The following is a 57671-nucleotide window of genomic DNA, read 5'->3' as shown; positions in this document are numbered from 1 at the left end:
AACCCCCTTCCACTGCGGATCGGCCGATTCCTCGAGCACAGCGGCGGCCATCGCGAAGACGCCCGGGTCGCCGGAGGAGACGACCGCGACCCGCGCACCGTTCTTGGCCAGATCCAATGCCATGGCCGCGCGCTCGGATTCGACCCGGTTGTCGCTGGCGTGCCTGCGCTGGCCGGGACGCACCGGCACGCGGTCGACGTAGGTGGTGTAGCCGACGAGGTCGGTCGCCTCGGCGAGCGCGCGCTCCACTTCCGGGGTCGTCCACGCGGTCGCGCCCGGGCCGAGACCGACCACGACCACTTCGCCGGAATCGGCCGGCTGCTCGGTCGGCGTGATCGGATCGAAGGCCGTCGCCGAATCGGCCACACCGGCATGGCCGGCCGAATGCTGTGCGTCCGAACGATTTCCGGATGGCGCGCTCAGGCGCAACGGCGTGGTCGGTTCCGGTCCGGGCACGATGGTGATGGCGAAGTAGGGGACCTCGTCATCGGCCACGTCGGCGGCGGGCAGCACCCGCTGACGCCCGGTGCTGGCCCGCTCGACGTAGTAGGCCTCGCCCAGCTTGCCGGCATCCGAGAGTGCCCGGCGCACCGCGGGATAGGTGCGGCCGAGCTTCATGACGGCAGCGGCATCGGCGTCGCGCAGGCGTTCGGTGAGTTCGTCGACAGCCATCGTGCCCGGCAGCACGGTCAGCACCTGTTCGCCCTCGACCAACGGGGTGCCGAGTGCCGCCGACGCCGCGCTCACCGAGGTGATGCCTGGGATGATCTCGGCCTCGAACCGGTCGGCCAGCCGCCGGTGCATATGCATGTAGGAGCTGTAGAACAGCGGATCGCCCGCGGCCAGCAGCGCGACGCTGCGCCCGGCGGCCAGGTGAGCGGCCAGTCGTTCGGCGGCCTGCTCGTAGAACTCGTCGATGGCGCCTTGATAGCCGCCGGGGTGATCGGTGGTCTCGGTCGTCACCGGGTAGACGAGATGTTCTTCGAGCTGACCCGGCCGCATGTACGGTTCGGCGATGGCGCGCGAGATGCTGCGTCCGTGCCGTGCGCTGTGGAAGGCGATCACGTCGGCCGCGCCGATGATCCGCGCCGCCTTGACCGTCACCAGTTCCGGGTCGCCGGGGCCGAGCCCGATGCCCCACAGTTTGCCCGCCGTGGTCATTCCTGTTCGCTCGCAATCGCATTCAGTGCCGAGGCGGTGATGGCGCTGCCCCCGCGCCTGCCGCGCACGGTCAGGTAGTCGACCCCGCCGGCCTCGATCAGGGCGTCCTTGGATTCGACGGCGCCGACGAATCCGACCGGGATGCCGAGTACCGCCGCCGGTCGCGGCGCTCCGGCATCCAGCATGTCGAGCAGGTGGAACAGCGCCGTCGGCGCATTGCCGATGGCGACCACCGCGCCGCCGAGCCGGTCGCGCCACAGTTCCAGCGCGGCCGCCGACCGGGTGGTGCCCAGCCGCAGCGCCAACTCCGGCACTCGCGGGTCGCGCAGCAGGCAGAGCACCTCGTTATCGGCAGGCAGCCGCTTGCGCGTCACTCCGGAGGCCACCATGTTCGCATCACACAGAATCGGCGCCCCCGCCCGCAGGGCCGCCCGCGCCGCAGCAACCACTCCCGGAGTGAACGCGACATCTTCCGCCAAATCCACCTGCCCGCATCCATGGATCATCCGCACCACCACCTGCGCGACATCCGGCGGAAACCCGCTCAGATCCGCCTCGGCGCGGATCGTGGCGAACGACCGCCGATAGATCTCGGCCGCGTCGGTGAGATAACTGGCACGCACGTCGGACATGCCGCTCAGCCTATGACCGGGCCCGCGTGCGCCTTGCCGTGGGTCGACCACGTCGGCTCGCGCCCACGATCACGCAGCGTCGGGGATCCAGATGTCCACCGTCGCGGCCGATGACACGGCCGGTTCAGCGGCCACGTTCCCCCGGCCGCCGGCTGGGGACGGCGCCCGGGCTGGCGCCTGCCGATGATCGGTCCGGCAGCCGATTGCCCAGGACTATTCGATCCGGTATCCGTCGGGACCCGCGGTGACGTCGGTGATCGGGCCGGTGGGGCGGCCGCAGTGGCGGTCGCAGCCGGACCAGTGCTGGCGGCCCGCGGCGATGATCTGGTCGGCGGGAGTCGGGGCTTCGAGGGAAGGAACCTCCGTGCCGGGTGGGGCGACGCGGCCGGATTCGATGGCGGCGGTGGCGTCGGCGCGGACGTCGGTGTGGGATTTGGCGCAGCCGGGGCGGCCGGCGCAGGCGGTGACCTGCAGCCAGGGGGAGTTCGCGTCGAAGATCAGGCCCATGGGGGCGAGCACGCGCACCACCTGCTCAGCGGGCCATTCGTCGAGGTCGGTGAGCACCAGCGAGCGCCAGGGGGTCAGGAAGACGGGGCGCTCGACGGCGGCGAGGAACTCCGCTGTGCGGGCGGGCAGGGAACCCAGGCGCACGCCCGCGCCCAGCGCGACCAGGCCGTTGTCCTGCGGGAGCCAACCGATCGGAGGGGGCGGCGCGGCGGCGATGTCCACACGCGCCGAGACCGGCGTGAGCCCGAGTGACTCGACGAGACGTTCGACGCCGTCCTCGATCTCGTGCAGTCGCCAATGGCCGGAGCCGAGCTCGAGGAATCCGTACGCGGCCGCCAGCAGCACGTCTGCGGTATCGGCGGCCGAGACCCGCAGGCCGCTGTCGTGACCGGCGAGCAGGATGGCGAACTCGTCGGCGCCGACGGCGTGCGCACCGATATCGGGGCCGAGCGCGCTGACGTCGCCGCGCCCGTCATCCAGCGCGAAGAGCACCCGTCCGGGCAGGTCCGCGAGCCGCCGCGCCGCACGCAATCCGGCATCGAGGGAGCCCACCAGCGGGTGCACATCCGCGAGCCCGCCGATCCGTCCCGACAGCGGCGAGGCGACGATATTGCGTATCCGCTCGTGTGTACGGCTGGGCAGCAGTCCCGCCGCTTCCAATCGGCCGGTCAGCTCACGGGCATCGCGCACCTGCCGCAGCTGCACGTTGCCGCGTGAGGTGAGTTCGATATTGCCGTCGCCGAGCTCGTCGGCGGCCGCCGCCAGCGCCTGCACCTGGTGCGGTTCCAGCCGTCCGCCGGGCACACGCACGCGCGCCAGCGGTCCATCGGCGGCCTCGTGCAACCGCAACACGCCAGGGCAGGAATCCGAATCAGTGCGCGCCATGATCGGTCCAGCTTACGGGCCTGCCGACGGGCTCGGTCGGCTGTCTCCGGGCGGAGGCCGCTCGCGGGATTTATCAACGCGCACGGTACCGGCGCCGGCGCGCGACAACGGCCACCAGCGACGGGACCGGTCCCTGGTGACGGCGCCCGGTGACGACCCTGACGGTCACGGCGACGGCCAGGTGACCGCGACCGGATGGCGACCGGCGACAGCTACTGGTAACGGCCACCGGCGACGACCGGCGACGACCACCGGCGACGGCGACCGGCACGACCACCGGCACGACTACCGGCGACGTCAACCGACTACAACGACCGGCGACCCTCGACTACGGCGACCGGCGACCCTCGACAACGGCGACCGGCGACCCCGAGAACGGCGACCGGCGACCCCCGACTACGGCGACCGGGGCGACGCCCGCCTATCGGAGAGCGGGGAGCGCCAAACATTGACGCAACCAATCAGTTGCCATACTATTGCAACCGTTGGGTTGCTACTAAGGAGTGCATCATGGGATTTCCTGATCGAATCGAGCGGACCGTCGAGCTGGCGCATCCGCCGGAGAAGGTGTGGACGGCGATTACCACGGCAGAGGGGCTTGGCACCTGGTTCGGCAATGAGGCGAGCATCGATCTACGCCCCGGCGGCGAGGCCTGGCTGCGCTGGGACGAGCACGGCTCGCACCAACTGCGGGTGGAACGGGTCGAGCGCCCGCGCATCTTCGGTTTCACCTGGCAGATCTATGGCCTGCCCGCCGAGGATCCGCGCCGCACCTACGTGGAGTTCACCCTGGAACCCACCGGCGACGGCACCCGATTGACCGTCGTGGAGACCGGATTCGCGCAACTCGCCGCCGACGAACACAAGACCGCCCATTCCGGCAATGTCGACGGGTGGGCAAAGGAGCTCGGGGAACTGGTGACCTATCTCGATGCTGCCTGAGAACGAGGCGATCGCCGAACAGGTCTTCATCGCACTGGCCGATCCGAGCCGCCGTGCCATCCTGGCGGAGCTGGCCTCGGCAGGGCCCGCCACGGCCACCGATCTGGCCGCCGGGCTCCCGATCACCAGGCAGGCGATCGCGAAACACCTTGCGCTGCTGTCGGAAGCCGGGCTGGTCGTCGCCGAACCGGGCGAGCGTCGCCGTGTGCGTTACCGATTGCATTCGGCGCCCATGCGGGTGGCGCAGCAATTCCTCGCTGCGCTCGCCCGCGATTGGGACAGTCGGCTCGATGTGTTGAAGGACCATCTCGATCGGTCGTGAGGGCGTCGGGCGCGGCCTGCCGGAAGCCGCGCCCGACCGCCTACTGCGCGCGGTCGAGAATCAGGCGGCTCAGCGCGCCGGGGTCCTCCAGCATCGCGATATGCCCGACTCCGCGCAGGTATGCGATCTCGGCGCCCGGCACCGCCTCGTACTGGTGTGCCGATGCGGGATCCCACCGGGGATCGGAATCTCCGAAGATCACCAGAGCCGGCTTGCCGGCGTCGACGAGGCGCTCGGGCACGGACCGCGCGGCGATGTAGTCGCCGTTGGCGGCCAGGATCGCGCGCAGGGTTCGGTAGGACATCCCGCGCAGATCGGCCAGAGCCTCATCCGGCACCGTGACGGGAACCGCCGCCGTCGCCGCGACGGCCCGGCGGATCATCGAGTCGGTGCGAATCGCCCACACCAGCCGGCCGAAGGGTGGTGTGGACAGCAACCGGACGATCGCGGGCTCGGGAAGCAGCGCCGACAGACTTGGTCCCGTGCTGACCAGGATGAGTTCACCGACCAGGTCTGGCCGCCGCTCCACCAGTGCGGTGGCGACGTACCCGCCGCTGGAATGTCCGACCACCGTCGGGTTCCGGATGCCGAGCTCATCCAGCACCATCGCCGTCCGATCCGCTTGCTGCGCAACGGCGTACGTCGGCGCAGGCGCGGAGCGGCCGCATCCGGGAAGGTCGATCGTGATGACCCGGTAGCCGGTGGTCAGCGACGGAATCACCGGTGCCCAGGTGGCGCCGGTCGCGCCCGAACCGTGGACCAGTAGCACGGGCGGTGCGGCCGGGTCTCCGTCGACGGACACATGCACGCCGTGCACGGTCGTGTCGACACGAGTGCCTGCGGAAATCGAATCACTCATACCGATAGCGTCGCCGCGGATTCGGCGTCGGTATTGAACGAATGTCGGGCCGGCGTGCGGCGGTTAGCCTGGGAACCATGACCGCACCGGCCGGATGGGACTGGAGCCGGGTCGATGTCGTCGTCCCCGTCCGACGCCCCGCTCCGGGCGTCCGGATGGCCGGTTTCCGTTATCGCGACGTCGCTACCGTCGACCTGACGATGATCCCGCACCCCCTGGTCACGCTTCTGATCGATCTCGGTGAGAACGGCATCGTGTACGACGTACTCGGGCGGCCGATCGCGGGAAGCGCGATCGTCGGCCTGCACGGCGGTGCGATACGTATCGCCGGTGCCGGTTCGGGTGACGTCCTGCAGATCCGCTTGTCGCCCGTGGTCGCGGCGGCGGTGCTGCGCGACACCGACGTCATCGGCGGCGCCGTGACACCGATGGCGCGGCTGTGGGGCAATCGGTCCGCGGAGCTGACCGAGCGACTCCGCTCGGCGCCGTCGTGGGACGACCGGTTCGCCCTCGCCGCCGCGTTCCTGCGCAGCCGGGTACCTGGAAGGTTCGATGTCGCACCGGAGATCGCCTTCGCCTGGGACCAGGCCGTGCGCACCAGAGGTCTGGTCCGGATCCAGGCCCTCGCCGCGGAGACCGGCTGGTCCCGTCAGCGGCTCTGGTCTCGCTTCCGTGCCCATGTCGGGGTGACGCCCAAGCACGCGGCCGAACTCGTGCGTTTCGACCACGCCGCCCACCTGCTGGCGGCAGGGCGCCCGCCCGCCGACGCCGCGGTCGAGGCCGGCTACGCCGACCAATCCCATCTGCACCGTCGCACCAAGGCGATCACCGACCTGACCCCGGCCGCTGTGGCGCGAGCACCGTGGCTCGCGATCGATGACATCGCGTGGCCGCCGGACCTCACCACGTGAGGACGGGTTTGACGACCCGGCCCGCGCGTTGATCCGCGAGCGCGGAACCGATCTCGGTGTGCGGGTAGCAGGCGATGAGCCGCTCCACCGGCAGCAGACCGCGCCCGTGCAGCCGCAGTAGATGCGGAATGAATTCGCCAGGTACCGCATCGCCCTCCAGGCACCCGCAAATAGTCTTGCCGTGCAGCACGATCTCGCTGATATCGATCGGCGGCGTACCGGCGCCCAGCCCGACGGCGACCACCGTCGCACCCGTGGTGAGCGCGGCGACGGCATCACCGAGGACGCTCGCGACGCCGGTGGTGTCGAGGGCATGGGTCGCGCCGCCGCCGGTCAGCTCGCGGATCGCCGGGGTGGTGGGCGATTCCGCCGGGTCGATGGCGGCGTCGGCGCCGAGTTCACGGGCGAGGTCGCGGCGCGCGGCGGATGTTTCCACGACGGCGACACGAACTCCGGGGATCGTCCGGGCGGCCAGTAGCGCGGCCATCCCGACCGCGCCCGCACCGTAGATGGTCAACCAGGAGCCGGGCTCCGGGCGGAGGACGTTGAGCACGGCGCCCATGCCGGTTTGGAATCCGCATCCGAACGGTGCCGCCACGGCGAGGTCGATCGCGGAGCCGATGACGACGGTGTTGTCCTCGGCGGCGAGTGCGTACCCGGCGAAGCTCGACTGCCCGAAGAAACCGTCCAGCACCGAGGCGCCGTCGACGGTCACTCGTGGCTGCTCGTGCGCGCGCCGGCCGAACTGGTTCAACGCGTTCGCGCGCCTGCAGTAGGCCGGACGTCCGGCCCGGCAGTTCGCGCACGCGCCGCAATGCCGGAACGTCAGCACCACGTGATCGCCCGGTCGCACCGAACGCACGTCCGCGCCGACCGCCTCGACCACGCCCGCTCCTTCGTGCCCGAGCAGCACCGGCCGGTCGGCGGCGCCCGCGCGCCGGCTCACCAGGTCGGTGTGGCACACGCCGGCGGCGTGGATCCGCACCAGCACCTCACCGGCGCGTGCTCGGTCGACCTCGACCGTCTCGATCGTGAAGGGCGCGGACGGGTCACGCGAGAGCACCGCGGTCGTGCGCATCAAGACACCCGCTCCAACAGGAAGTAGAAATGCTCACCGCGCGAGAGCACCAGTTCGGGGCGCCCGTTCATGATGCCCATCAGAGTGGTCTCGTCGAGCCACTTGAAATGATCGAAGACCGCGCGCCCGTCGTAGACCATCGTCGCGGTGACCTCGCCGCGGAATTCGATATTCCACAGCGTCGCTTCGCCCTGCCCGAGTTCGACGTTCGAGAACAGGGTGCCGTCCTCGGCCCGGCAGATCAGTGGTTTCGCGTCGTCGAGCGCCAGGAACGTCTTGCCGTACCAGCGGCTGGCCGGCAGTGCCCGGCACAGCGGGTGGCCGGTCTGGAACGCGTCACCGCGCCATTCGCCGAGGATGTCCTCGGCGCGGGCGGGCCGCAGCCGGCCCCACAGGTCGTCCAGTTCGGCGGCCGAAACCCCCTCGGTCCGATCCCTGAGTTCCTGCCATCGCGCGGTCATCGTGTCCTCGTCTCGCCGGTTCCAGAACCGTTTGGTTCGCCAACGACCATAGTTCCGAACCAAATGGTTCGGCAAGCTACGATGCCGGCATGCGTGCGGCAGGTGAGGCGACCCGGGAGCGGATTCTCGCGGCGGCCAAGGCCGAGTTCGCGGAGTACGGCATCGCCGGAGCCAGGATCAACCGCATCGCCGCCGCGGCCCGGGCCAGCAAAGACCGGCTCTACGCCTACTTCCCCGGGAAACGCGAGCTCTACCTGGCCGTCACCGAACGCTGGACCGCCGAAACCACGGCCGAAACCGCCCTGCGCACCGACGATCTGCCCGGCTATGTGGGCCGGCTGTTCGACCATTTCGTCGCGAACCCGGACAACGCGCGCTTACAAGCCTGGTCCGAACTCGAACCCGCCGACGACGAGGACGTCGCCCGGGTGGTACGCCGCACCATCGACCCGAAACTCGCCGAACTGCGCCGCGGACAACAGGAAGGGCTGATCACCGCCGACATCCCGGCCCCGGCGCTGCTGCGCATGCTCACCGATCTGGCCCGCACCAGCGCCATGCACGCCGCGGTCGCGGGGCGGCGCGCGGGCGGGACGCAGCGGGCGGCGGCGCATCGGGCCGCGACCGTGCTGGCGGCCCGGCGACTCGTCGCGCCGTAGTGTGCCCGCGTTCCGGGCCGCCGTTTCCGCCGGTGCGCGCGAGGCGCATGATCGAACCACACCGACCCATAGGAGGAACCGTGTCCGTCGAGACCACTCGTATCGTGCTGGCGTCCCGTCCGGTCGGTGCGCCGCAGCCGGAGAACTTCCGCACCGAGACCGCCGAATTGCCCGAGCCCGGTGACGGCCAGGCACTGCTGCAAACGCTGTACCTGTCGCTGGATCCGTACATGCGCGGGCGGATGAGCGATGCACCCTCCTACGCACCGCCGGTGGCGATCGGCGCGACCATGGTCGGCGCCACCGTGTCGCGGGTGCTGGAATCGCGTGACAGTGCGGTGCGGCCCGGCGATATCGTGCTCGGGTACGGCGGCTGGCAGACCCATTCGCTGGAATCGGCGGCCTACCTGCGTCCGCTCGATCCGGCGAAGGCGCCGGTGACCACCGCGCTCGGCGTGCTCGGGATGCCGGGATTCACCGCCTACGCGGGGCTGCGCAATATCGGGAAACCGCAGCCGGGCGAGACGCTGGTCGTGGCCGCCGCCACCGGTCCGGTGGGGTCGGCGGTCGGGCAGATCGCGAAACTGGAGGGTGCCCGCACCGTCGGCATCGCCGGCGGCCCGGAGAAGGTGCGGCTGCTGACCGAGAAGTTCGGCTTCGACGCCGCCATCGACCATCGCGCCGACGACTTCGCCGACCAGCTGGCCGCCGCCACCCCGGACGGCATCGACGTCTATTTCGAGAACGTCGGCGGCGCGGTCCTGGACGCGGTACTGCCGCGGCTCAACAGCTTCGCCCGGATCCCGGTCTGCGGGCTCGCCGCCGCCTACAACGCGACCGAACTCCCGCCGGGCCCCGACCGCCTCGGCCTGCTCATGGGCCTGATCCTGCGCAAGAGCCTCACTGTGCGCGGCTTCATCCAGACCGAATTCGCGCCGACCCAGATGGAGGATTTCCTGCACCAGGCCACCGCCTGGGTCGCCGACGGCCGCCTGGCCTACCTCGAGGACATCGTGGACGGCCTGGACCAGGCGGTGACCGCGTTCCAGGGCCTGCTGGTCGGCAACAATGTGGGCAAGCTGCTGGTGCGCGTCGCCGAGTAGCGGAGCGGCGATACGCCAACCCCTCCGCCGAGTGATATCCGGGGAAGCGAATGCCGCGCCGATGCCACCGTCCCGGTCGACCCGGATGAGTCGGCCGAGCCGGCGGCGCGACGCGGGCACGAGGACAGCAGGCGTCGGCGGCCTGTCCGCGGGCGATGCGGGCGCCCGGCGGCTCGCGCGGTAGCATCCGGGGGCTCGGCGGGCGATGAGGAAACCGGTGAAATTCCGGTGCGGTCGCGCCACTGTGAACAGCCAGACCCTCTCCGGCGAGCGCTAACCCGCTGGGCGCGTCACCCGAGGAAGGTCTCACCCGTGATCCTGCTGCTGTCCACCTCCGACACCGATCTGCTGAGCGCGCGCGCCAGCGGCGCCGACTACCGGTGGGGCAACCCGGCGCGGCTGCTGGTGGAGGATCTCCCTGCCCTGCTCGACGGCGCCGACCTCGTCATCGTGCGCATCCTCGGCGGCAAACGAGCCTGGGAAGAGGGTCTGGACGCGGTCCGTGCCAGCGGTGTGCCGATGGTCGCCCTCGGCGGTGAACTCGCCCCCGACGCCGAGCTGATGGAATGCTCGACCGTGCCGGCCGGTGTCGCCGCCGACGCGCACAACTACCTGGCCGCGGGCGGTGCGGAGAATCTGCGGCAGCTGCACCACTTCCTCTCCGACACCGTGCTGCTCACCGGGCACGGCTTCGAGCCGCCGGTGCAACTGCCCAGCTGGGGGGAACTCGAGCGCGACGCCGCCGAGGTCGACGGCCCGACCGTCGCGGTCATCTACTACCGCGCCCAGCATCTGGCAGGCAATACCGCCTACATCGACGCGCTGTGCACCGCCATCGAGCAGGCCGGAGCCCGCCCGCTACCGCTGTACTGCGCCTCGCTGCGCACCGCCGAACCGGAACTGCTCGACACCCTGCGGGCCGCGGACGCCTTGGTCGTCACCGTGCTGGCCGCGGGCGGCACCAAGCCCGCGACCGCCTCGGCCGGCGGCGACGACGAGGCCTGGGATGTCGGGGCGCTCGCCGAACTCGATGTGCCGATCCTGCAGGGCCTGTGCCTGACCAGCGGCCGCGCCCAGTGGGAAGCCAACGACGACGGCCTCTCGCCGCTGGATGTGGCCACCCAGGTGGCGGTGCCCGAATTCGACGGCCGCATCATCACGGTGCCGTTCTCGTTCAAGGAGTTCGACGCCGACGGCTTGTCGACCTACGTCCCGGATCCCGAACGGGCCGCCCGCGTCGCCGGTATCGCGGTCCGCCATGCTCGGCTGCGCCATATCCCGGCCGCGCAGAAGCGGCTCGCGATCATGCTCTCGGCTTATCCGACCAAGCACGCCCGCATCGGCAATGCCGTCGGCCTCGACACCCCCGCCAGCGCGATCCGGCTGCTCACCGAATTGCGCGAAGCCGGTTACGATCTCGGCGACCCGAGCGAGGTTCCAGGTCTGAACGACCGCGACGGCGACGCCTTGATCCACGCCCTCATCGCCGCGGGTGGCCAGGACCCGGACTGGCTCACCGCCGAACAGCTGGAAGGCAACCCGATCCGCATCGGCGCCGCCACCTATACCGCGTGGTTCGAGGGATTGCCGGAGGATCTGCGCGAGGCCGTGGTCGAGGCGTGGGGTCCGCCGCCGGGTGAGCTGTATGTCGACCGCTCCGGCGATCCGGGCGGCGAGATCGTCATCGCGGCCATGCGTTTCGGCAATATCGTGCTGATGGTGCAGCCGCCGCGCGGTTTCGGCGAGAACCCGGTCGCCATCTATCACGACCCCGACCTGCCGCCGAGCCACCACTACCTGGCCGCCTACCGCTGGCTGTCGGCGCCGGAATCGGCGGGCGGATTCGGCGCCGACGCCATGGTGCATCTGGGCAAGCACGGCAATCTGGAATGGCTGCCGGGCAAAACGCTCGGCATGTCCGCCTCCTGCGGCACCGACGCCGCCCTCGGCGATCTGCCGCTGATCTACCCGTTCCTGGTCAACGACCCCGGCGAGGGCACCCAGGCCAAGCGCCGCGCGCACGCCACCCTGGTCGACCATCTGATCCCGCCGATGGCGCGCGCCGAAAGCTACGGCGACATCTCGCGATTGGAACAGCTGCTCGACGAGCACGCCAACATCTCCGCGCTCGACCCGGCCAAGTTGCCCGCGATCCGCCAGCAGATCTGGACGCTCATGCGTGCGGCGAAAATGGACCACGATCTCGGCCTGTCCGAACGCCCCGACGAAGACTCCTTCGACGACATGCTGTTGCACGTCGACGGCTGGCTGTGCGAGATCAAGGACGTGCAGATCCGCGACGGTCTGCACGTGCTCGGCCAGGCGCCCGAGGGCGAGATGGAGCTGGACCTGGTCCTGGCCATGCTGCGCGCCCGCCAGCTGTGGGGTGGTGAACAGAACGTGCCCGGCCTGCGAGAGGCGCTGGGCCTCAGCGAAGCCGGTGACGAGGCCCGGGTGCGAGTCGACGTGGTGGAAGCCCGTGCCCGTGAACTGCTCGCCGCGTTGCAGGCCGAGAACTGGTCGGTCGACGCGGTCGAGTCGCTGGTAAACGACTTCGCGACCGCGATCGACGCGGGCGATTCGTCCCCGTCGACGGACAGCGCCGCTTCGGGTACGGGCGCCGACGCCGTCACCGTCGCGCCGGCAGGTGGCCTCGCCGTGAGCGAGCGGGTGGCGGCGGTGAAGTCCGTGCTGCGGTTCGCCGCGACCGAGGTGGTGCCACGGCTGCGGGAGACGGGCATCGAGATCGCGCGCGTCCTGCACGCTCTCAACGGCGGTTTCATCCCCGCGGGGCCGAGCGGTTCGCCGCTGCGCGGCCTGATCAACGTGCTGCCCACCGGCCGCAACTTCTATTCCGTCGATCCGAAGGCCGTTCCGTCGCGACTGGCCTGGGAAACCGGTCAGGCGATGGCTGATTCGCTGCTCGCGCGCTACCTCGCCGACCACGGTGAATACCCGCGCTCGGTGGGTCTTTCGGTCTGGGGCACCTCCGCGATGCGGACCTCCGGCGACGATATCGCCGAGGTTCTCGCGCTGCTGGGTGTGCGGCCGGTGTGGGATGAGGCGAGCCGCCGCGTCACCTCGCTCGAGGTGATCTCCGCCGAGGAGCTCGGCCGTCCCCGCATCGACGTCACCGTCCGCATCTCGGGTTTCTTCCGCGACGCGTTCCCGCATGTGCTGGCCCTGCTCGACGACGCCGTCCGGCTGGTGGCCGCCCTCGAGGAACCGGCCGAATCGAACTACGTGCGCGCACACGCCCAGGCCGACCTCGCCGAGCACGGCGACGAACGCCGCGCCACCACCCGCATCTTCGGCTCCAAGCCCGGCACGTACGGCGCGGGCCTGCTGCAACTCATCGACTCCAAGAGCTGGCGCACCGACGACGACCTCGCCCAGGTGTACACCACCTGGGGTGGCTACGCCTACGGTCGCGACCTCGACGGTGCGCCCGCCGCCGACGATATGCGCACCGCCTACCGGCGAATCACCGTGGCCGCCAAGAACACCGACACCCGCGAGCACGATATCGCCGACTCCGACGACTACTTCCAGTTCCACGGCGGCATGGTCGCCACGGTCCGTGCACTGACCGGGCAGAATCCGGAGGCCTACATCGGCGACAGCACCCGCCCCGACGCCGTCCGCACCCGCACCCTGTCGGAGGAAACCTCCCGGGTGTTCCGTGCCCGCGTGGTGAATCCGCGCTGGCTGGAGGCCATGCGCAGGCACGGGTACAAGGGCGCGTTCGAGATGGCGGCGACCGTGGACTACCTGTTCGGCTACGACGCCACCACCGATGTGGTCGCGGACTGGATGTATGAGAAGTTGGCGGAAAGCTACGTCTTCGACGAGGTCAACCGCCGGTTCATGGAGCAGTCCAATCCGTGGGCGCTGCACGGCATCGCCGAACGCCTGCTCGAGGCGGCCGAGCGCAAACTCTGGGACGCCCCGGAACAGGAGACGTTGGACCGGCTGCGCCAGATCTACCTGGAGACCGAGGGCGAGCTCGAGTAGTTCCGGGGCTCGTCACCACGCGGTGCTCGCACCGGCACTCGCATGGCGTGCCGGTGCCACGTGAGGGGTCGGTGCGGAGTGTGCGCCCCGATGTGCCGTACGCGCAGCCGGCCGCGACGAGTGGAGCACTACGTCCACGGGCGTACCCACGAATCTGCCTGCGGGTGGATGTTCGCACCCGCCGACCCGCCCTACCGTGGGGTCCATGACCTGGAACGAACTGGCACACAGCAAATACGCGCTGCTCACCACCTACAAGAAGGATGGAACGCCGGTGGGCACGCCGGTATGGCTGGCACCCGACGGTGAGCGCATCTTGGTGTGGACGAACACCGGATCGTGGAAAGTCAAACGGCTGCGGCGCGATCCGCGGGTGACATTGCAGCCATGCGACAACCGCGGCCGTACCGATGGCGGCGACATCCGCGCCGGCACGGCAACGATCCTCGATGCCGGCGAAACCCAGCGCGTCCGCGAGGTGCTGGCCGCCAAATACGGCATCCTCGGCGCGCTGGCCGTGCGTGGGCACAAGCTGCTGCGCGGTGCCGACGCCTCGGTGGGCATCGCGATCAGCGAGCGCGCGGGCTGAACTCAGGCCGAGGCGGCGAGGCTGCCGGACAACCAGATCGCGGCCAGCTCGTCCAGCGGCAACCCCAGCACCTGGCTCAACGCCACTACGGTGCCGAACGCGGGGGAGGGCAGGCGGCCGGTTTCGATCTTGCGCAGGGTTTCCGGGGAGATGCCCGCCGCGCGCGCGACCTCGCCGAGCTCGCGGGCCCCGCGGGCCTCTCGCAGCCGGGCGCCGAGCCGGCGACCGGCTTCCACCTGGGCGGGGGTCAAGGGCAGACGAACCATGCGACCACCCTACGGCTGGTATTTTAATACCGCAATCTGGTATTAAAATACCGATGATGTCGATGTGGAGGTTGTGATGGTCGAGTTGAAGTCGCCCGAGGAGATCGAGCGCATGGCGGTGACGGGACGATTCGTCGCCGAGACCCTGGCCGAGCTGCGCGCCCGCGCGGCCGTCGGGGTGAATCTGCTGGAACTCGAGGCGGTGGTGCGCGACCGCATCCGGCAGCGTGGTGCGCAGTCGTGCTACTGGGACTACGCACCCTCGTTCGGCCGCGGGCCGTTCCGCAATACCGTCTGCCTGTCGGTGAACGATGCTGTGCTGCACGGACTTCCGTTCGATTACGCCCTGCGTGACGGCGATGTGCTGACCATGGATCTGGCCGTCTCCATCGACGGATGGGTCGCCGATGCGGCGACCACCGTGGTCGTCGGCACCGCCGCCGAGGAGGATCTGCGGCTGGTGCGGGCGACCGAGGAGGCACTGGAAGCGGCGATCGAGGTGGCGCAGCCGGGCAATCGGATCGGCGACATCTCCGCCGCCATCTCGGCCGTCGCCGCCGCCTACGGTTACCCGGTCAATTCCGAATTCGGCGGGCACGGCCTCGGGCGCACCATGCACGAGGATCCGCACGTATCCAATGTCGGTCGCCCGGGTCGCGGATTTCCGCTGCGGCCCGGGCTGACCATCGCCATCGAGCCGTGGTTCGCGCGCACCACCGACCGCATCGTCACCGACCCGGACGGCTGGACGATCCGCTCGGCGGACGGTTCACGGACCGCCCATTCCGAGCACACCATCGCCGTCACCGAGGACGGGCCGCGCATCCTGACGTCTGCGGCCTGATCGGCGGCTCATTCGCGTTCGTCGAGCCACTCCCGCAGGGCGTGGCTCGCGTTCACGTCGGCCGCGATGGTCGCGCGTTCGTCGTCGGTCAGTGGGGCCGCGCGCAGCGCCGCCCGATACGTGGCCGCGCGTTCGTCATCGCCCATGGCCACGGCAATCTCGCTCAGCGCGGCCCAGGCTCGGGCCAGGTCGACGGCGGGTGCGGTCGTGCGGTGGCGGCGGATGCCTACTTCCAGTACTCGGGCGGCGGCCTCGTCGTCATTGCGGAATTCGCGCAGGATTCGCGCATTGTCGAGCACGCGCGCCAATCCGGTCAGTGACGGGGAACCGCCGTACTCGAGTTCCATCGGTTCGTCGCGCTGGATATAGGTGATCCAATTGCCGTCCGGATCGACAACGCTGAACCTGGATTGCCCGGAGCGAAATCGGGTGATCCGCGGTTCGCCGGTGGCCGGAACCTTGCCGTACTGCGCGCGCAGGGCGGTGCTGAATGCGCGATGCCGCTCGGCCACGTCGTCGACCATGATCAGGCAGCCGTGCCACCCCTGCGCAGGCCCCTTGCCGTCCGGGGCATTGAAATGCACGGCGCATCCGTCGGCTTCGACCGCCCCGTACACGTAGGGGCGCGCCTGTTGATAGGTGACCGTGTAACCGAGGGCTCGATAGAAGTCGAGCGTGCGCGCCAGGTCGGCGGTGGGGAGCACGGGGACGGCGGTGTCGGGCATTCGTAGCCTCCGTAATCAAGTTTGACTACGCAACCCTAGGGCGGGGCGCTCTCGGAAGTCAAACTTGATTACCGGACGTGCGCGAGGGTCGAGTGGTATGCGGTCGGCACCGAACCTCCTCGCGCGGAAAGTGATCGGTCGAGATCGGCCGGTCATCTCCGGAGTCTGCTGTCGGAGCTGGAGATCAAGTTTGACTACCATGCGGTGAGCGGCTCGGGATCCGGGCCGCGCCCGCTGGAAGGAGTCCGATGTCGACGGTGCGGCTGCTGGTACTCGGAGTGATGCGCAGGCAGCAACCCACCCATGGCTATGCGGTGCGGCAGGAGTTGCTGTCGTGGCGAGCCGACACCTGGACCAACGTCAAGCCCGGGTCGATCTATCACGCGTTGAAACAGCTGACCCAGGAAGGCAAGTTGCGGGCCCTCGGCACCGAGGGCAGCAATCAGGGGCCGGGGCGGACGATATTCGAACTCACCGCCGCAGGCGAAGCGGAGTTCCGTGCCCTGATGGACGCTGCCCTGGTCAGCGTGGACATGGAAGAACTCGGCGCGGCCATCGCGTTCATGGACGCGTTGCCGCGCGCGCACGTCATCGCCAAGCTCCGCGAGCAACGCACGCGAAGCCGGGAGATGCGCGACGATCTGCTGGCGATGGTCCCCGATTTCCCCGGCCGGTATTCCGCCCCGCACGCGACCGACCTGCTGGAACTGTGGAGCGGGGTGTTCGAGAGCCTGTCCGGCTGGACCTCCGGGGTGCTGGCCCGGTTGGAGGCCGGGGAGTACCGCATGGCCGACGACGGGTGAGCTGCGCGCCGATCGCCTACCGTTGCCGTATGAGCGATGCGCGCACAGCTGTCGAAAAAGCCGACTACGTCCTGTTGACCACCTTCCGCAAGGACGGCACCCCGGTGCCCACACCGCTGTGGGCCGCCGCGGACAACGGAAAGATCTTCGTCTGGACTGTCACCGACAGCTGGAAGGTCAAGCGCGTGCGCCGCAACCCGTCGGTCACCCTGCAACCGTGCAACGCCAAAGGCACCCCGCACGGCACCCCCATCGACGGCACCGCCCGCATCCTCGACCCCGCCGAAACCGAGAATGTCCGCCGCCTGATCCGCAAGAAATACTTCATCCTCGGCCCCCTCGTCCTGCTCGGCAGCAACCTCCGCCGCGGCAAATCCGGCACCATCGGCCTCGAAATCACCCCGACGAGCTGATCCCTGGGCCCCTCCGGGGGCGTCAGGTGGCCTGGCTGACCGAGGACATGTGGAAGTCGGGGATGCGGAGTGGGGGCATGGCGGTTCGGGTGAACCAGTCTTTCCATTCGCGGGGGAGGGTGAGGGTGGTCGCGCCGGCTTCGGTGGTGCGGCGGAGCAGGTCGAGGGGGCTTTCGTTGAAGCGGAAGTTGTTGACGGCGGCGCTGACTTCGCCGTTCTCGATCAGGTAGACGCCGTCGCGGGTGAGGCCGGTGAGCAGCAGGGTGGCCGGGTCGACCTCGCGGATGTACCACAGCGTGGTGAGTAGCAGGCCGCGTTCGGTGCGGGCGATCATGTCGTCGAGGGTGGCGTCGGAACCTCCGGTCAGCAGTAGGTTCTCGCCGGGAACGGTGGTGGGGGCGTCGAATTCGGCGGCGGTGGCGCGGGGGTAGACCAGCGATTCGATGACGCCCTCGCGCAACCAATTCACCCGCTGTGCGGACAATCCGTTGTCGAACACCGACAGTGCCTCCGAGGACGCGGGCGTGGCGACGAACGGGCGGTATTCGAGACCGTTCGCACTCGGATCCGAATACAACGTGAGCGGCAGCTCGGTGAGCCGCTCACCGATGCGGGTGCCACCCGGCCGTGACAAGGCGGTGTGGCCCTCGTGCGCGCCGCGGCCTTCCATCGTCCAGGCCAGGTAGATCATCAGATCCGCCACCGCCGACGGCGGCAGCAACGTCTCATATCGCCCGGCCGGCAGCTCCACTCGCCGCGCCGACCAATCCAGCCGACGGGACAGTTCCGTTAGCAGCGCCGGCGTATTCACATCGGTGAAATCGCTGGTGCCGACGCCCACCCAGGCGCTGGCCAGATCGGCGCCGGTACCGCGCTTGCCGTTGATCTCCACCGAGCCGGTGGGCTGCACGTAGCGGCGCCGCAGGCCGGTGGAGGTACCGAGCCAGGTGGTGTGCATCTGGTGGTGGGCGAATCCGTAGAGGGTGTCGGTGCCGTCGAACCCGCGAGCCAGGTCGGCGGCAAGCCCGGTGAAGACCTCGATCCCGGTGCGGCCGGGCTCGCCCGCCCAATCCGGCGCATCGGGCGCTCCGTCCGGCTCCAGCAGCGGCATCGCGTCGCGCGCCGGTTCGGCCGTGCGCGCGGCCTGCTCGCTGGCGCGGACCACGGCCTCGACATCGGCGCCGTCCACGCTCGTCGCGGTGACGCTGCCGACGCGCGCGAGGTTCGGGCCTTCCCGGAACACCGAGACCACCGCCCACTGCCGCGAGATCGACGACCCGTTGGTGGTCATCGAATTACCCGCCCACCGCAGCGACGCCTCGTGCGCGTCGGTGACGATGACCATCGCCTCATCGGCCTTCGACAGCGCCAGCGCCTGTTCGACCACCGCCCCACCGGGCACAATCGCCGCGCCGGTCCCGTTCACTGCCCTGCCTCCGTCCGCGTGTTGAGAACATTGATGCCGCGCACCAGGATCGACGGGCAGCCGTGACTGACCGCCGCCACCTGACCGGGCTGCGCCTTCCCGCAGTTGAACGCGCCGCCGAGCTGCCAGGTGGACGGCCCGCCGACGGCTTCCATCGCGCCCCAGAAGTCGGTGGTGGTGGCCTGGTAGGCGACGTCACGCAGCTGCCCGTCCAGCTTGCCGTCGCGGATGCGGAAGAACCGCTGTCCGGTGAACTGGAAGTTGTAGCGCTGCATATCGATCGACCAGGATTTGTCGCCCACGATGTAGATGCCGTCGTCGACCCGGGAGATCAGCTCCTCGGTGCTGGTGTCGCGGTGCGGATCCGGTTGCAGCGATACATTGGCCATCCGCTGGATCGGCACGTGGTGTGGCGAATCCGCGTAGGAGCAGCCGTTGGAACGTTCGAGACCCAGGCGCGGCGCGAACACTCGATCGAGCTGATAGCCGACCAGGAGACCGTCGCGCACCAGATCCCAGCGCTGGCCCGCGACGCCTTCGTCGTCGTAGCCGACGGTGGCCAGGCCGTGCGGTTCGGTGCGGTCGCCGGTGACGTGCATGATCGGGCTGCCGTACCGCAGCATGCCGAGCAGATCGGGCGTGGCGAAGGAGGTACCGGCGTAGGCGGATTCGTAGCCGATGGCGCGATCGTATTCGGTGGCGTGGCCGATGGATTCGTGGATGGTGAGCCACAGATTGGTCGGATCGATGACCAGGTCGGTGGGCCCGGCGACGACGCTCGGCGCCTTCACCTTCTCGGCCAGCCACTCCGGCATCCGGGCGAGTTCGCCTGCCCAGTCCCAGATTCCGTCGGCGCCGGTGACGTACTCCCAGCCGCGGCCGGCCGGTGCGGCGAGTGTGCGCATCGTTTCGAACACCCCGGCCGCCGCATCGACGGTGATGGCCTCGAGCTGTGGATGCAACCGCACCCGCTGCTGGGTGATCGAGGAGCCCGCGGTGTCGGCGTAGAAGGTCTGCTCTTTGACCTGCAGGACCGACGCCGTCACGTGGTCGACGCCGTCGGCGGCCGACAGCCGTTGCGAATACTCCTGCAACAGCGCCACTTTGTCGGTGGTCGGCACGGTGAACGGGTCGAGATCGTAGGCCGAGACCCATTCCACGCCGTCGTAGCGTGGCTCGGCGGCCAGCTCCACCCGTTCGCGGTTGAGCGCGCGCAAGGTGGTGGCGACGGTGACGGCGCGGCGCGCGACCTCGGCCGCCGAACCGGGCGTGAGTGCCGCATGCGAGGCGAAACCCCAGGTGCCGTCGACGATCACCCGCACCGCCAGCCCGAGTTCGGCGGAATCGGCGACCGATTCCACGCGCCCGTCGCGCAACCGGATGGATTGGGTGACCAGCCGATGCACCCGCAGATCCGCATGTGACGCGCCGGCAGCGGTGGCGGCCGAGAGCGCGGCGTCGGCCAGCGCGGCCAATGGCAGCGAGGTGAATTCGGCGTCGACGCCGTGGTGTGGGCCGCCGGTGCCCGCGTCGGAAGTCGGGATGCTCACCCAGCACACCGTAGTCGGTGCCACCGACAGCCGCTGCCGAATAGTTGCCGCGCGCAGTGGTATCGAACGGGGACGCGGCGCTCGCGCCTACCACGCCCGCGCGGTCAGATGTCGTACTGTGCCCGCGTGCCGCCTTCCGCCCTCCGTGATCGCAAACGCGAACGTACCCGCCGCGCCCTGCTCGAGGCCGCCGTCGAACTGTTCGAGACCAGAGGCTACGAAGAGACGACCGTGGCCGATATCGCCGCTGTCGCCGAGGTGGGCACTCGCACCTTCTTCAACTATTTCGCCAGTAAGGAAGAGTTGCTGTTCCCCGAACCCGATGACCGGGTGCGGGCGGCGGTGGTCGCGATCGCCTCGCGGCGGCCGGGGGAGCGGCCGGTCGAGGTGCTGCTACGAGCCTTACGCGCGGCCGGCGACAATCCCGGCGAACATCTCATCGACGATCTCTACGCCCGGATCGCCGCGCTGCGGGCCCAGGTGTCACGCACCGTGCCGGCGGTGAGCGGCCGCGCGGCGCACGCCCAGCTGGTCGCCCAGCGCGAGATCGCCAGGCAGTTGCACGCGGCGTTCCCGGCGGAATTCGACGAGGTCGGCGCGGCGGCGCTGGTCGGTGCCGTGGTCGGCGCGGTGTCGGGTGCGCTGACGGTGCTGTTCCAGGGCCCGCAGATCGGCATCGAGGACGGTGAACGGTTGCAGCGCAAGATCCACGAGACCACCTCCGAGGTGTTGCGGCCCTGGCTCGCGCGGGTCTGACCGTCAGCCGAACTGCTGCCAGCCCAGCCGCAGCACCATCGCGATCACGACCACCAGCAACACCACGCGGACGAACTCCGCGCCTCGACTCAATGCCATCCGCGAGCCGACCACCGCGCCCGCGATATTGCCCACCGCCATCGCCGCGCCGAGTGCCCACAGGATGTGCCCGGTCGCGCCGAAGAAGATCAGCGCGCCCACATTCGATCCGCAGTTGATCACCTTGGCCATCGCCGCGGCACGGACGAATTCGGTGCCGAGCAGGGTGGCGAAGGTGATGATGAGGAAGGTGCCGGTGCCGGGCCCGAGTAGTCCGTCGTAGAAGCCGATCAGCCCGGCCGCCAACGCCACCACGAGGATGAACTTGCGCCGGGTCGGTGGATGCGTGGCGAGGGTGACCCCCACCGACGGACGCGCGGTGACGAAGATGGCCACCCCCACCAGAACCACGAGCACGATCGGAATGAACAGCTCCCGATCGATCAGCGAGACCGCCGCAGCGCCGATCGCCGCGGCCACCGCCGAGATCAGCGCCGCCGGCAGCAGTACCCGCCAGCGGATCGGCACCCTGCGGGAGAAGGTCACCACCGCCGCGGTCGTACCGGCCACCGCGGAAAGCTTGTTGGTGCCGAGTGCTGTTTGCGGCGCGATGCCCGGCGCGACCAGCAGCAGGGTCGGCAACACGATCAGACCGCCGCCGCCGACCACGGCATCCACCCAGCCCGCGGCTGTCGCCGCGGTCAACAGAACCGCCCAGTCGGTGATCTCCACGGCCCAAGACAACCAGAAACATCCCATGAACCGGGCGCCGGGTCGGGCCCGCGTGCGCGCCGTCACGGGCCGGTCTCCGGGCCACCCATACCCTGAACGGCATGCGCAGGTTCAGTCTGTGGCTTCGCGGCAAGCCCATCGTCGCCGACTCGATGCTGGCCGGTGTGCTGCTGGTGCTCGACGTCCTCGGCGTCTCCACCGCGCACAACAAGGTGGCTTTCGTGGCGCTGTCGCTGGTGTTGCCGCTGCCGATGATCCTGCGCCGGGTCTATCCGCGGCTCATGGCGGCCGCCGTGCTCGGGCTGTCGATCACCACGACCGCCGTCAGCTACCTCACCGAGGAAGAGTCCGAGCACGTCGCGCTGCTCGGGCTCGGCATCATGCTCTACACGCTGGTGGCCTATGTGGGCCGCCGCGACGGGCTGTTCTTCCTGGCGGGCCTGGTCCTCGATACCGGACTGTCGATGCTGGCGACGGGGTTCCCGGCCGGGACCGATCTGGCCTTCGTCATCGTGCTGTACGCCCTGTGCTGGACCCTGGCCGAATTCATCGGCGCCCGCCACGCCTACGACACCGAGGTCGCCGCCCGGCTGGCGGTGGCCGATTACGATCGGGAACGTCGCGCCCACGACGCGGTGTCGGCCGAGCGCACCCGCATCGCCCGCGAATTGCACGATGTGGTGGCGCACGCGGTGAGCGTCATCATCGTCCAGGCCGACGGTGCGAAATACGCACTGCGCCACGACCCCGACGCCGCCGAACAGGCCGTCACCACCATCGCCGCGACCGGCCGCGAAGCGCTGCGCGAACTGCGCCGCACCGTCGCGCTGCTGCGCACCGAGCACGCACCCGACCAACTGCCCCAGCACGGGACCGCGGGCTTGGCGAAGGTGGTGGAGATGATGCGCGGCACCGGCCTGGCGGTGGAACTGGAAATGACCGGCGAGCTCGACGACATCGCCCCGGAGATCAGCCTCGGGGTGCACCGCATCGTGCAGGAATCGCTGACCAATACCCTGCGCCACGCCGGCGCCCATCCCAAGGCCTGGGTGCGGGTGCAGCGCCGCGACGACGACATCCTCATCGAGGTCACCGACTCCGGCGGCGTGCCGGTGCAGGAACCGGAGAACCGCATCACCGGCAGCGGGCTCGGGCTTGCCGGAATGCGTGAACGGGTCGCGGTGCTCGGCGGAACGATGGAAGCGGGCCGCACCCCCGACGGCTCGTGGCGGGTGCGGGCCACCATCCCCTTGGTCCAGCCCGACTGACCCGGCCGCCGATAGGCGCCTGCCGAGCCCACTACGCTGTGGTGCGTGCCGATCACCGTTCTCGTCGTCGATGACCAGGAACTCATGCGCATGGGTCTGAAAATGGTGCTCGGCGCGCACCCCGACATCGAAGTGATCGGTGAGGCCGCCAACGGCGCGCTCGCGGTGACCCAGGCGAGCGAACTGCGACCCGATGTGGTGCTGATGGATGTGCGGATGCCGGTGGTCGACGGCGTCACCGCCACGACGCAGATCGTGGAAGCCGGGCACGGTAGCCGGGTGCTGGTGATGACCACCTTCGATCTCGATGAACACGCCCTCGGCGCACTGCGCGCCGGCGCCAGCGGCTTCCTGCTCAAGGACACCCCGCCGGAGGATCTGATCTCGGCGATCCGCAGCGTCGCCGCCGGCGACGCGGTGGTCTCACCGAAGGTCACCAAACGCCTGCTCGACCGCATGATCAGCGAGAATCCCGGCCGCACCCGCGATCCCGGCGTGCTCGACGTGCTCACCGCCCGCGAACGCGAGGTGCTCGAACAGATCGCCGCAGGCCGCTCCAACGCCGAGATCGCCACCCAGTTGTTCCTGTCCGAAGCGACGGTGAAAACCCACGTCGGTCGAGTGCTGACCAAACTGGGTCTGCGCGACCGGGTGCAAGCGGTCGTGCTTGCCTATGAAACTGGGCTGGTCCGCCCCGGCGGGTGAGCCCGGCAACCGTGCGTGCGCACCGGGAGAAAATCCGGGGCACCGGACGTTGAGAGGGTAGATCGTCCGGAAGGAACGTCATGCCCGCAGTTGTTTTCCTCGCCTACCTCGTCGTCGAGATCGCCGCCTTCGTCGGTGTCGTCCAGCTGATCGGCGTCATGCCCGCCATCGTCGTGCTCATCGCCTGCTCGGCCGCGGGAATGCTGCTCATCGGCTCGCAGGGCAGGCGGGTGTTCGAGCAGTTCCGCCGCGCCGGACGCGGGGAGATCACGCCGGGTACCGCCGTCGCCGACGGTGCGCTGGTGGCCTCGGGCAGCGTCTTGATGTTCGTGCCCGGCCTGGTCACCTCGGTGCTCGGGCTGCTGCTGCTCCTGCCGCCGACCAGGGCGCTGCTGCGTCCGCTGGTGGCGGCGGTGACCACGCGCCGGATGCAGCGGGTGGCCGCGCGCATGCCGTATCGCGGTGTGGTCATCGACGGTGACGAGGTGGTCGACGGTGTCGTCGTCACGGAGTGGTACGACGACCCGCGCCCCGGCACCAGGCGCGCCATCGGCGGCGCCTGAGACCGGCGCCGAGATCGGTGCGGCGAGGTGATCGGCACCGCACCCGCCGGTGCCCGGGCACGGATGCGGCACTGGCAGACTGGTCGACCGTGAGTACCCAGTTGCTGGTCGGCGGTCGTATCTACAGTTCCAGTTCCCCGGACGCGACCGCGATGGCGGTCACCGACGGCACGGTGGTGTGGCTGGGCGCCGACCGGGTGGGCCGCGCACTGCACCCCGACGCCGAGATCGTCGATCTGGACGGCGCTTTCGTCGCACCGGCCTTCGTGGAACCGCACCTGCACACCACCGCGCTCGGTCTGCAACTGACCGGACTCGACCTGTCCGGCGCGCGTTCGCTGGCCCACTGCATGGAACTGCTCGCCGGCTTCGCCGCGGCCCATCCGGGTGCGGTGATCATCGGGGACGGCTGGGATGAGACCCGCTGGCCCGAACACCGGCCCCCCACCGCCGCCGATATCGATGCCGCACTCGGCGCCGAAGCGGGCAGGCACGTCTATCTCTCGCGCGTCGACGCGCACTCCGCGGTGGTCTCCACCGCCGTTCTGGATGCCGTACCGGGGCTCAGCGCGGCCACCGGTTTCAGCCGCGCCGAACCACTGCGCGCGCAGGCCCACCACCTGGTGCGCGCCGCGACGCTGGCCGCGCTCGACCGCGACCAGCGCGACGCCGCCCGGCGCGCGGCGCTCGACCACGCCGCCGCGCACGGCATCGTCGCCGTACACGAATGCGCGGGCCCGGAGATCTCCGGGGAGGCCGACGTCCGCGAACTGCTCGCCTTCGATCACGGCGTCGAGGTCCGCGTCAACTGGGGGCAAGCGGTGACCAGCGCGGACGATGCGCGTGCGCTGATCGCGGACCTCGGGGTGCACGCGCTGGCCGGTGACCTGTTCGTCGACGGTTCGCTCGGCTCGCGCACCGCCTGGCTGCGCGAACCGTACGCCGACGGCGACGGCACCGGGTTCGGCTACCTGGACGCCGAGGCGATCGCCGCGCATGTGCGGGCCTGCACCGAGGCCGGGATCCAGGCCGGATTCCATGTCATCGGCGACGCCGCGATGGACGCCGTGGTCGCCGGTTTCGGCGCCGTGGTCGACGCACTGGGCGGCCCGGCGGTGGCCGCGCGCGGGCACCGGATCGAGCACGCGGAGATGATCGACGCCGACCAGATCACGAAACTGGCGGCATGGGGCGTCATCGCGAGCGTGCAGCCGGCGTTCGACGCCGCGTGGGGCGGCCCCGACGGCATGTATGCCGCACGGCTCGGCGCCGAACGCGCCGCCGGGCTGAATCCGTTCGCGGCCATGGCCTCGGCGGGTATCTCGCTGGCCATCGGCTCGGATGCCCCGGTCACCGCCCTCGACCCGTGGGCCGCCGTGCGCGCGGCCACCGAGCATCGCACGCCAGGTCACGGGGTGTCGCCGCGTGCGGCCTTCGCCGCGGCCACCAGGGGCGCGTGGCGCGCGGGCGGGGTCCGCGACGGCGTCGCGGGCACACTCGTACCCGGAGCGCCGGCCTCGTACGCGGTGTGGGAGGCCGGTGACCTCGTCGTGGCCGCGGCCGCCGATTCCGTGCAACGCTGGTCGACCGACCCGCGCTCGCGCGTTCCCGGTCTGCCCTCGCTCACCCCGGACCACGCCCTGCCGCGCTGCCTGCGCACGGTGCACCGGGGAGTGACCATCTATGGCGGCTGAGTCCGCCGGTTTCCGGTCGCGCCCGGCTGCGCTGTTCGACCGGCACCCGGTGCTCGTTCGGGCGGTCGCGGCCGTCGTCTCCGGCGTGCTGCTGTTCGGCAGTTTTCCCCCGCGACCGTGGTGGTTCCTGGCGCCTGCCGGTATCGCGCTGCTGACGCTGACCGTACGCGGCGCCGACAAGCTACGCGCTGGCTTCGGCTACGGGCTGCTCGCCGGGCTCGGGTTCTTCCTGCCGCTGCTGCCGTGGACGGGCATCTATGTCGGCCCGGTGCCGTGGCTGGCGCTGTCGGCGGCGTGCGCGGTCTACATCGGGCTGTTCGGCCTGATGGCCCGGCTGCTCGGCACGCTGCCGGGGTGGCCGGTCTGGATCGCGCTCGCCTGGACGACAGCGGAATGGGGGCGTTCCAGTTTTCCGTTCGGCGGATTCCCGTGGGGGCGGCTGGCTTTCGGCCAGGCCGACGGCTGGTTTCTGCCACTGGCCGCCTACGGCGGGGCACCGCTGATCGGTTTCGCGGTCGCGCTGACCGGCACCGGCATCGCGGCTCTGGTCGTGGCGGTGCGGTCCGCCGGAGGCCGTCGGCGCGCGGCCCTCGCCGCGGTTGTCGTCATCGCGGTCATGCCGGTGGCCGGGCTCGCGTTGCGCCCCACGCTGCCCGCCCCCGATGCCGGTGAATCGACCGTCACCGTCGCCGCCATCCAGGGCAGCGTGCCCAGGCTCGGCCTGGACTTCAACGCCCAGCGCCGCGCCGTCCTCGACAACCACGCACGCCGCACCGAACAGTTGGCCGATGACATCGCCGCGGGCCGTGCGCCGCAGCCGGATCTGGTGATCTGGCCGGAGAACTCCTCCGATATCGACCCGCTGCGCAACGCCGACGCCGCCACCATCATCACGCGCGCCGCGCGCCGTGTAGGCGCTCCCATCCTGATCGGTGCGGTGCTGGTGAACGACGACCGCACCACCACCAACTCGATGATGGTCTGGACCGAGCAGTCCGGCCCCGCCGATCGGCACGACAAGCGCATCATCCAGCCCTTCGGCGAGTACCTGCCGATGCGCGGGTTCTTCCGGCTGTTCTCCGAATACGCCGACCGCGCCGGATATTTCGTGCCGGGACACGGCGACGGCACGGTCGGCATCGCCGGCGTCGACCTTGGCGTGGCGACCTGTTACGAAGTGGCCTTCGATCGTGCCTTCCGTGATGCCATGGCCGCGGGCGCGCAGTTGCTGACGGTGCCGACCAACAACGCGACCTTCGGCGACAGTGAGATGACCTATCAGCAGCTGGCCATGTCGCGGGTGCGCGCGGTGGAACACGGGCGCGCCCTCGTCGTCGCGGCGACCACCGGCGTCAGCGCCATGATCACCGCCGACGGGGCGGTGCGTCAGCACACCGAACTGTTCGTCCCCGCCGCGTTGACCGCCGACCTCCCGCTGCGGAGTTCGACGACCCCGGCCACCCGGCTCGGCGCGGCACCGGAGTGGGCGGCCATCGTTCTCACTGCCGCCGCGTTGGTCGTCGCGGCAATCCGCTGGCGAACCCGGCGCCCGAATGAGCCGACCGAGCGAGCGTCTTCGCCCGAATTTCCGGCGCATCCGTCCGCGCGATAGGCGCTGCGCTAACCGGACGCCCGTTATCTGTCCGGTTCGATCGAACGCGCGGTCTTGCGGCGCGGGCGAATTCCCGGTTCGCCCGACGATAGCCGTCGCCCAGCGGGACCGGCACGTCAGCGTGCCATTTTCCGGCATTCCTGTCGGAAAGTTTCCGGTACCCGCCCGATAGCGAAAATGTAGCTGTCCAAAGTGGCGTTGTGCCAAGGCCGTTGGAAGTGAAACAAATCCGAACCCTCGGCCATCCGGCCGCCATGACGCTCCGAATCATCATTCGTGGACTACGTCCTACGGCTAGGCGCGTGCGCGCCGACCGTGTGGTGCTCGGGGAGTTGCGTGAACAGCGGCAGAACGGAGTGATTGATGAGTTCATTGGCCACGGATCGTGTCGACCAATGTTCATCGGGCGAATTCTCAGCACAACCGTTCGCCTTGTCGCCTGCGCAGACAGCGCTGTGGTACGCGCAGCGCATCCGTCCGGACGTGCCGTTGACCATCGCTCAGTACGTGGAGATCCACGGTGACCTCGACGCGGGCAGGCTGCTGTACTCGATCGAGCGCTTCGGCGCCGAGACCCAGGTCGGTCTGCTGCGGCTGGTCGAGATCGATGGCGTACCGCACCAGGTGGTCGATCCGTTCCACCGGCCCGGCTGGGCGCGGGTGGACCTGCGCGGTGAGGCGGACCCGCACGCCGCGGCCATGCAGTGGATGAACGAGCACGCCAGCTCACCCATCGACCTGGACAACGATCCGCTCATCACCAACGCGGTGCTGCGCTACGGCGACAACGACTACATCTGGTACGCCCGCGCGCACCACATCGTCATCGACGGCTACGGCGCCATGAACGCGCTCACCCGGACCGCGGAGATCTACACCGCGATCGAGAACCAGACCGAGCCCGCCGTCTCCCGGGCCACCCCGCTGGCCGAGATCTACGCCGACGAATCCCGCTACCGCGATTCCGCGCGGTTCCGCAGCGACCGCGAGTACTGGATGGAGCAGCTGGAGGGCGTGGGCGGCACGCTCAGCCTGTCCAACGCCAGCAGTGCCGTGCCGATGCCCGATCCGGGCCGCCGCCGGGCCACCGCCGTGCTGGACGAGCGCACCGAAGCCGCCGTCACCGCGGCCACCACCGCCTTCGGCGCCGCCAACTCGACGTTGTTCGCCGCGGCGCTGGCCTGCTACGTCCGCTCGGTCACCGGCACCGACGATGTGGTGCTGAGCCTGCCCGTCTCGGCCCGCACCACCGTCGCGCTGCGCCGATCGGCGGGCGTGGTGTCGAATGTGGTGCCGCTGCGGGTGCGGTTCGCCGAGGAGACCACCGTGCGCGATGTGGTGCGCGCGGTCGAACTCCAGATCACCGGCGCGCTGCGGCACCAGCGGTACCGTCACGACGACATCCGGCGCGACTGCGGATACTCGCGCGACGCGCGCGGGTTCTTCGGCCCGATGGTCAACATCATGTTGTTCCACAACGAGCTGAAGTTCGGCAGTCTGCTCGGCTCGCTGCACGTGCTGGCCACCGGCCCGGTCGAAGACCTGTCGATCAACCTCTACAACGGCGTCGGCGACCGCATCCACATCGATTTCGAGGCCAATCCGCAGCTCTACGGCGAGACCGAACTCGCCATGCACCACGAACGATTCCTGGATTTCCTCGCCCGTTTCCTCACCGCCGGCACCGAGACCAAGGCCCTGTCGCTGACCGCGATCACCGACGCCGAACGTCATCGGGTACTGCAGGCCTGGAATGCCACCGAGGTACCGGTGGCCGCCGACACCCTGGCCGGGCTGTTCGGTACCCGTGCCGCGGCCTGCCCCGACGCGACGGCGGTCGAGTTCGAGGACCGATCCCTGACCTATCGCGAACTCGACGAACAGTCGAGCCGGCTGGCCCGGATGCTCATCGACCGCGGCGCCGGGCCCGATCGCGTGGTCGGTGTGTACCTGCGCCGCAGTCTCGACCTCGTGGTCGGCCTGTATGCCATCGTGAAGTCGGGCGCGGCGTATCTCCCGCTCGACGTCGACTACCCGCGCGAGCGGATGGAGCGGATCGTGCAGCAGGCCGCGCCGGTCGCGGTGCTGACGGCCGCGGCGGACGCGGCCGGCCTCCCGGAGCACGCGCCCGGCCTGATCCTCGACACCGCCGATCTGTCCGGCTACTCGCCCGATCCGATCACCGACGCCGACCGACCGACCCCGTTGCGCCCCGATCACCTGGCCTACGTCATCTTCACCTCCGGTTCCACCGGCAATCCCAAGGGCGTCGGCGTCAGCCACGGCGCCATCGTCAACCGGCTGCAATGGATGCAGCACGAGTACCCGCTCGACTCCGGTGACGCGGTGCTGCAGAAGACCCCGGCCACCTTCGACGTCTCGGTCTGGGAGTTCTTCTGGCCGTTGCAGATCGGCGCCCGGCTGGTGGTGGCCCGGCCGGACGGCCATCGCGACCCCAGCTACCTGGCCGAGGTCATCGCGGCCAAAGGCGTCACCACAGCGCATTTCGTGCCGTCGATGCTGTCGGTGTTCGTCACCGATACCGATGTGCGCGGCTGCACCGGGCTGCGCCGGGTGTTCTGCAGTGGCGAGGCCTTGCCGCCGGCCACCGTCCGCGATTTCCACGCGGCCCTGCCCGGGCCGCGGCTGCACAACCTGTACGGCCCGACCGAGGCGGCCGTCGACGTCACCTATTGGCCCTGCCCGGCCGACCCGGAGACGGTCCCGATCGGCTCGCCGGTCTGGAACACCCAGACCTACGTCCTGGATGCGCGATTGCAGCCCGTGCCGCCCGGCGGAGTGGGGGAGTTGTACCTGGCGGGAACCCAGCTGGCCCGCGGCTATCTCGGTCAGCCACGACTCACCGCCGACCGGTTCGTCGCCAATCCCTTCACCCCCGGCACCCGGATGTACCGCACCGGCGATCTCGCGCGCTGGCACCTGCGTGGCCGCGGTTCGGCGGGCGGGCCCGAGCGCGGCGTTCTGGAATACCTGGGGCGCACCGATTTCCAGGTCAAGATTCGCGGGCAGCGCATCGAACTCGGCGAGATCGAGGCCGCTCTGCTCGCCGACGAACGGGTCGCTCGCGCGGTCTGCGTCGCCCACACCGGACGCACCGGAGACGAACTGGTCGCCTATGTGGTCGCCGCGCCCGGTGCCCGCGGTGACGACGCGGCCGAACGGCTCGACACCGCGGCCCTGCTCACCCGCCTGCGCGAAACGCTGCCCTCCTATATGGTGCCGACGGCCTTGATGGAGCTCGACGAGCTGCCGCTGAGCGCCAACGGCAAGATCGATCGGGCCGCGTTGCCCGCGCCCGCGGCGCATGTCCGGCCCACCGGGCGCGCGAGCATCGCACCGCGCACGGAGATCGAGCGGGTCCTGGCGAACATCTTCGCCGAGGTGCTCGAGATCGACGACATCGGCGTGGAGGACGGCTTCTTCGATCTCGGTGGCAATTCGCTGATCGCCGCGCGCGCGGTGGCCCGGATCAACGGCACCCTCGGCGCAGGCGTGACCATCCGCGATCTGTTCGAGGCGGGCACCATCGCCGCGCTCGCCGAGCGTTTCTCCACCCAGCACCTGGACACCTCGTCGCCGGCCTTGCGCCCGACGGGCCGCCCGGCCACCATCCCGCTCTCGCCCGCGCAGCAGCGGCTGTGGATCCTCAACCGATTCGCCGAGCACGCGGCCGCCTACAACATGCCCCTGGCCGTGCGCCTGGACGGCAAGCTCGACATCGCGGCGCTACGGGCGGGCCTGTTCGACGTGCTCGACCGGCACGAAAGCCTGCGCACCACCTTCCCGGAAACCGTCGAAGGCCCGAGCCAGGTGATCCACGCCGCCACCGACATCCCGCTGCATCTGGACCCCATCGACGCCCGCGGCGCCGATATCGACGCGCTGGTCGCCGAGTTCGCCGGATACGGCTTCGATCTGCGCAGCCAGGCGCCGATCCGGGTGGCGCTGTACGAGACCGGGCCCGACCGGCACGTGCTGCTGCTGGTGCTGCATCACATCTGCGGTGACGGCTGGTCGGTGGCGCCGCTCGCGCGCGACCTGATGACCGCGGTCGCCGCCCGCGCCGAAGGCACGGCGCCGCAGTGGACCCCGCTGCCGGTGCAGTACGCCGATTTCGCGCTGTGGCAGCGGGAGTTGCTGGGCGAGGAAACCGACCCGTCGAGCGCGCTCAGCCGTCAGCTGAACTACTGGCGCTCGGCGCTGGAGGAGTTGCCCGAGCAGCTGGACCTGCCGCTGGACCGCCCGCGCCCGCTGCGGCGATCCACCGCCGGTGCTCGCTTCGGGTTCACCATCGACCCCGAAACTCGCCGCGCCGCAGGTGAACTCGCCGTCGCGCGGGGCGTGAGCATGTTCATGGTGCTGCATGCCGCGTTCGCCGCCCTGCTGGCGCGCGTCTGTGGCAGCAGCGACATCGTCATCGGCACACCCATCGCGGGCCGCTCCGACCCGGCGCTGGACGAGCTCGTCGGCATGTTCGTCAACACCCTGGTGCTGCGCACCGAGGTGGATCCCGCCGCCGGGTTCGATCGGATGCTCGACGTCGCCCGGGAAACCGATCTCAATGCCTTCGCCAATGCCGACGTGCCGTTCGAGCGGCTGGTCGACGTCGTCAATCCCGAGCGGATGAGTGGCAGACACCCGCTGTTCCAGGTGATGCTGTCCTACGACCGTGCGCCCGAATTGCGCATCGAACTGCCCGGTGTGCACACCGAAGTGCTTCCGCTGGCGGCCGACGTGGCCAAGTTCGATCTCCAGCTCGAAGTGCACGACGACACCACCGACGGTCCGTTGCATGCCGAATTCGGCTATGCCACCGATGTTTTCGACGACTCCACGATTCAGGCGCTGGCGCGGCGGTTCACCGCGATCCTCGCCGCCGCGGTGGTGCGCCCCGATGCGCCGGTCGGCGACATCGATATCCTGGACCGGCGCGAGAAGGCCGACCTGGTGCCGATCGCGGGCGGGCCCGCCGAACCCACCGTCACGCTGGCGCGGTTGTTCGCCCAGACCGCCGAACGCCTGCCGGATGCGGTGGCCGTCCGCTTCCGCGGGAACGACACCACCTACCGCGAGCTCGACGAACGCTCCAACCAGTTGGCCAGGGTGCTGATCTCACACGGGGCGGGCCCAGAGGTGGTCGTCGCCGTCGCATTGCCGCGCAGCCTGCACTCGATTCTGGCGATCTGGGCCGTCGCGAAAACGGGCGCGGCCTACGTCCCGATCGATCCGGGCTATCCGCGTGAGCGGATCGCGCACATGATCGGTGATTCCGGGGCCCTGCTCGGGCTGACGGATCCGAGTTCACTGTCGGCGCTGCCCAGCTGGCCCGCCGATCCCGGTAAACACAGCCTGACCACCGGCACCTGGTTGATGCTCGGCTCCGGCGAGCTCGACATGGCGTGCGCAGCGCAATCGGCCGCGCCCGTCACCGACGCCGAGCGGCTCGGCGCACTGCGCGCGGGCCAGCCCGCCTATCTGATCTACACCTCGGGATCCACCGGCACACCGAAGGCCGTCATCGTCACCCACGCCGGCCTGGCCTCCTTCGCCAACGAGCAGCGGTATCTGTTCGGCGTCACCGATTCCGCACGGACCCTGCACTTCTCGTCGCCGAGCTTCGACGCCTCGGTGCTCGAGCTGCTACTGGGATTCGCGGCCGGAGCCACGGTCGTGGTCGCACCCGCCGATCTCTACGGCGGCAGCGAACTCGCCGACTTCCTGCGCACCGAACGCGTCACCCACGCGTTCATCACGCCCGCCGCACTTGCCACCGTGCCCTGCGATCGGCTCGACGACCTGCGCTCGGTGATGGTCGGTGGCGAGGCCTGCACGGACGCGCTGGTGGCCACCTGGGCGGCGCGCTACCGCATGCACAACATGTACGGCCCGTCCGAGGCGACGGTCGCGGCCACCGTCTCGGACCCGATGCGGGCCGGCGAACCGATCCCACTCGGCCACCCGGTGCGCGGTATGCGACTGTTCATCCTGGACAACCGCCTGCGCCCGGTGCCTCCCGGCACGCCCGGCGAGCTGTATGTGTCCGGACCGGGCATCGCGCGCGGCTACCACGGTAGGCACGCGCTGACCGCCGCCCGGTTCCCGGCGAATCCGCACGGCCGCCGCGGCGAGCGGATGTACCGGACCGGCGACCTCGTGGTGGCCGATCCCGCGGGCAATCTGCGCTTCCTCGGCCGCGCCGACGATCAGATCAAGATCCGCGGCTTCCGCATCGAGCTCAGCGAGATCGACCACGTGCTGCGCGCACATCCCGGCGTCGATTTCGCCGTGACAGTGGTGCACACCGATGCCAACGGACACCAGCGGCTGGCCTCGTATGTGAGCGGTGTGGAAGCGATCGACCCGGCAGCGGTGCTCGACACCGCACGCGGACGACTGCCCGGGTACATGGTGCCCGCCGCGGTCACCGTGCTGGACGAGGTTCCGGTAACGCCGTCGGGCAAACTGGATCGAAAGGCCTTGCCCGAACCGGTATTCGCGGCCACCGCCGCCTCCCGCGCGCCTGCCACCGAACTCGAGCTGCGGGTCGCCGCGCTGTTCGGCGAGGTGCTCGGCCGGCCCATCACCGGCGCCGAGGACAGCTTCTTCGACGTCGGCGGCAACTCGTTGCTGGCCACCCGGCTGGCCGCCTCGGTGTATCAGCACTTCGGCGTCGAATTGCCGGTGCGCACCATCTTCGAGGCGCCCACCGTGGCGGGCCTGGCCGCTCAGCTGGCCGAGGCTCCGCGTACTCAGCGCATCCCGCTGGTCGCGCACAGCCCGCGCCCGCACCGGATCCCGTTGTCGCTGCCGCAGCAGCGGCTGTGGTTCCTCAACCGTTTCGCCCCCGAATCCAGTGCCTACAACATCGCGTTCGCCCTGCGGATCGACGGCGATCTCGATATCGCAGCCCTGGGCGAGGCGCTGGCCGACATCGTCGACCGGCACGAAGTGCTGCGCACCCGATACCCCGACGACGAGCAGGGTCCGCACCAGGTCATCGTCCCGGTCGCCGATGCGGTACCCGCGGTCGTCCCGGTACCGGCCACCGAGGCCGAGGTGCCCGGGCTCCTCGAACAGCTGGCCCGGCGTGGATTCGATCTGAGCACCGACACCCCGTTACGGATCACCGTGCTGCGGGTGGACGAACGCCACCACGTGCTCGGCGTCGTCGTCCACCACATCGCCGCCGACGGCTGGTCGCTGGCTCCGCTCACCCGCGACCTCGCCACCGCCTACCTCGCACGTCGCGGTGGTGCCGCACCGAATTGGCAGCCACTGCCGGTGCAGTACGCCGACTTCGGGCTCTGGCAGCGTGAATATCTGGGCGAGGCCACCGACGCCGACAGCCCGGCCGCCCGGCAAGTGGAGTTCTGGCGCACCCAGCTGGCAGATCTGCCCGACGAACTGCCGCTGCCCTACGACCGCCCACGGCCCGCCGAACCGACCCAGATCGCTGGCTCGGTCCAGCGCACCCTGCCCGAGCCGGTGCGCAGCGCACTCGCCGAGCTGGCGCGCGAACAGGGCGTGAGCATGTTCATGGTGCTGCGCACGGCGCTGGCGGTGCTGCTGCGCGCGGTCACCGGCGGCCGCGACATCCCGATCGGCACCCCGGTGGCCGGGCGCACCCAGACCGAACTCGACGATCTGGTCGGCATGTTCGTCAACACGCTCGTGCTGCGCTCCGACGTCGACCCGGATCTCGCCTTCACCGCGCTGCTGCGCGCCGATCGCGACGCCGAACTCGCCGCCATCGCCAACGCCGACATCCCCTTCGAGCGCGTGGTCGAAGAACTGGGCCGGGATCCGCGCGCGACCGGCAGGCATCCGCTGTTCCAGGTCGCGTTGACGGTCCAGGACACCCCGCATCCACACCTGGAACTGCCCGGGCTGGCCTTGCAGGCGCACGCCCTCGACATCGCGTTGGCGAAATTCGACCTGGAACTGCGTGTCACCGATCCGGCCGAGGGCGGGGACGACGGCGCGCTCGAATTCGTCTACGCCGCCGAACTCTTCGACGAGGCCACGGTGCAGACACTGGCGGACCGGTTCCTGACCGTGCTCGCCACGATCACCAGCGACCCAGGTATCCGCGTCGACCACATCGACGCACGCACCGAGGACGAACGCCGGCGCTTCGCCCCCGCCGATGGCGCACCCGCGCGACCGAAGCTCACGCTGGCGGAGGTTTTCGCACAGGCCGTGGCCGCGCATCCGGACCGCACCGCGGTCCGCTCGGGTGCGCTCGAGTTGACCTATGCGGAGCTGGACCGGCGGTCGAATCGAGTGGCGCGCCGATTGATCCGGCACGGCATCGGCTCCGGCGACCGGGTCGCCCTCGGGCTGACCCGCTCGGTCGAGTCCGTGGTCACCGTGCTCGCCATCGCGAAGACCGGAGCCGCGTTCGTGCCGGTCGATCCGAACTACCCGGCCGACCGAGTCCGGCACATGCTGACCGACTCCGGGTGCGCCGTCGGCGTCACGGTCTCCGCGCACCGGGAGCGGTTGCGTGCCGCCGACGACCGCGGCATCGCCTGGATCGTGCTCGACGACACCGCCGATGCGGAATTCGAGCCCGCGGCCGACGCCGCCATCGCCGGTGAGCGGCTGCGCCCGACCCGCATCGATGACCTGGCCTACCTGATCTACACCTCCGGTTCCACCGGGAAGCCCAAGGGCGTGGCCGTCACCCACGCCGGCCTGTCGAACCTGGCCGACGAGCTGGCGCAACACGCCGGGGTGCAGCCGGATTCGCGCACGCTGCACTTCTCCTCACCGAGCTTCGATGCCGCGGTGCTCGACCTGCTGCTGTCGATCGGTTCCGGTGCCACGATGGTCATCGCGGCACCGGATATCTACGGCGGTGACGAACTGGCCGAACTGCTCACCACCGAACGGGTCACCCACACCTTCATCACGCCCGCGGCGCTGGCCACGATCGACCACGATCGCTGGCCGCTGCCGGATCTGCGGAGCCTGATGGTGGGTGGCGAGGCCGTCGGGCCGGAGCTGGTGGCCCGCTGGGCGGTCGACCGCACCATGATCAACGGCTACGGACCGACCGAGACCACTGTGCTGGCCACCATCTCCGCGCCGTTCCAACCGGGCCGCCCGATTCCGATCGGCACTGTCGTGCGCGGTGCGCGGGCCGTGGTGCTCGACGAGCGTCTGCGTCCGGTGCCCATCGGGGTGCCCGGCGAGCTGTATCTGGGCGGACCGGGCCTGGCGCGCGGCTATTTCGACCGTTTCGCACTGACGGCGTCGCGGTTCGTGGCCGATCCGTACGGGCCGGCCGGATCGCGCGTCTACCGCACCGGCGATGTGGTGCGCTGGACCGCTGACGGCGAGCTGATCTACCTCGGACGCAGCGACCACCAGGTGAAGGTGCGTGGGTTCCGGATCGAGCTCGGCGAGATCACCGCAGCGCTGGCCGGGCATCCCGGCGTCGGTTTCGCGCACACCCAGGTCCGTGAGATCGCCGGTGCCGACCGCATCGTCTCCTACGTGCAGCCCGCCGGGGATCTCGATCTCGACGCGCTGCGCGCCCATGCCGCGGCGCAGCTGCCCGCGCATATGGTTCCGGCGGCGATCACTGTCCTGGAACGGATCCCGCTCACGCCGGTCGGAAAGCTGGACACCGCGGCACTTCCGGAGCCGACGCTGTCGCCCGCCCGCACTACCCGGCCGCTGTCCACCGACGCCGAGCGGCTGGTCGCCGACGTGATGTCCGACCTGGTCGGTGCCGACATCACCGGCGCCGACGACAATTTCTTCGACATCGGCGGAACCTCGCTGCTGGCCACCCAACTGGTCGCCCGGCTGGCAGCGGCAACGGGCACGCGACTGCAAGTGCGTGCCGTTTTCGCCGGCCCCACCGTCGCCGAACTGGCGGCGCGACTGGACGCGGGAACGCCCGACGAGGGCACCCCGCCACTGGTCGCCGGCGCCCGTCCGCAGCGGATCCCGTTGTCGGCGGCCCAGCGCCGGCTGTGGTTCCTCAACCGCTTCGACAGCGCGGCGGGCGCACCGAGCTCCGGGGCCTACAACGTGCCCGTGGTGTTGCGCCTGCGCGGACGGCTCGACCGCGCGGCACTCATCGCCGCGCTGCACGCGGTGCAGCGCAGGCACGAGACGCTGCGCACGGTCTTCCCGGTCATCGAGGGCGAACCGGCGCAAGTCGTGCTGGATCCGGCCGACGCGGCGATCCGGGTACGGACCGAGACCGTGCGGGCCGACGCGGTGGAACCGATCGTGCGCGAATTCGCCGCGGAGGGCTTCGACCTCGGCACCACGGTGCCGCTGCGGGCCGCCATCCTGACCGTCGCCCGCCCGAGTGTGGTCACCAGCGAACGCGACGAGCATGTGCTGGTGCTGGTCGTGCATCACATCGCGATGGACGGCTGGTCGCTGGAACCGCTGGCCGCCGACGTGGCCGCGGCCTATTGCGCCGCCAGGGAAGGCCGCGTGGACACCGTGCCCGCGCTCGAGATCCAGTACGCCGACTACACGCTGTGGCAGGAGCGGGTACTCGGCGCCGAGGACGACGCCGATTCCCTCATCAGTCGCCAACTGGACTACTGGCGCAACACCCTCGACCAGCTGCCCGAGCTGCTCGCGGTGCCCGCCGACCGGCCGCGTCCACCGACACCGTCCTATCGCGGCGGCACGGTGCGCTGCGCGGTCGACGCCGCCACCCACCGGGAACTGAGCGCTGTCGCCGCCGGGCACAACGTCAGCATGTTCATGGTGTTGCACGCCGCGTTGGCAGTACTGCTGCACCGGATGACGGCCGTGGACGACATCGCGGTCGGCACCCCGATCGCGGGACGCGGACATCCGGCGCTCGACCGCATGGTCGGCATGTTCGTCAACACCTTGGTGCTGCGCACCCGGGTGGACGGCGACGCCGCGTTCACCGACCTGCTCGCGGCGGTGCGCGATAGCGACCTCGACGCCTTCGCACACGCGGACCTGCCCTTCGAGCGCCTGGTGGAGGTGCTGAATCCGGCTCGGTCGCAGTCGCATCACCCGCTGTTCCAGGTGATGCTGTCGGTCCGCAACGAGCCGGTCCGGGTGTTGGAACTGCCCGGCCTGCGCATCGACGCCGAAGACGCCGACACCGGGATCGCCAAGTTCGATCTGCAGTTCACCCTCACCGAGAACCGCACCGCCGCAGGGGGCCCCGGCGGCATCTCGCTCGCGATCGACTTCGCCCGCGACCTGTTCGACGAGGAGACCGCGGAGAGGTTCGGTAAGCGCTTCGTCCGCCTGCTGACCTCGATCGCAGCCAGCCCCACCACCCCGGTCGGCGATCTGGACCTGCTCGATCCCGCCGAATGGCCGGAACTCGCGCCGGTACGCGGCGCCCAGCCGGATCGTCCGGTCACCCTGCCCGAGGTGTTCGCCGCGGCGGCGGCGTACGACCCGCACGCCATCGCCGTACGGTCGGACGGAACCGAGGTCACCTATTCGGCCCTCGACCGATGGAGCAACCGCCTCGCCCGCGTGCTCATCGACCGCGGGGTCGGACCGGAAACGCTGGTGGCGCTGGGTATTCCACGGTCGGTGGAATCGGTGGCGACGGTGCTCGCGGTCGCGAAGGCCGGCGCGGCGTTCGTACCCGTCGACCCGAACTATCCGGCCGGGCGCATCGCGCACATGCTGTCGGATTCGGGTGCCGCCCTCGGCATCACCCTCGCCGAGTACCGCGACAGCCTGCCCTCGACGGCCGAGTGGCTGGTGCTCGATGCCCCCGATATCCGCTCCGTGGTGTTGGCGGCCTCAGGTGACCCCATCACCGACGCCCACCGGATCACCCCGCTCCGATTGGAGAACCCGGCCTACGTCATCTACACCTCCGGGTCCACCGGAACCCCCAAGGGCGTCACCGTCACCCACGGCGGTCTGTCCAACTTCGCCGCCGAGACCGCGCAGCGTTTCGATGTCCGCCCCGGATGCCGGGTGCTGCATTTCGCGACGCCGAGCTTCGACGCCGCCATGCTGGATCTGCTGTTCGCCCTCGGCGGCGCCGCCACCCTGGTGATCACTCCACCGGGCGTGGTCGGCGGTGAGGAACTGCGCCGGGTCTTCATCGATGAAGCCATCACGCATGCCTTCATCACCACCTCGGCGCTCGGCACCGTCGATGCGGCCGGTGTCACCGAGCTGGCGCACGTACTGGTGGGCGGCGAAGCGCTTCCGCCGGAACTGGTGACCAGGTGGTCGCGTGGCCGCAACCTGTACAACGTCTACGGCCCGACCGAGACGACCATCGTCACGATCATGTCCCAGCCGATGGCGCCGGACCGGCCCATCACCATCGGCGGACCGATCCGCGGCGTGGACGCACTCATCCTCGATCCGCGGTTGCATCCGGCGGCCATCGGCGTCACCGGGGAACTGCACCTGGCCGGAGCCGCCCTGGCCCGCGGATACCTCAACCGCCCCGGCCTGACGGCGACCAGGTTCGTCGCCAACCCGTACGGCAAGCCGGGCGAGCGGATGTACCGCACCGGTGACCTGGTGCGGCTGTGGCCCGGCGCGGACGCGGGGTCCGGCGACATCGAATACGTCGGCCGGACCGACCATCAGGTCAAGATCCGCGGATTCCGTATCGAACTCGGCGAGATCGACACCGCACTGGGCAGGCACCCCGGCGTCGAGGTAGCCCTCACCATCGGCCACCGCACCGCCGCGGGCGCCACCGCGCTGGTGTCGTATGTGAAGCCGCTGGCCGGCGCGGTGGTGACCGCCGCCGAGCTGACCGCCCACCTGGCGGATCTGGTGCCCAATTACATGGTGCCGCAGTCGATCATGATGATCGACCGGGTGCCGCTGAGCCCCGTCGGCAAACTCGACCGGCAAGCGCTGCCGGAACCGGTGTTCACCGGCGGTCAGGGCTACCGGGCACCGGCGACGCCCACCGAGGCGGCGGTGTGCGCGGCGTTCGCCGAGGCGCTCGGCATCGACCGTGTCGGCGCCGACGACAGCTTCTTCGAACTCGGCGGCAACTCGCTGCTCGCGACGAAGGTGGTGGCACGCCTGCGCGCCGAGGGCATCGAGATGCCGGTGCAGATGATGTTCGGTGAGGCGACCCCGTCCGCGCTCGCGGCCAGGCTCGACGACAGCGGCGTCGCCGATGCGATGGCCGAGGCCCTGGCGCCGATCCTGCCGCTGCGGCCCGATACCGGCGCCAGCCGCGAGCCGCTGTTCTGCGTGCACCCGGCCATCGGTCTGGCGTGGTGCTACTCCGGGTTGCTCGCGCACCTGCCTGCGGATCGCCCCGTCTACGGCCTGCAGGCGCCGCACGTCACCGGAGGCGCGGGCTACGGCACGCTCGCCGAAGCGGCCGATCATTACGTCGAGCACATCCGGTCGGTGCAGCCGCATGGGCCCTACCACCTGCTCGGCTGGTCCCTGGGCGGGCTCATCGCGCACGAGATCGCGGTGCGGCTGCAGGAGGCGGGGGAGCAGGTGGCGCTGCTGGCGATGATGGACAGCTACCGGCTCTCCGACAGCCTGCTCGATCAGGCCATGCCGAGCGTCGCCGACATCATCGGTGAATTCGGCAGCGAGCTGATCGCCGACGCCGGAGCGCTCGACGACCAGATGAGCCTGTCCGAGGCCGCCGCGCTGCTGCGATCCCAGCCGGGACCGTTCGCGGCGCTGACGGTCGAACACCTGGAACGGCTCTACGCCGGCTATGCCGACGGCACGGTGCTGGCCAACAGTTTCCGGCCCCGGGTATTCGGCGGCGACCTGCTGTTCTTCACCGCGGCCGACGACGAGATCAACCGCGCGGACCGGGATCGATGCGCCGCCGCCTGGCGTCCGTTCGTCACCGGCGCCGTGCACGACCATCAGCTGCGCTGCACCCACGCGGCGATGACCACACCCGAAGCACTCGCGGTGATCGGACCGGTGCTGCGCTTCCACCTCGACGGCGCGGACCGGCAAGCGAAGGAGACACACAGGTGAGCCTGGCGGTGGAAGTCCTCGGCCTGGTCAAGAACTACGGCCGTGTGCGAGTGCTCGACGGGATCGACATCCAGATCCCGGCGGGCACCGTGATGGGATTGCTCGGGCCCAACGGTGCGGGCAAGACGACTACGGTGCGCATCGTCACCACGTTGCTACGGCCGTGCGCCGGGACGGTCCACGTCGCCGGCGTGGACGTGCTGCGCGATCCGGCCGCCGCCCGCCGCCGGATCGGGCTGTCGGGCCAGTACGCCGCCGTCGACGCGAACCTGTCCGGCTACGAGAACCTGCGCATGGTGGCCCGGCTCTACGGGATGTCGCATCGGCAGGCCGCGGCGCGCGCGGGCGAGCTGCTCACCGCGTTCGGGCTCGACCATGCCGCCGATCGCCGGGCGGGCACCTACTCCGGCGGCATGGCACGCCGGCTCGATCTGGCCGGTGCGCTGGTGGCGCGGCCGCCGGTGGTGGTCCTGGACGAACCGACCACCGGTCTCGATCCACGCGGCCGGCTCGACATGTGGCGGGTGATCGGCGATCTCGTCGACGACGGCACCACCGTGCTGCTGACCACCCAGTATCTCGAAGAGGCCGACCAACTCGCCGACCGGATCATCGTCATCGACCGGGGCAAGGTGATCGCCCGCGGTTCGGCCGACGAACTGAAGACCTCCATCGGCGGTGACCGGCTGACGGTCACCTTGGCCACCGGCCAGGAAGCCAAGCCGGCGCTCTCGGTGCTGGCCCAGGTGGGCATCGGCGAGCCGGTGCACGACATCGGCAGCCACGATGTGTCGATCGTGGTGGGCGAGGGGTCGCGCACCATGGTCGAGGCCCTGCGGCGGCTCGACGACGCCGGTGTGTGTGTCGTCGACGCGAACGTGCACCGCCCCACCCTCGATGACGTATTCCTTTCCCTCACCGGCACCGCGGCACCCACGCCAGCGGCGGCGGAATCCGATGACGTACAAGAGGAGATCATGTCGTGAGCTCAGCGCCGGCAGCGGTACGTGACGAAGCCCCAGCGGCCGAGGATTCCGCGGCGGACACCGACGCTCGCGGAGCGGCGAAACCGCGTGCGGCGGCAGTGGATATGTCGCCGCGCGGACGGGTTTTCCGCGACAGCGCCATCGTCGCCTACCGAAACCTGCTGACCATCCTGCGCGTTCCGACGCTGCTGGTGACCGCGACGATCCAGCCGCTGATGTTCGTGTTCCTGTTCGCCTACATCTTCGGGGCCTCGCTCGGCGGCAGCCAGTACCGGGAGTTCCTGCTGGCCGGGATCTTCGCCCAGACGGTGGCCTTCAACGCGGCGTTCACCACCGTCGGGTTGGCGGGCGATCTGCACAAGGGGATCATCGACCGGATGCGGACGCTGCCGATGTCGCGGATGGCGGTGCTGCTCGGGCGCACGCTGTCGGACCTGGTCGTCAACATTCTCAGCCTGATCGTCATGGTGGGCTGCGGTTACATCGTCGGCTGGCGGATCAACGGCCCGATCACCGACGCCGCGCTCGCCTTCGGTGTGATCTTGCTGTTCGCGTTCGCGATGTCCTGGGTCGGCGCCCTCACCGGTTTGCTGTCTCCGACAGTGGAGGTCGCGCAGAGCGTCGGCTTGATCTGGATGTTCCCGCTGTCGTTCATCTCCTCGGCGTTCATTTCCGCGCAGACGCTGCCGGGGCCGTTGCGCACGATCGCCGAATGGAATCCGATCACCGCGGTGGCGGCGGCGGGGCGCAAGTTGTTCGACAACAGTTCGCCACCGTCGTTCGCGACGCCGACCGGCTGGCCCGCCGAACATTGTGTCGAGTACGCGGTGATCTGTTCGGTGGCCATCCTCGTGGTGGTGGTGCCCTTGGCGCTGTTGCGGTATCGGCGCGTCGCCAGCCACTGAATCGAGGCGCCGTGGCTTCGGGCCCGTGCGCCACAGGACAGACGAAAGGCCGCTCATCCCGGACGAATCCGGTGTGAGCGGCCTTTTTCGGCGCGGGGCTGCCTCAGCCGCGCCTGCGGGTCTTGAGCAGTTCGAGGCGCTCCTTGAGCAGTTCCTCGAGCTCTTCCTTGCTGCGCCGTTCCAGCAGCATGTCCCAGTGGGTGCGCGGCGGCTTGACCTTCTTGGCCTCCTGCGTGGTGCCCTCGAGCAGGACGCCTTCCTGGCCGTTGCGGCACAACCACGTCGGCGGGATCTCGGCGTCGTCGGCGAACGGGACGTCGAACTCTTCACCATTGTCGGTCCGATACCGGGCCATCCGGCGGGGCGCCAAATCGTGGTCGCGGTCGGTCTCGTAGCTCACCGCTCCGAGCCGACTGCCCCGGAGTACGCGATCTGCCATCTGTTCGGTCCTCTCTGTGTTTGATGTGCCGCTCCTGCGTCGCGGCGTGTTCGCGGCCCCACGGTGGCCCGTATCTCCGCGGCGGCGGAAACCCGAGCCGGGCTGCGAACGGGTTCGCAGGACTCGCTCCTCCATGGATAACCGGTGGCGCGGTCGCGAACCTCCTCGGCGTCCGGCTCTCGCGCACGGATGCGCGGAACCGGTTGTGGGCTGCTCGCTCCCGGCGTGGCCGGCCGGGCGCGAACACCATGTGCTCTGTGAACGTGTGGTGGGCTACTTTCGTTCCCTGCGGGGGAGAACCTGGCTATTCTACGCTGTTCGCCGCCGTCACCGGAGCGGCGTGCCCTGTGCGGACGGTCGCCGGGTGCGGTTAGGGTGTCGGGTCATGTCGCGCCGGTCACTGTCCTGCCTGTGGTGCGGGCGGGAAATCGTGGAATCCGAGGTCGGGCGTCGCCGCCGGTATTGCCGTCAGTCGTGCCGTCAGCGGGCCTACGAACATCGCAACAGCTTGAAGGGGACGGGGATTCCCGAGGATTCGGTGGTGCTCAGCGCACAGGAGGCGGCCGATCTGGCCGACCGCTGGTTCGCGGCACGGTGTGCGGCCGAGGATGTGGCGACCGCGATCGGCGAGGGTGCCGACGCGGCCGAACTGGCTGCGCTCAGTGAGACTCTGCTCCAGCTCGCCCGTGACGCCGAACGTCTGCGCTGAGTGCCGCGGAGTCGGATCTGCGCGTAATCGCTTCGCCGGCGCGAGCGCGGCCGCGGCGGTACACCAGCACGCCGAGGCAGGCCACCACGACGACCAGTGCGGCAAAGGCGCCGACGGTGAGCGCGTCCGGACGTAGCAGCGGCTGCGCGCGCATGGCCTGCCAGAACGTCAACCCGAACAGTCCCGCGTAGCCCACGGCGAGTACGCCGACCAGGTCGGTCCGCGTGCGTTCGCCGCGCAACCAGGGCAGGCGCGTTGCCAGCGCTGCCGAAATGATCACCGCCGCCAGCAGCACCTGGATCCCGTGGAGTCCGAGGAAATGCGGAATTCGCAGGTCGCCGCCGATGGTGCTCCAGTGTGTGATCGGCATGCCTGCCCCGTCCCGAGCGAGTTCGGTGCGCAGACCCGGCTCGACGACGGTGTGCCCGGCCACCAACTCCACGATCCGGCCCTCGGCGTCGACCACACGCTGCTTGCCGGTGAAGCCCATCAGATACGCCTGCGCCATCCCCGCGACCGCCAGGACGAGACCGGCCCGGATCGCGCGCGTGGTCGGCCGGTCGACCAGCCGCTGCGCGCACAAGATCAGGGCCAGCACCAGATTCGCCACGAACAGGCCGGGAACGCCGGAGACGAAGATCTGCTGCCCGATGACGTTCACCGGGTCGGGATCGGAATTGTTGAAATGGCTGAACGTTCCGCGCGCGGCTTGCACGGCGATGAAACCGACGTCGAGCACACCGGTCACCGCGAAGGCCGTCCCGAGCCACCAGGTGGCACGGCGGCCCCGGTGCGGCAGCGCCAGCAACCAGATCAGGGTGAGACCGTAGAGCGCGAAGGCGACGCCGAACTTCAACGGCTTCAGCCAGACCGACTCGCCGAGCAGCTGACGGTCGTCGACGACCAGGCCGCAGGCCGAAACGATCGTCAGGGCGGTCATCGCGCCCACCATCACCAGCAGTGGCCGGTGCAGGGCTGCGCGTTCGGGAAAGCCGGAGCGGAATCGGTCCGAAGCCGGTGCCGGGGAAGCGATCTCGGGTGTGACCATGCCGCGACACTAGGGACCCGCACCGCGCGGCCACATCACGCCGGCGCGCCATTGCCGCCCCCTACCGGAGTACCGGATCGCGGTGGGCGGCCCATCCGCAGCCCTAGGACGGCGAAGGCCCGCAGGCGCTCTCGCCTACGGGCCGTCCCCGTGAATTCTCGGCGACGGGTCGCCGCCGGTGTCAGGAGTGGTCGCCGTGGACGCTGATCCCGCGCGCGGCCAGCCAGGGCTGCGGGTCGATCGGCCCGACGCCTGGCACATGGACCTCGTAGTGCAGGTGCGGACCGGTGGAGTAGCCTCGGCTGCCGACGGTGGCGATCACATCACCGGCGCGCACCGGCTGACCGACGGTCACCAGGATGTCCTGCATATGGCCGTACACGCCGACGGTGCCGTCGTCCTGCTGGACGCGCACCCACAGGCCGAAACCGCTGGCCGGGCCGGCCTCGATCACGACACCGTCGGTGACGGCCGCGATCGGCGCGCCCAGCGGGTCGGCGAAATCGATGCCTGCGTGCATCGCACCCCAGCGCATGCCGAAGGTGGAGCTCATGGGGCCGGCCACCGGCCGGATGGTCTTGGGCCGGGCGAACTCGATCGCCAGGCGGTTCTGTTCCCAGGCCACCGCCTCCGGCACGGTCTGGGCCCGCTGGGCTTCGGGTGGGGTGAACGCGGTGAAGGTCGCGTCGGCGGTGTCGGCCACCAGCTGCGGGGAGTGCAGGGCCGCGGTCGAGTTCTCTTCGGTGCATCCGGCGAGCACGCCGAGCGAGGCGCCGATCGCCGTCGAGGCGGCCACCACGCGGGTGGCGACGCTGCGACGACCGGTGCGGGGCGCGCCGGGACGGCGAGAAAGTAACGGAACGGTCACGGGCATAGCTCGAAGCTACGGGACCGTCGCCGCCGCTCCGCAATCCTGTGGCTACCATCACCAGCGCCTATAACCCCAGTTCGTTGATTACGAACTGATAACGACACGGTTGATATTCCGCGTCGAGCTGGGCAAATGCGGTAAATGGGCGATTTGACGGCGAAACCGCTAGTTGATCACACTGTGTTAGTGGCGACTAATGGAGTCCGGGCGATCGAAGCGCTCGCCGACCCGACTCGGCGGGCGATCTTCGAAGCATTACCGCATGCGCAACTCTCGGTGGGCGAGCTGGCCGAGGCCGTTGGCGTCAGTAGTTCGGCGGTGTCGCAACACCTGCGGGTCCTACGGGAGGCGCGCCTGGTGATGATGCGCCCGGACGGCAACCGCAGGCGGTACTTCCTGGATCCGCGAGGGCTGGCCGACGCCCGCGACTACGTGGAGCGATTCTGGCCGAGCGCCATCGCCGCCTACTCCGCGGCGGTGCACACCGCGAGCGTCGAAGTGCCGACTCCTCAGCCGACGCGGCGGTAAGCGCGAGGGCGTTCACCGGTGCTGCCCGCCCAGGAGTGCTTTCCGAGCTGAGCGTCGATCGCGCCGAGCACCTCGCTCACCCCGATCCGCAGCAAGCCCGCGTCGGTGCTGTCGGCGTCCGGGTCGCCGACCTGCCCCGCCCAGAGCACATCGTGGCGGGCGAGCAGATGCGGCGGTGGTCCGCCACGGCGCGGGGGAGTCGGGCCGAACAGCTGCACGGTGCGGGTGCCGAACGCGGTGGCCAGATGGGCGACGCCGGTATCACCGCACAACACCAGCGCGGCTTCGGCGACCGTCGCGGCCAATTCGATGAGATTCTGTTCGCCGGCCAGCACCCGGTGCGGTGGCAGCCCGGCCCGCGCGGCGATGCCGAGTGCGGTCTCGCGCTCGAACTCGTCGCCGGTGATGACCACCTCCCGGCCGAGCACCGACTGATGCCGGATGACGGCGGCGAACCGGTCCGGCGGCCAGCGCCGTGCCGGTGCGCCGGCGCCGATGTGCACGACGACGGCGTCGCGGTGGCTGGTGGTGGCCACCGGCGGGACGAGGCCGAGGTTGCGCCGGTCGGCATCGATGCCGTCGAATTCGAGCAGATGGCACCAGCGGTCGACCAGGTGCATATCGGGATCCCACTGCGGGCCGGGCAGCTCGGGGAAGGCCGGATTGCGGTAGGTGAGGATGCGCCGCGCGTCGGTCTTGATCAGTTCGACGATCGACTCGGTGTCCGGGCCGTGCAGGTTGACCGCCAGATCGGGGGCGGGTCCGTCCCAGCGCAGGCTGCCGCCCTCGGTGGTGGGGACCATGGCGTCGACGGAGGTGATCAGATCGACGATGGGCCGTAGCCGATGCGGGGCCGCCAGGACGATGCGGTCGTCCGGCCTGGCCCGGCGCAGCGCGCGCAGCGCCGGGACCGCGGTGAGCAGTTCACCGAGACCGCGTGCCTGAAGCACGAGAACAACCGACACCCTCTTCTCCTAGCCACCCGAGACTCGTCAAACCCGACCCACTCGACTCACCTGACGGCGTTCACGACGAGAGCCATTGACCCACAATTACCCGGCGTGTACAGCGGCAAACGTGATCATCACGGCGTTCTCGGTCACAGTCGGCCGCCGGTGTGCACGACCGGCGGTGGCGGCGCGCGGACGCGGGTAGTGAGCAAATGCCCAGAGAACCAGGGATTTCGGGCATAACATCACTTCATGACGACGAATATCATCCCGCAGGGCCCGGTGCAGACCCTCGCGCGTGCCGCCTGGCAATCGATCTTGGTCACCGGATTGCTCTCGGTGGTCCTCGGCGTCCTGATTCTGGTGTGGCCCGGTAAGACGCTGCTGGTGGCCGGCATCATCTTCGGGATCTACCTGGTGGTCAGCGGCCTGTTGCAGCTGGTCGCGGCGTTCGCGGCGCCGGCGAGTGCGGGGATGCGGGTGCTGTATTTCATCGCGGGCGTGCTGTCGATCATCATCGGCGTCTTCTGTTTCCGCGACGAGCTGGCCTCGCTTCTTCTGCTGGGTCTGTGGATCGGGATCGGCTGGTTGTTCCGCGGAGTCGCGATGACGATGGCCGCGGTCGCCGAACCGGGCCTGCCCGGTCGTGGCTGGCAGGGGTTCTTCGGTGTGATCACCGCGATCGCCGGAGTCGTGCTGATCGTCTGGCCCGTCGAATCGGTCGCCACCTTGGCCTGGGTCGCCGGTATCTGGCTGGTCGTGCTCGGCATCATGGAGATGATCACCGCCTTCGGGGTGCGCAAGGACGCGAAGGATCTGGGTGTTCCGGCGCAGCCGGTCGCATGACACAATCGCGGGGTCAATGGTCGACGTCGGGGGTCGACATCGAAAGGAACTGGAGGCACGAATGTTTCGTACTGCTGGGATCGTCGGTGCGCTGGCCACCGCGGGTGCCATCACCCTGCTGGCCCCTGGCGCCGCGCACGCCGCAGGCGGCACCCTGACCCTGAACGGTGCGCCGCACGCGAACCCGGTGGGCTGCTTCAACACCGGCGACAGCTTCTACACGACGCTGCAGACCACCGTCGGCAACGGCACCGATCAGGCCATCACCCTGTACGCGGGCCCCGACTGCGCGGGCCAGGCCCTCGGCGTGATCGACCCCAACACCATCGGTTACGTCCCCAGCGGCGGCAGCGTCTCGGTGCCGTAGTACCCGGACCACCGAATTCCCCGTGGACCCCGCGATCTCTCGCGGGGTCCACGCGCTTTTGCGGGTAGGACGGCATACACCCGCACCCCGGTGGACGCTGGACGCGGGTGGTCGTGTCCGCGCGCTGTGGTGCGGGCTACGGTGGCAAGACCAGCCGACGTATCGAGTAGGGAGCCATCGTGGGTGAGCGTGTTCCGAGCCAGTGGGAGGAGATCACGGCCAACGACCCGGCGCACTCCACCTGGTACGTCGAGCGGTTCCGCGGCCTGGCCGCCCAGGGGCAAGACATCGTGGGGGAGGCCAGGCTGGTCGACGCGATGCTCGGCAGGGGCTCGCGCGTGCTCGACGCCGGATGCGGGCCCGGCCGCATCGGCGGCTATCTGCACGAGGCCGGTCATGCGGTCGTCGGCGTCGACGTGGACCCGGTGCTGATCGAGGCGGCCGAACACGACCACCCCGGCCCCACCTGGTTGGTCGGCGACCTGGCCGAACTGGATCTGCCGTCCCGCGGCATACCCGACGGCTTCGACGTCATCGTGTGCGCGGGCAATGTGATGACCTTCCTCGCGCCGAGTACCCGCCGAGCGGTGCTGTCGGGCTTCGCCCGCCATCTCGACCCGGATGGCCGGGCCGTTATCGGATTCGGCGCCGAACGGGGCTACCCGTTCGAGGAGTTCTTCGCCGACGCCGCGGCCGCGGGCCTGGCATCGGACCTGCGGTTGTCGACCTGGGATCTGCGCCCGTTCCGCGACGACTCCGACTTCCTGGTCGCGGTGTTCACCCGCGCCTGAGGGGTCGTCGGGCTCTCGTGAAATAGCTGCCGGCGGTTAGCAATTCGAGTTCGATGCGGGCAGCGTCATTCTGCACCGGAAGATTTCGTATTCGTGCGAAACCGCCGCTATTCCAATAAATTTGAGGATCGCGCCGTCGTGGTCCGATCGCCTCAGAGGCCGAATTGGTTCCAGGCGGCGGTATTTCGGTGGTCTCATGGAGGAGATAAAGATTCATTCGCATCAGCTTGGAGCCGGTGGAGATTGCCTTTTCGTGGGATGAGAAATTGTCACCGTTCTTGTCCGTGTCAGCGTCAGGATTTGCCCGGATGGGGCTGAGTGGAGGCGCAAATATCGCTCTGACCTGCGATTATTACTTGAGCGAGGTCGGTTGACGGAGACGTCAGGAAGGAATTTTGGCGACGCTCGAAAATTCATGAAGATCGACATCGGTGTTATTCATAGCATATTCGCAGGTCAGCGCATCGCGGCAGGCGCGTTCAACTCGAGTTCACTTCGATGTGGATAACGTTAAGATAAATAGAGCATCACGTTTGAATAACGGCACTACCAATGGTGTGCGGCGGTGCAAGAGCATCGCGATTCGCACACGGATAGGAGTGGAAATGGGTTCAGTGGACCTGGGCAGCCTCGGAGACCTTCTGAGTGCATTCGGTGACATCTTCAGCGGTTTCGGCGGGCTCTCCAGCTTCTCGGCCGAGTAATACGCAGACTGCTGTGCCGACAGCCCGCCGGGTATCCCCGGCGGGCTGTCGGCATTTCTGTGCCTGGTCCCGCTTCGGCCCAGGTCGGCGCGCTTTCGGGTGGTCTGTCGGCAGGCGCGGGCCGACGCTCCGGCGAATATACGACTTGGCGTAGTAGAGGTGCGTCGCATCGGCTAGCGTTGGGCGCTATGGACGTTGTCTACAACATCGTGGTTGTCACCCATCTGCTCGGAATGGCCGCGGTCGTCGGCGGTTACGCCGCGAGCCGGCCGGTGGTCTCGGAGCTGATGGTGTGGGGTGCGCGGCTCCAGTTGATCACCGGCGTGATCCTGGTCGGGCTGGCGGAGTCGATCGACTCACTCGACAAGGACCTGAACATGGTCAAGATCGGCATCAAACTCGCCGTCTCGGTGCTGGTCGCGGCGTTCGCCGAAATGAGCCGCGCCGACGCCAAGCGCGGCAAGGCCGTTCCGTGGATGACCCACGCGGCCGGTGGGCTCGCCATCCTCAACGTGCTGATCGCCGCGCTCTGGACCTGAGTTCGTCGCGGCCGGTTCCCGGCGCCGTACCGCGCCGGGAACCGTGTGCTCACCGCTCGAACAGGGTCTGCCCGAGATACCCGCCGGGCGCGCGGACACCCGGTGGGATGACGAACACCGCCGAACCCACCGGAATCGTCCACACATTGAGCGCATCGAACTCGGCCAGCCGCTGCTGCACCGGCAGGAACTGCGCCGTCACATCACGCTGGTAGGCCGCGAACAGCAGGCCCGAATTCGAGGTCTCGCCCGGACGCGGCGGATCGTCGTAGTTGTAACCACGACGCAGGAACCGCTCGCCGTCATGGGTGTGATGGGCGCGGGCGATATGCGACGACGGTGGGATCACCGGGATGCCGTCGCGGTCGACCGCCGCGAAATCCGGTTCGTCGAACTCGCTCGTCCCGGTCAGCGGCGCACCGTTGGACAACCGGCGCCCGACCGTCAATTCCCTGCCCTCGGGGTCGATTTCGTCCCAGGTGTCCAGGGTCATCGCGATCCGGCGCAACACCAGCGACGTACCGCCCGCCAGCCATGGCTGCGCGGCACCGTCGTCCCACACCAGCCGATCGAAATCCGGTGTGCCGGCGACCAGATTGACCGTTCCGTCGACCTGACCCATCAGGTTGCGCGGTGTGGTACCCGGTGCGGCGTCGCGGAATCCGCGCTGCACCCAGCGCACCGATACCAGCGACTTCACACTCTTGCAGAGCACCCGGACCGCATGCGCGACCGTCGTCGATTCCTCGGCGCAGATCTGCAGCAGCAGATCGCCCTCGCCGTAGGCGGGATCGAGCCGGTCGATCGTGAACGGCGGCAGGGGTTTCAGCCACTGCGGACGCCGATCGGCCAGTCCGGCCACGTCGAACACGCGCGGCCCGAAACCGACCGTGACGGTGAGCCGGGACGGGCGCCCCGCCAGTTCCGGTTCGGTATCGCCGAGCGCCGGGCGGCCGGCGGTGAGGCGCACCGCGTCCTCGGTCCAGATCTTCAGCACGCCGACGATGTCGGCACGGTCGGTGCCCGGCCGCAGATCCAGCGCCACGAACGCCGCGTGCGCGGGCGGTGCGGTCGCGATACCTGCCTGATGTTCGCCGTAGAACGGTTCGACCGCCGCCGACGCGGGCGAGGTCTCCTCGCGGTGGGTGGTGAACGCGGCCGCACCGAGACCGAGACCGGCGACGCCCGCGGCGGCCGCACCGCCACCGAGCAGCCGCCGCCGGTTCAGCCGAACGGAACGGGCGCGGGCCGGCTCAACCACCGTGCCCCGGCGCCGCGGCGCCGTCGCCGTGTTCGCCGCCGGGCTCGTAATTCTCCTGGTTGCCCGGGAAGTCGCGAACCTGCGCGGTGAACGTGGTGGTCGAGCCGTCGTCGAAGGTGAGCGTGACCGGCGCCTCCGATCCGGTGCGCAGCGGACCGCGCAGACCCATGAACATGATGTGGTTGCCGCCGGGCTCGAGCGCGAGCTCGCCGCCTGCCGGGATGCGGAAGCCGCCCGGCTTCGGGCGCATGACCTTGACGCCGTCGTCGCCGGTCACCACCTCGTGTAGTTCGACGGTGGCCGAGGCCGGGCTGGTCGCCGCAACGACGGTGACGTCGGTGTCGGCGTTGTTGCGCAGCTGTCCGAACGCGGCCGACATGCCGCTGTCGGCGGCCTTGGCCCATTGCTCGGTGATGGTGACGGCCGAGGCGGCATCGGACGGTGCGCCGGAATCGCCGGACTCGCTGGTGCAGCCGAGCGCGACCAGCGGGGCGGCGGCCACCAGGGCGGCGGCGGCCGCGCGGCGCAGGCGTGAGCGCGCGGGAACGAGGTGGAACATGGGATCTCCCTGTACGGGTCGGTGTTCGAGTGGTCGATGTGCGGGTGTGGTTCCCCCGCCGAGTCGTGCGAGATCGGCCGTGCCCAGCGCCGACACAACGGTACGGTGCCCGTGCTATCGGGCACGGTCCGCGCTTCCGGGCACGCGATGACAACGCGCATCCACGCGCATCGGTCCGGCACGCGTCGTGAAACGGCCGGGCAGGCAAGGATTCCGCGAGACGGGTCGACGCCACGGGTGCGCGACTACGCCGGTGCCGTCAGTGGTCCAGCGATCTGCGCCGGACCGGTTTCGGCCGTCGGTGATCGGCGCGGCCGCGGTCGTGGGCCGGCCGACGTCGTCGAACGGTGCCGCGTCGTCGCGCAGGTCACGGTGACGAGCACCGGCACCGCTGATCCGCGCACGAGCGTGCCGCGTATCGCGATCGGCGGAGGGGAACTACCGAGCCGAAACAGGTGGCCCGCGCGTACCGCGGCCGGAGATGAGCAGCGGGCGCGGCGGGATCAGCGGATCACGGCCCGCGACAAGAGAACTCGGCGCCCATGGCGGTGGACCGGCGAGCGCGGCGCACAGCGCCGACACCGCACGGCGCACACTCGATATCGACCGCCCCACAGCGAGTTCGGCGCCACGGATCAGCACCGCACCGGCCGGGATCGCGACCAGGTGGGTGGCAAGCATGATCGCGGCCGAGTGTGATCCGTGCTGGTGCCCGGGTCCGGCGGTCAAAGCGAGATGGCCGATGGCCTGCCCGGCGGTCAACAGCAGCATCACCTGCGTGCGGCCGGGCCGCAGCGGCAGCGCCCGGGCGAGTGTGCCGATCAACGCGCACGCGCCGAGCAGCAGGGTGATCGACGACGATCCAGGGGCGACGACGCCGCCACCGAGCGCGTGGGCGGCGATACTCACCGCGCCGCACGCGGAGCCGACGAACGCGCCCCGCAGCGAGGCGACTGCCGACCCGGACGAACGCACCCACCCATACTACGGACAGTCGTAGCCCGGGTGGTGCCCGGTTCGGGTCACGATGAGGCCTTGACGCCGCAACCCCGCACGCTGGATACTTCGGTCGCGATAGCTGTCAGGTATCAATTGCTTCACTATCAGACGAGAATTCGTTGACGGAGTGGGCATGATGGGCCTTCACGCAGTTCCCGAGTTCCTCGCGCAAGTGGCAGATCCCACGCCACAGGCGCCACCGATCTCCGGCCAGATCGACAAGCTCGTGCGCTACTTCACCTGGTTCGTGCTGCTGTCGGGCGTTCTCGGCATCACCGTGGCCGGCGGTCGCTTCGCCTGGGAGAAGTGGAACAACGGCTCATTGGCCTCGCCCAAGATGGTGGTCGGCGGGATGCTCGGCGGCGTCATCGCCACCAGCGCGGGCACCCTGATGAACTCCCTGATCGGCTGAACCGCGCGCATCGGCCGCGGCGCTCACCGAATCTCCACAATTGGCCCCGGATCTCTCCACAGCCGCTGGCTAATGTAAGCCCGCATGGAGCACAGTGCGGCGCGCAGGATCCTGGTGGTCGACGACGAGATCACCATCGCCGAGTCGGTGGGCGCCCGGTTGCGGGCGGAAGGTTTCGTCGTCGAACTCGCCCATGACGGTCCGGCCGCGGTCGCCGCCGCCGAGGCCCGTCGACCGGATCTGGTCGTCCTCGATGTGATGCTGCCCGGATTCGACGGGCTCGAGGTGTGCCGGCGTATCCAGGCCGCACATCCGGTGCCGGTGCTGATGCTCACCGCGCGCACCGAGGAAACCGACCAGCTGGTCGGCCTCGGTGTCGGTGCGGACGACTACCTCACCAAACCGTTCTCACTGCGCATCCTCACCGCACGCGTGCACGCCCTGCTGCGGCGGGTGGAGCGCAGCACCGAGGGCGACGGCGCCGCGCTCGTCGTCGGTGATCTGCGCATCGACCTGGATGAGCGCCGGGTGTGGCGGGCCGGCGTGGAAACCCAGCTGACGCCGCTGGAATTCGATCTGCTGGCCCGGCTGGCACGCCGTCCACGCGCGGTACTCGCCAGGGAGCGGCTGCTGGAAGAGGTATGGGACTGGGCCGATGCGGCGGGCAGCCGCGCGGTGGACAGCCACATCAAAGCGCTGCGCCGCAAGCTCGGCGCCGACCTCATCCGCACCGTGCACGGCGTCGGCTACGCACTAGAGGCGCGATGACCGGCCCCGATCGATGGCGGCAGCTGGCCCGCCGGATCGCCGACACCCTGCCGCGACCGCTGGATCCGGTGCGCTCGATCAAGCTGAAGCTGGCGATCCTGATGCTGTGCTCGGGCGGCGTGGCCTTCGGCTACTTCCGGCTGCAGATCGGCTGGCTACCGCCACGCACCACCCTCGCCGCGACCGCGATCGCCTTGGTCACCTCGCAGGTGCTCGCGCATGGCATCACCAGGCCGCTTCGGGAGATGACCGCGGCCGCCAAACGCATGGCGCACGGCGATTACAGCCGCCGGGTGCGCGCCAGCTCTCGCGATGAGGTGGGCGAGCTGGCCGAGGCGTTCAACCAGATGGCCGCGGATCTGGCGGCCGCCGACCGGCAGCGCCGAGAGTTGATCGCCAACGTCTCGCATGAGCTGCGCACGCCCGTCACCGCATTGAACGCACTGCTGGAGAACCTGGTCGACGGTGTGTCCGAACCGGATCCGCGCACCCTGCGCACGGCGCTGGCGCAAACCGAACGGCTCGGGCTGCTGGTGACCGAACTGCTCGATCTGTCCAGCATCGAGGCCGGCGCGCTGCCGCTGGACCGGGAACGGTTCGCGATCGAACCACTGCTGGCCGAGGTGGTCGCCGAAGCCGAGGTCACCACGGCCGCTCTAGGCCGTGGGGTGCGGTTCCGGACCGACGTGCGTCCCGGCGGGGTGTGCGTCTACGCCGACCGTGCACGGTTGCATCAGGTGCTGCTCAACCTGCTCGACAATGCCGCCAGGCACGGCCCGGCCGGTGGCGAGGTGCGGATCGAGGTGAGCGGCGAGCCGGACCGCGTCGTCATCGACGTCGGCGACGACGGTCCCGGCATCCCCACCGCCGAGCGCGCCCACATCTTCGATCGTTTCACCCGCGGCGGCCGCGCCGACGGCGGCGGCACCGGCCTCGGCCTCGCCATCGCCCGCTGGGTCGTCGACCTGCACGGCGGCACCATCGCCGTCGCCGACCCTGGCTCACGCATCCGAGTGGTCCTCCCCGGCCGCTGACCCGAACCGACCCACACCCCGGACCGACCCCGGTCCCGGGGCGATCCCGCACACCCACAGGAGGGGACATCCATGCCCACAGAACCTGATTCCGGCGACCGGACACTGTCGACACCGGAGCGAGCCGAAGACGGAGACCCGACGGCGGCGTCCGATGAGGCGGCCGCGGTTTCGTCATCGGCCGCCGTCCACGCTGCGAAGCCAGGGGCGTCCGAACCAGCGGCCCCGGCTCCGCGGGGATCTGAGGACGGCAACGCGCCGGCAGCGACCGACGACACGAAAGCGGTTGCCTCGGTGGCGGCGTCATCGGCGATCAACCCGGGCACGAAGCCCCCTGCACCGGAGCCGGACGGTTCGGCTCCGCAGGAATCGGGCACCGACGCGACCGATGACCGGGTGGCGGTTGCGTCGGAAGACGCCGCGCAGGATGCGTCGGCCGATGCGGCTTCCGCGTCGGTGCCGACCGTGGCTGCTCCGACGCCGACTTCCGCGGGCGCGCAGCTGACCGGTGTCGCGGACAAGTCGTCCGCGGCGGTCTGGGCTGACCCGAGCACGCAGGTTGTTCAGCCACCGGCGGGGACCGTGCTCGTGACATCGCCCCCGAATGCCCGTCCGCCGGTGACGCCGATGCCGCCGGCTGCCGGACCGAAACCGCCGCCACGGTGGCGGCGCGTCGCCCAGCCCGCGGGATTGCTCACCGCGGCGGCGGTCTCCGGGCTCGGCGCGGCGACGCTGGTACCGACGGACCGGCCAGGGATCGGCTGGTTGCTCGCGGCAGGGGTTGTCGTCGCCACCATCGCGGCCGTCGTTCGCCGATCACGTCGGGTCCGTGCGGCGTCTTCGGACAACGTCGCGCAGTTGCCGCTGGGGAGCGGCCGCATCTGGTGGACGGTGCTGGCGGCGGCCTTGCTGGCGGTGGGGGCGTTCCGGGCCGCCGGCTGGTTGTTCACGTTATGCGTGCTGGCGGCGGCCGCCGCGGCGTCACTGGCGGCGGTGGGCCCGCGGTCGGTGTTCGGGCTGCGGTACGACCTGTTCGCGATTCCCATCGAGGCGGCGCGGAGCCTGCCGTGGCTCTACACCGGTGCCCGCCGGGTCCAGGGGCCGGGACGGGAGCGCGCGACGCGGCTGGCCGGCTCGATCGCGGCGACCGCGCTGCTGCTCGCGGTGTTCGTTCCGCTGCTCGGCAGTGCCGACGCGAGCTTCGCGCACGTGGTCGAAAGTCTCATTCCCGCCGTCGACTCGGACGCCGTGGCGCAGTGGATCCTGATGTTCGTCATCGCCGGGCTCGGCACGGTCGGCGCGCTCTACGTGATCGCCGGACCTCCCCGACGCGCGACCGACGACGCGCCGGAGACCGGACGACGGCTGCGCCGCAGCGAATGGGCGCTGCCGGTGGCCGCGTTGACGCTGGTGTTCGCGGTGTTCGTGGCCGTGCAGTTCA

The 57671-nt window shown here is 69.9% G+C and carries 47 protein-coding genes (2 of these 47 only partly in view); 29 read left to right on the top strand and 18 right to left on the bottom strand.

Annotated features, from left to right (window positions below; all coding sequences use genetic code 11):
- The 3 genes from AC4HOU_RS02990 to cobG all read right to left on the bottom strand — a co-directional run.
- Positions 1-1161, bottom strand: the 5' portion of a protein-coding gene (locus AC4HOU_RS02990; RefSeq protein WP_195019562.1) for a precorrin-2 C(20)-methyltransferase. 435 nt of this gene lie to the left of the window's left edge; the window shows 1161 of its 1596 coding nt (coding positions 1-1161); its start codon is at positions 1159-1161; the stop codon falls past the left edge of the window.
- A complete protein-coding gene (locus AC4HOU_RS02985; protein ID WP_195019561.1) occupies positions 1158-1793 on the bottom strand; it encodes a precorrin-8X methylmutase in 636 nt (211 codons plus the stop codon). The genes AC4HOU_RS02990 and AC4HOU_RS02985 overlap by 4 nt, the downstream gene beginning before the upstream one ends.
- A 213-nt stretch (positions 1794-2006) precedes the next feature.
- Complete coding sequence (gene cobG, locus AC4HOU_RS02980) at positions 2007-3185, bottom strand: precorrin-3B synthase (protein ID WP_195019560.1); 1179 nt, start codon at positions 3183-3185, stop codon at positions 2007-2009.
- Positions 3186-3695: 510 nt separating this feature from the next.
- On the opposite strand from cobG, the gene AC4HOU_RS02975 reads away from it, so the two are divergent.
- Both AC4HOU_RS02975 and AC4HOU_RS02970 read left to right on the top strand, forming a co-directional pair.
- Entirely contained in the window at positions 3696-4127 is a 432-nt protein-coding gene (locus tag AC4HOU_RS02975) for an SRPBCC domain-containing protein (protein ID WP_194992808.1), read from the top strand.
- On the top strand, positions 4117-4449 hold the full coding sequence (locus AC4HOU_RS02970; RefSeq protein WP_163810644.1) for an ArsR/SmtB family transcription factor: 333 nt from the start codon (positions 4117-4119) through the stop codon (positions 4447-4449). Before AC4HOU_RS02975 ends, AC4HOU_RS02970 begins: the two co-directional genes overlap by 11 nt.
- 40 nt (positions 4450-4489) lie before the next feature.
- Here the strand turns inward: AC4HOU_RS02970 and AC4HOU_RS02965 are convergent, their stop codons facing one another.
- Entirely contained in the window at positions 4490-5308 is an 819-nt protein-coding gene (locus tag AC4HOU_RS02965) for an alpha/beta fold hydrolase (RefSeq protein WP_195019559.1), read from the bottom strand.
- 77 nt (positions 5309-5385) lie between these two features.
- Here AC4HOU_RS02965 and AC4HOU_RS02960 point away from each other — a divergent pair, with 77 nt between their 5' ends.
- Positions 5386-6219: an AraC family transcriptional regulator gene (locus AC4HOU_RS02960; RefSeq protein WP_228815097.1), complete on the top strand. Its 834-nt coding sequence runs from the start codon at positions 5386-5388 to the stop codon at positions 6217-6219.
- On the opposite strand, the gene AC4HOU_RS02955 is transcribed toward AC4HOU_RS02960, so the two are convergent.
- Positions 6209-7297, bottom strand: coding sequence for an NAD(P)-dependent alcohol dehydrogenase (locus AC4HOU_RS02955; RefSeq protein ID WP_490724106.1), 1089 nt, complete (start codon positions 7295-7297; stop codon positions 6209-6211). The two genes, AC4HOU_RS02960 and AC4HOU_RS02955, sit on opposite strands and share 11 nt — an antisense overlap.
- Positions 7297-7758, bottom strand: a complete 462-nt coding sequence (locus tag AC4HOU_RS02950; RefSeq protein ID WP_163810650.1) for a DUF4334 domain-containing protein — start codon at positions 7756-7758, stop codon at positions 7297-7299. Before AC4HOU_RS02950 ends, AC4HOU_RS02955 begins: the two co-directional genes overlap by 1 nt.
- A gap of 89 nt (positions 7759-7847) precedes the next feature.
- On the opposite strand from AC4HOU_RS02950, the gene AC4HOU_RS02945 reads away from it, so the two are divergent.
- The 4 genes from AC4HOU_RS02945 to AC4HOU_RS02930 all read left to right on the top strand — a co-directional run bounded on the left by AC4HOU_RS02945 (position 7848) and on the right by AC4HOU_RS02930 (position 14123).
- Positions 7848-8417, top strand: coding sequence for a TetR family transcriptional regulator (locus tag AC4HOU_RS02945; protein ID WP_195019557.1), 570 nt, complete (start codon positions 7848-7850; stop codon positions 8415-8417).
- 47 nt (positions 8418-8464) lie between these two features.
- A complete protein-coding gene (locus AC4HOU_RS02940) occupies positions 8465-9520 on the top strand; it encodes an NADPH-dependent curcumin/dihydrocurcumin reductase (protein ID WP_163810654.1) in 1056 nt (351 codons plus the stop codon).
- A 312-nt stretch (positions 9521-9832) separates the two neighbouring features.
- On the top strand, positions 9833-13534 hold the full coding sequence (gene cobN, locus AC4HOU_RS02935; RefSeq protein ID WP_490724105.1) for a cobaltochelatase subunit CobN: 3702 nt from the start codon (positions 9833-9835) through the stop codon (positions 13532-13534).
- Positions 13535-13739: 205 nt separating this feature from the next.
- Complete coding sequence (locus AC4HOU_RS02930; RefSeq protein WP_163810658.1) at positions 13740-14123, top strand: PPOX class F420-dependent oxidoreductase; 384 nt, start codon at positions 13740-13742, stop codon at positions 14121-14123.
- Between the two features lie 2 nt (positions 14124-14125).
- Here AC4HOU_RS02930 and AC4HOU_RS02925 read toward each other — a convergent pair whose 3' ends face one another.
- Positions 14126-14389 (bottom strand): helix-turn-helix transcriptional regulator, encoded by a 264-nt coding sequence (locus tag AC4HOU_RS02925; RefSeq protein ID WP_163810660.1) that lies wholly within the window; start codon positions 14387-14389, stop codon positions 14126-14128.
- 76 nt (positions 14390-14465) lie between these two features.
- Between AC4HOU_RS02925 and map the strand changes: the two genes are divergently transcribed.
- Positions 14466-15233: a type I methionyl aminopeptidase gene (gene map, locus AC4HOU_RS02920; RefSeq protein ID WP_490724104.1), complete on the top strand. Its 768-nt coding sequence runs from the start codon at positions 14466-14468 to the stop codon at positions 15231-15233.
- Positions 15234-15241: 8 nt separating this feature from the next.
- Here the strand turns inward: map and AC4HOU_RS02915 are convergent, their stop codons facing one another.
- The gene (locus AC4HOU_RS02915) at positions 15242-15958 is read right to left on the bottom strand and encodes a DUF8817 family protein (RefSeq protein WP_490724103.1); all 717 of its coding nucleotides are present in this window, start codon (positions 15956-15958) and stop codon (positions 15242-15244) included.
- A 248-nt stretch (positions 15959-16206) separates the two neighbouring features.
- Here AC4HOU_RS02915 and AC4HOU_RS02910 point away from each other — a divergent pair, with 248 nt between their 5' ends.
- Together AC4HOU_RS02910 and AC4HOU_RS02905 are read left to right on the top strand one after the other, a co-directional pair.
- Positions 16207-16761: a PadR family transcriptional regulator gene (locus AC4HOU_RS02910; RefSeq protein WP_163810666.1), complete on the top strand. Its 555-nt coding sequence runs from the start codon at positions 16207-16209 to the stop codon at positions 16759-16761.
- 29 nt (positions 16762-16790) lie between these two features.
- Positions 16791-17174, top strand: a complete 384-nt coding sequence (locus tag AC4HOU_RS02905) for a PPOX class F420-dependent oxidoreductase (protein ID WP_195019554.1) — start codon at positions 16791-16793, stop codon at positions 17172-17174.
- A 22-nt stretch (positions 17175-17196) separates the two neighbouring features.
- Here AC4HOU_RS02905 and AC4HOU_RS02900 read toward each other — a convergent pair whose 3' ends face one another.
- Together AC4HOU_RS02900 and AC4HOU_RS02895 are read right to left on the bottom strand one after the other, a co-directional pair.
- Positions 17197-18579 carry a metallopeptidase TldD-related protein gene (locus AC4HOU_RS02900; RefSeq protein WP_490724248.1) on the bottom strand — a complete coding sequence of 461 codons (1383 nt, stop codon included), beginning with the start codon at positions 18577-18579 and terminating at the stop codon, positions 17197-17199.
- Positions 18580-18596: 17 nt separating this feature from the next.
- On the bottom strand, positions 18597-20144 hold the full coding sequence (locus AC4HOU_RS02895) for a TldD/PmbA family protein (protein ID WP_490724247.1): 1548 nt from the start codon (positions 20142-20144) through the stop codon (positions 18597-18599).
- A 132-nt stretch (positions 20145-20276) separates the two neighbouring features.
- Here AC4HOU_RS02895 and AC4HOU_RS02890 point away from each other — a divergent pair, with 132 nt between their 5' ends.
- Positions 20277-20906 (top strand): TetR/AcrR family transcriptional regulator, encoded by a 630-nt coding sequence (locus tag AC4HOU_RS02890; protein ID WP_231855939.1) that lies wholly within the window; start codon positions 20277-20279, stop codon positions 20904-20906.
- Positions 20907-20909: 3 nt separating this feature from the next.
- On the opposite strand, the gene AC4HOU_RS02885 is transcribed toward AC4HOU_RS02890, so the two are convergent.
- Positions 20910-21677, bottom strand: coding sequence for a TSUP family transporter (locus AC4HOU_RS02885; protein WP_194990269.1), 768 nt, complete (start codon positions 21675-21677; stop codon positions 20910-20912).
- A gap of 101 nt (positions 21678-21778) precedes the next feature.
- Here AC4HOU_RS02885 and AC4HOU_RS02880 point away from each other — a divergent pair, with 101 nt between their 5' ends.
- The 8 genes from AC4HOU_RS02880 to AC4HOU_RS02845 all read left to right on the top strand — a co-directional run bounded on the left by AC4HOU_RS02880 (position 21779) and on the right by AC4HOU_RS02845 (position 43405).
- Positions 21779-22945: a sensor histidine kinase gene (locus tag AC4HOU_RS02880; RefSeq protein ID WP_490724102.1), complete on the top strand. Its 1167-nt coding sequence runs from the start codon at positions 21779-21781 to the stop codon at positions 22943-22945.
- 45 nt (positions 22946-22990) lie between these two features.
- Positions 22991-23650 (top strand): response regulator, encoded by a 660-nt coding sequence (locus AC4HOU_RS02875; protein ID WP_163810676.1) that lies wholly within the window; start codon positions 22991-22993, stop codon positions 23648-23650.
- An 80-nt stretch (positions 23651-23730) separates the two neighbouring features.
- Positions 23731-24213 carry an FxsA family protein gene (locus AC4HOU_RS02870; protein WP_163810677.1) on the top strand — a complete coding sequence of 161 codons (483 nt, stop codon included), beginning with the start codon at positions 23731-23733 and terminating at the stop codon, positions 24211-24213.
- Between the two features lie 89 nt (positions 24214-24302).
- The gene (locus tag AC4HOU_RS02865; RefSeq protein WP_490724101.1) at positions 24303-25907 is read left to right on the top strand and encodes an amidohydrolase; all 1605 of its coding nucleotides are present in this window, start codon (positions 24303-24305) and stop codon (positions 25905-25907) included.
- Positions 25897-27519, top strand: coding sequence for an apolipoprotein N-acyltransferase (gene lnt, locus AC4HOU_RS02860; protein WP_195019552.1), 1623 nt, complete (start codon positions 25897-25899; stop codon positions 27517-27519). The genes AC4HOU_RS02865 and lnt overlap by 11 nt, the downstream gene beginning before the upstream one ends.
- A gap of 363 nt (positions 27520-27882) precedes the next feature.
- Positions 27883-41514 carry a non-ribosomal peptide synthetase gene (locus AC4HOU_RS02855; RefSeq protein ID WP_490724100.1) on the top strand — a complete coding sequence of 4544 codons (13632 nt, stop codon included), beginning with the start codon at positions 27883-27885 and terminating at the stop codon, positions 41512-41514.
- Positions 41511-42500: an ATP-binding cassette domain-containing protein gene (locus AC4HOU_RS02850; protein ID WP_163810686.1), complete on the top strand. Its 990-nt coding sequence runs from the start codon at positions 41511-41513 to the stop codon at positions 42498-42500. The genes AC4HOU_RS02855 and AC4HOU_RS02850 overlap by 4 nt, the downstream gene beginning before the upstream one ends.
- A gap of 104 nt (positions 42501-42604) precedes the next feature.
- On the top strand, positions 42605-43405 hold the full coding sequence (locus AC4HOU_RS02845) for an ABC transporter permease (protein WP_163811095.1): 801 nt from the start codon (positions 42605-42607) through the stop codon (positions 43403-43405).
- Positions 43406-43508: 103 nt separating this feature from the next.
- On the opposite strand, the gene AC4HOU_RS02840 is transcribed toward AC4HOU_RS02845, so the two are convergent.
- A complete protein-coding gene (locus tag AC4HOU_RS02840; RefSeq protein WP_014351500.1) occupies positions 43509-43844 on the bottom strand; it encodes an RNA polymerase-binding protein RbpA in 336 nt (111 codons plus the stop codon).
- A gap of 385 nt (positions 43845-44229) precedes the next feature.
- On the opposite strand from AC4HOU_RS02840, the gene AC4HOU_RS02835 reads away from it, so the two are divergent.
- Entirely contained in the window at positions 44230-44553 is a 324-nt protein-coding gene (locus AC4HOU_RS02835; protein ID WP_048833443.1) for a hypothetical protein, read from the top strand.
- Here the strand turns inward: AC4HOU_RS02835 and AC4HOU_RS02830 are convergent.
- Both AC4HOU_RS02830 and AC4HOU_RS02825 read right to left on the bottom strand, forming a co-directional pair.
- Positions 44504-45601, bottom strand: coding sequence for a hypothetical protein (locus tag AC4HOU_RS02830; protein ID WP_490724099.1), 1098 nt, complete (start codon positions 45599-45601; stop codon positions 44504-44506). The two genes, AC4HOU_RS02835 and AC4HOU_RS02830, sit on opposite strands and share 50 nt — an antisense overlap.
- A gap of 181 nt (positions 45602-45782) precedes the next feature.
- A complete protein-coding gene (locus AC4HOU_RS02825; RefSeq protein ID WP_228806552.1) occupies positions 45783-46475 on the bottom strand; it encodes a M23 family metallopeptidase in 693 nt (230 codons plus the stop codon).
- A 183-nt stretch (positions 46476-46658) separates the two neighbouring features.
- On the opposite strand from AC4HOU_RS02825, the gene AC4HOU_RS02820 reads away from it, so the two are divergent.
- The gene (locus tag AC4HOU_RS02820; protein WP_163810690.1) at positions 46659-47000 is read left to right on the top strand and encodes an ArsR/SmtB family transcription factor; all 342 of its coding nucleotides are present in this window, start codon (positions 46659-46661) and stop codon (positions 46998-47000) included.
- On the opposite strand, the gene AC4HOU_RS02815 is transcribed toward AC4HOU_RS02820, so the two are convergent.
- The gene (locus tag AC4HOU_RS02815) at positions 46982-47965 is read right to left on the bottom strand and encodes a glycosyltransferase family 9 protein (RefSeq protein ID WP_194990961.1); all 984 of its coding nucleotides are present in this window, start codon (positions 47963-47965) and stop codon (positions 46982-46984) included. The two genes, AC4HOU_RS02820 and AC4HOU_RS02815, sit on opposite strands and share 19 nt — an antisense overlap.
- A gap of 237 nt (positions 47966-48202) precedes the next feature.
- Here AC4HOU_RS02815 and AC4HOU_RS02810 point away from each other — a divergent pair, with 237 nt between their 5' ends.
- The 4 genes from AC4HOU_RS02810 (at position 48203) to AC4HOU_RS02795 (ending at position 51197) form a co-directional block, all read left to right on the top strand.
- On the top strand, positions 48203-48796 hold the full coding sequence (locus AC4HOU_RS02810) for an HdeD family acid-resistance protein (RefSeq protein WP_163810694.1): 594 nt from the start codon (positions 48203-48205) through the stop codon (positions 48794-48796).
- A 61-nt stretch (positions 48797-48857) separates the two neighbouring features.
- Positions 48858-49163 carry a hypothetical protein gene (locus AC4HOU_RS02805; RefSeq protein WP_138448780.1) on the top strand — a complete coding sequence of 102 codons (306 nt, stop codon included), beginning with the start codon at positions 48858-48860 and terminating at the stop codon, positions 49161-49163.
- A gap of 179 nt (positions 49164-49342) precedes the next feature.
- On the top strand, positions 49343-49954 hold the full coding sequence (locus AC4HOU_RS02800) for a class I SAM-dependent methyltransferase (RefSeq protein ID WP_490724098.1): 612 nt from the start codon (positions 49343-49345) through the stop codon (positions 49952-49954).
- Positions 49955-50846: 892 nt separating this feature from the next.
- Entirely contained in the window at positions 50847-51197 is a 351-nt protein-coding gene (locus AC4HOU_RS02795; protein ID WP_163810699.1) for a hypothetical protein, read from the top strand.
- 49 nt (positions 51198-51246) lie between these two features.
- On the opposite strand, the gene AC4HOU_RS02790 is transcribed toward AC4HOU_RS02795, so the two are convergent.
- The 3 genes from AC4HOU_RS02790 to AC4HOU_RS02780 all read right to left on the bottom strand — a co-directional run bounded on the left by AC4HOU_RS02790 (position 51247) and on the right by AC4HOU_RS02780 (position 53992).
- Positions 51247-52458 (bottom strand): Dyp-type peroxidase, encoded by a 1212-nt coding sequence (locus AC4HOU_RS02790; RefSeq protein WP_490724097.1) that lies wholly within the window; start codon positions 52456-52458, stop codon positions 51247-51249.
- The gene (locus AC4HOU_RS02785; protein WP_163810703.1) at positions 52451-53017 is read right to left on the bottom strand and encodes a copper chaperone PCu(A)C; all 567 of its coding nucleotides are present in this window, start codon (positions 53015-53017) and stop codon (positions 52451-52453) included. The genes AC4HOU_RS02790 and AC4HOU_RS02785 overlap by 8 nt, the downstream gene beginning before the upstream one ends.
- Before the next feature lie 438 nt (positions 53018-53455).
- Positions 53456-53992: a hypothetical protein gene (locus AC4HOU_RS02780; protein WP_280210853.1), complete on the bottom strand. Its 537-nt coding sequence runs from the start codon at positions 53990-53992 to the stop codon at positions 53456-53458.
- Positions 53993-54152: 160 nt separating this feature from the next.
- On the opposite strand from AC4HOU_RS02780, the gene AC4HOU_RS02775 reads away from it, so the two are divergent.
- The 4 genes from AC4HOU_RS02775 to AC4HOU_RS02760 form a co-directional block, all read left to right on the top strand.
- Positions 54153-54428, top strand: coding sequence for a hypothetical protein (locus tag AC4HOU_RS02775; protein WP_490724246.1), 276 nt, complete (start codon positions 54153-54155; stop codon positions 54426-54428).
- Positions 54429-54512: 84 nt separating this feature from the next.
- Positions 54513-55196, top strand: coding sequence for a response regulator (locus tag AC4HOU_RS02770; RefSeq protein ID WP_490724096.1), 684 nt, complete (start codon positions 54513-54515; stop codon positions 55194-55196).
- Entirely contained in the window at positions 55193-56230 is a 1038-nt protein-coding gene (locus AC4HOU_RS02765; protein ID WP_163810708.1) for a HAMP domain-containing sensor histidine kinase, read from the top strand. The genes AC4HOU_RS02770 and AC4HOU_RS02765 overlap by 4 nt, the downstream gene beginning before the upstream one ends.
- Before the next feature lie 588 nt (positions 56231-56818).
- A protein-coding gene (locus AC4HOU_RS02760) for a DUF4153 domain-containing protein (RefSeq protein ID WP_490724095.1) crosses the window boundary here: on the top strand, positions 56819-57671 show its 5' portion. The gene runs 635 nt beyond the window's last position; the window shows 853 of its 1488 coding nt (coding positions 1-853); the start codon lies at positions 56819-56821; the stop codon falls past the right edge of the window.

Source organism: Nocardia sp. JCM 38205 (assembly GCF_058222935.1).
This window is presented reverse-complemented; position numbering and strand designations above follow the sequence as displayed.

Excerpts from the sequence above, each read along its gene's own strand:
- AC4HOU_RS02985 (WP_195019561.1), bottom strand. The coding sequence starts at position 1,793 with ATGTCCGACGTGCGTGCCAGTTATCTCACCGACGCGGCCGAGATCTAT.
- cobG (WP_195019560.1), bottom strand. The coding sequence starts at position 3,185 with ATGGCGCGCACTGATTCGGATTCCTGCCCTGGCGTGTTGCGGTTGCAC.
- AC4HOU_RS02975 (WP_194992808.1), top strand. The coding sequence starts at position 3,696 with ATGGGATTTCCTGATCGAATCGAGCGGACCGTCGAGCTGGCGCATCCG.
- AC4HOU_RS02970 (WP_163810644.1), top strand. The coding sequence starts at position 4,117 with ATGCTGCCTGAGAACGAGGCGATCGCCGAACAGGTCTTCATCGCACTG.
- AC4HOU_RS02965 (WP_195019559.1), bottom strand. The coding sequence starts at position 5,308 with ATGAGTGATTCGATTTCCGCAGGCACTCGTGTCGACACGACCGTGCAC.
- AC4HOU_RS02960 (WP_228815097.1), top strand. The coding sequence starts at position 5,386 with ATGACCGCACCGGCCGGATGGGACTGGAGCCGGGTCGATGTCGTCGTC.
- AC4HOU_RS02955 (WP_490724106.1), bottom strand. The coding sequence starts at position 7,297 with ATGCGCACGACCGCGGTGCTCTCGCGTGACCCGTCCGCGCCCTTCACG.
- AC4HOU_RS02950 (WP_163810650.1), bottom strand. The coding sequence starts at position 7,758 with ATGACCGCGCGATGGCAGGAACTCAGGGATCGGACCGAGGGGGTTTCG.
- AC4HOU_RS02945 (WP_195019557.1), top strand. The coding sequence starts at position 7,848 with ATGCGTGCGGCAGGTGAGGCGACCCGGGAGCGGATTCTCGCGGCGGCC.
- AC4HOU_RS02940 (WP_163810654.1), top strand. The coding sequence starts at position 8,465 with ATGATCGAACCACACCGACCCATAGGAGGAACCGTGTCCGTCGAGACC.
- AC4HOU_RS02930 (WP_163810658.1), top strand. The coding sequence starts at position 13,740 with ATGACCTGGAACGAACTGGCACACAGCAAATACGCGCTGCTCACCACC.
- AC4HOU_RS02925 (WP_163810660.1), bottom strand. The coding sequence starts at position 14,389 with ATGGTTCGTCTGCCCTTGACCCCCGCCCAGGTGGAAGCCGGTCGCCGG.
- map (WP_490724104.1), top strand. The coding sequence starts at position 14,466 with ATGGTCGAGTTGAAGTCGCCCGAGGAGATCGAGCGCATGGCGGTGACG.
- AC4HOU_RS02915 (WP_490724103.1), bottom strand. The coding sequence starts at position 15,958 with ATGCCCGACACCGCCGTCCCCGTGCTCCCCACCGCCGACCTGGCGCGC.
- AC4HOU_RS02910 (WP_163810666.1), top strand. The coding sequence starts at position 16,207 with ATGTCGACGGTGCGGCTGCTGGTACTCGGAGTGATGCGCAGGCAGCAA.
- AC4HOU_RS02905 (WP_195019554.1), top strand. The coding sequence starts at position 16,791 with ATGAGCGATGCGCGCACAGCTGTCGAAAAAGCCGACTACGTCCTGTTG.
- AC4HOU_RS02880 (WP_490724102.1), top strand. The coding sequence starts at position 21,779 with ATGCGCAGGTTCAGTCTGTGGCTTCGCGGCAAGCCCATCGTCGCCGAC.
- AC4HOU_RS02870 (WP_163810677.1), top strand. The coding sequence starts at position 23,731 with ATGCCCGCAGTTGTTTTCCTCGCCTACCTCGTCGTCGAGATCGCCGCC.
- lnt (WP_195019552.1), top strand. The coding sequence starts at position 25,897 with ATGGCGGCTGAGTCCGCCGGTTTCCGGTCGCGCCCGGCTGCGCTGTTC.
- AC4HOU_RS02855 (WP_490724100.1), top strand. The coding sequence starts at position 27,883 with ATGAGTTCATTGGCCACGGATCGTGTCGACCAATGTTCATCGGGCGAA.
- AC4HOU_RS02845 (WP_163811095.1), top strand. The coding sequence starts at position 42,605 with ATGTCGCCGCGCGGACGGGTTTTCCGCGACAGCGCCATCGTCGCCTAC.
- AC4HOU_RS02840 (WP_014351500.1), bottom strand. The coding sequence starts at position 43,844 with ATGGCAGATCGCGTACTCCGGGGCAGTCGGCTCGGAGCGGTGAGCTAC.
- AC4HOU_RS02835 (WP_048833443.1), top strand. The coding sequence starts at position 44,230 with ATGTCGCGCCGGTCACTGTCCTGCCTGTGGTGCGGGCGGGAAATCGTG.
- AC4HOU_RS02830 (WP_490724099.1), bottom strand. The coding sequence starts at position 45,601 with ATGGTCACACCCGAGATCGCTTCCCCGGCACCGGCTTCGGACCGATTC.
- AC4HOU_RS02825 (WP_228806552.1), bottom strand. The coding sequence starts at position 46,475 with ATGCCCGTGACCGTTCCGTTACTTTCTCGCCGTCCCGGCGCGCCCCGC.
- AC4HOU_RS02810 (WP_163810694.1), top strand. The coding sequence starts at position 48,203 with ATGACGACGAATATCATCCCGCAGGGCCCGGTGCAGACCCTCGCGCGT.
- AC4HOU_RS02805 (WP_138448780.1), top strand. The coding sequence starts at position 48,858 with ATGTTTCGTACTGCTGGGATCGTCGGTGCGCTGGCCACCGCGGGTGCC.
- AC4HOU_RS02795 (WP_163810699.1), top strand. The coding sequence starts at position 50,847 with ATGGACGTTGTCTACAACATCGTGGTTGTCACCCATCTGCTCGGAATG.
- AC4HOU_RS02785 (WP_163810703.1), bottom strand. The coding sequence starts at position 53,017 with ATGTTCCACCTCGTTCCCGCGCGCTCACGCCTGCGCCGCGCGGCCGCC.
- AC4HOU_RS02775 (WP_490724246.1), top strand. The coding sequence starts at position 54,153 with ATGGGCCTTCACGCAGTTCCCGAGTTCCTCGCGCAAGTGGCAGATCCC.
- AC4HOU_RS02770 (WP_490724096.1), top strand. The coding sequence starts at position 54,513 with ATGGAGCACAGTGCGGCGCGCAGGATCCTGGTGGTCGACGACGAGATC.
- AC4HOU_RS02765 (WP_163810708.1), top strand. The coding sequence starts at position 55,193 with ATGACCGGCCCCGATCGATGGCGGCAGCTGGCCCGCCGGATCGCCGAC.